Below are 55038 nucleotides of genomic sequence, written 5' to 3'. Positions count from 1 at the left end.
GTGGCGGCGCACGCCGGCGAAGAAGTTCTCACGGCCCACATAGGCTTGCAGCTGCTTGAGCACCGACGCCCCCTTGGCGTAGGTGATGCCGTCGAAGTTCTGCTCCACGGTCTCAATATCGGAGGCATCCGTGGAAATGGGGTGCGTGGTGGGCAGCTGATCCTGCTGGTAAGCCCAGGCCTTTTCCACATTGGCGAAGGTTACCCACGCGGTATCGTATTGGGTCTCCTCCGCCTGGGAAATCGCCGCTGACCAGGTAGCAAAAGACTCGTTGAGCCACAAATCATCCCACCACTGCATGGTCACCAAATCACCGAACCACATGTGCGCCAGCTCGTGCAGGATGGTGTCCGCGCGGCGCTCGTACTTGTAGTGCGAGGCCTGAGACGTAAAGACGTACTCGTCACGGATGGTCACGCAGCCGGCGTTCTCCATCGCACCGGCGTTAAACTCCGGCACGAAGATTTGGTCATATTTGCCAAAGGGGTAGGCAAAGCCGAAGTTGCGGTGATAGAAATCAAAGCCCTGCTTGGTCTCGGTGAAGAGGCGCTCCGCGTCGAGTGAATCCAGCAGTGACGGGCGGCAGTAAATCCCCAGCGGCACCTCAACGGTTTGTGCCGGCGAGCCCTCCGGGTGCTCCGCCAACGTTCCGGTCCACGTATCCGTCACACCAACGTACGGGCCCGCGCACAGCGCAATCAAGTAGGTCGACAGCGGGTAATCCACCGCAGCGTGCACGGTATTGCCTGAACGCGTGGTGGGGGAGTTGGTAATGACCGCCCAGTGCTCTGGGACCTCAAAAGTCAGCGAGTACGTAGCCTTCAAATCCGGCTGGTCAAAGCAGGCGAAGACGCGCTTGGCGTCGGCAGTCTCAAACTGGGTGTAGAGGTAAGCCTCGCCATCAACCGGATCAACGAAGCGGTGCAGGCCCTCACCGGTGCGGGAATAGCGAATTTTCGCCACGACCTTCAGCTCATACTCCGCCACCTGCAGCCCCGACAGCGGGATGCCGTACGTCGGGTCATAAGCGCTGGTGGGCAGGGGAGCGCCATTGAGGCGGACCTCGAGAAGCTCATCACCGCGCAGGTCAATGAACGTCGAACCAGCTTCCTTCACTCGGAATTTCACCACGGTCGTGGAGGTGAAGAACTCCTCCCCGGTGAGGTCGAGGGCAACGTCGTAGTGGCTTACCTCCAGCATGTCGGAGCGCTGCTGGGCTTCCTCGCGGGTGAGGTTGATCGAGGTCATGTAGGTTACTCCTCTTTCTCGGTACTTTAAGTCTCTGCACCAGCGTAGTCACACGCCTAGGGTGGGGTGCCACAGACTGCACAAGCAAAGGAGATTTATTATGGCTCAACAAGTGACGTTCTGGTTCGACTGCTCTTGCCCCTTCGCGTGGTTGACCTCGCGCTGGATTAAGGAAGTGGAGAAGGTCCGCGATATCGAGGTGACCTTCGAACCGATGTCCCTGTCCGTGCTCAACAAGGGCCGCGACCTGGATCCGGAGTACATGAAGATGATGGAGGCCAACTGGGGCCCTGCCCGCGTAGCGGCCAAGATCGCCGTGGAGGCCCCGGACAAGGTCGATGCCTTCTACACCGCGATGGGCACCCGCATCCACACGGAGGGCCAGGGCGGAAAGAAGGGCTACGGCGCCTACGATGACATCATCAAGCAGGCGCTTGACGACGCCTCCCTCCCCTCCACCTTCGCCTCCGTGGCCAACACCGAAGAGATGGATGACAAGCTCACCGAGTTCCACAACCGCGGCATCTCTGAGGTTGGCGATGAAGTCGGCACCCCGGTGGTGAAGTTCGGCGATACCGCTTTCTTCGGCCCGGTCATCACGCGCGTTCCCACCGGCGAGGAAGCTGGCGAGCTTTTCGACGCCTCCGTGCGCCTCGCCCAGTTCCCGTACTTCTTCGAACTCAAGCGCTCCCGCACGGAAGCCCCGCAGGTCTAGCGAGCTCGATTCTGCATCGCCGCTACGGCGACGCAGATGAGGACTACCGGGCTAAGCACGAAGGCAGGTAGCCCGGCAATGTTGATGATTGGGAGGGAGGCCTGCGCTTGAAATTCCTCCCACGCGGCGGCCACCCACGTAGCCCATGAAACGCCTGCGAGGAGAGCCAGCACACCAGCAGTGATGCCGGCTGCACGGTGTGGCTTCTGGGCTATCCACCACGCGCCCACCCCGAGGTGAGCCACGGTCATCACGATCGCCATGACCAGGGGCAGGAGGAAGCTGCGTTCCGTGAAGAAATTTGCGGCGAACAAGCCGGCGCCGATGAGAAAAGCTATGAGGTATAAGGCGGCCACGCGTCGTGTCATGGGCATGGAAAATCTCCTCTTTTGAGCGGGCGGCACCGAGCGTAGCAAACGCACGTTATTAATGGCAGGGCTCAGCGGGCAGTCGCCCTGCCCGCTAAGATGTGGGACATGCGCGTTTATTTAGGAGCAGACCACGCAGGTTTCGAGATGAAGAACATCATCGCCGAACACCTGAAGAAGCAGGGTCACGACGTTATTGACTGTGGTGCCCACGAGTATGACGCCGAGGATGATTACCCGGCATTTTGCATTGAAGCCGCGTTGCGGACCGTTAATGATCCGGGCTCGTTGGGCATCGTGCTCGGCGGCTCCGGAAACGGCGAGCAGATCGCTGCTAACAAGGTCAAGGGTGCACGTTGCGCGCTGGCCTGGTCCCCTGAGACCGCCCGCTTGGCTCGTGAGCACAACAATGCCCAGCTCATCGGCATCGGTGGCCGCATGCACTCCGAGGAGGAGGCACTCGCCATCGTGGATGCCTTCCTTGATCAGGAATGGTCCCGTGCTGAGCGCCACCAGCGTCGCATCGACATTCTTGCCGAGTACGAGCGCACCAACATTCCGCCGGAGCTTCCGGAGGCTTAGTTCATGTCCTTGGGGTGAGTGCCGCCGCGGCCCTCTTCCCCGAGGTCGAGATCAGTAATCGCAGCCATCTCGGATTCATCAAGCTCGAAGCCGAATACATCGAAGTTCTGCGCTATGCGCTCCGGGTTTTCGGACTTCGGGAACACGATGACGCCATTTTGTAGGTGCCAGCGGATGATCACCTGAGCGGGGGAAACGCCATATTTCTCGGCGGGCTCGGTGATTTCCGACTGCTCGAAGAGATCCGTCTTACCCTGACCTAGTGGACCCCAGGCCTCGATGTGCACCTGGTGGGCGCGGAAGGCATCGAGCTCGCGCCAGCGCTGCAGGTAGGGGTGCAGCTCCACTTGGTTGACCACGGGGGTTTCATCAGTCTGGGTTTCCAGCTGGTCCAGGTGCTCCAGTTCGAAGTTAGAAACACCGATGGACTTGGCCTTGCCGGCCTTTTTCAGCTCGATGAGCTGCCTCCAGGCTTCGACGTACGTGCCATTATCCGGGCAGGGCCAGTGGATGAGGTAGAGGTCCACGTAATCGAGGCCCAGCTTTTCCAAGGACTCGTCGAGAGCAGCGGCCGCGTCAGTCTGGCGGTCATTCCACAGCTTCGTGGTGATAAATAGTTCTTCGCGCGGAATGCCGGACTTGGCGATTGCGCGGCCCACGCCTTCCTCGTTGCCATAGATGGCGGCGGTGTCGATGTGGCGATAACCCACCTTGAGGGCTTCGAGGACCAGCTCTTCGGTCTTGTCGGGGTCAACCTTGAAGACACCGAAGCCGAGCTGGGGGATAGTGTTGCCATCGTGGAGTTCGATATTGGGTACAGTCATGCGGCCCACTCTACGCAGAGTGCGGCCATCCTTGCAGAAAAGATGCAAGGGGAAGCCGCACAACAAAATGACCCTTAAGCCCAGCTACCGCCTTAGCTACCATGGATGCCGGTACAGGCCAGTACAAAGTCAGCCCCACTCCCTGTTTGTGCAGGTAGTGGGGCTGTTTTGCTTGGAGGGAATGACGGGAATCGAACCCGCGTCTTCAGCTTGGAAGGCTGAGGTATTAGCCACTATACGACATTCCCACAACCGACGATCTCCAGCTTTCAAAGCCTCGACTTTGAAAGCCATTGTTTCGGCGTGCGCACTACTTTAGCGCATACGGGCGCTGAAAAGAAAATGGGAACTAGAAAGGGGTAAAGGACGTTATTTTGGATAGGTACATAATCCCAACAACACACAATTCGACTCTTTAGTGAAAGTGGTGCTTTCGTGAGCTCGTTATTGCTCCTTATCCTCGTCGTCGGCGGCGGCGCCTGGTTCCTTTCTTCGCGCAACGGGAAGAAGCAGCAAGAGCTGCGAGAATCCCAGCGTTTTGAGGATGCGATGGCGGATGCGCGCCGCTGGACTGAGCGTTTGGGTGGCCAGGTGATGAACTTGAGCGGTACGGATACCGCCTCCCAGCAGGCTATGGCGGATGCCTCTGAGCGTTTTACCGCGGCCAATTCGGCAATTTCCCGCGCCACAACCGTCAAGCAAGCGCACCTAGCGCGCGAGTCCGCGTTGGAGGGGCTCTATTATGTGGCGGCCGCGCGTGAGATTATGGGCATGGATCCGGGCCCGGAGCTGCCACCGCTGGAGGGCCAGCGCCAGGCCGGCAAGGTGACGGAGACCCGCACGGTGGAGGCTAACGGGGAGACTCTGACGGCGTCGCCAAGCGCATCAGCGCAAACCCCCAACTACTACCCGGGTGGTGTTGTCGCAGGACGCCCGGTCCCGGCCGGCTGGTACTCGCGCCCGTGGTGGGCTGATGCATTGACCACCGGCGTGTGGATGGTGGGCTACTCCATGATGTTTAACGCCATGTTCGCCGGTATGGCGGGAGTGGGCTACTCCGCCGCAGCCGCTGAAAGCGGCGACTGGGGCGGAGACATGGGCGGCGCCGAGGGTATGGACGGCGGCGCCATGGATGGTGCCGGTGACGCCGGGGGAGGCGAGGAGGGCGGCTTTTTCGACGGCCTGTTTGGTGGCGACGGGGGCGATGGCGGAATGTTTGATTTCGACTTCGACTTCTAGCGCTAAAGCTGCCCCTGACGTGGGGAAACAAAGTTTAATTGGGGCCGGTGTTGGGATAGTCAAGCAGCTATCGGTACACTAGCCCCAGTATGAAGCGCAGCTGCGTGCGGAACTTCCGGGCGCAGAGGCTTTCCATACGGGGCGTGGCGCAGCTTGGTAGCGCACCTGCTTTGGGAGCAGGGGGTCGCAGGTTCAAATCCTGTCGCCCCGACGTATGGGGGCCTGGACACTCATCCAGGCCCCCTAATTTCATCTTTGAACGATCACAATCAGGAGAGTTTCTCGTGAAGACCACCGTAGACAAGCTGAGCGATACCCGCGTCAAGCTCACCGTCAACGTTCCGTTTGCTGAGCTGGACAAGGAAATCGATCAGGCCTACGCGGCGATCGCGCAGCAGGTTTCCATCCCGGGTTTCCGTAAGGGCAAGGCTCCGCGCCAGCTTATCGACGCCCGCTTTGGTCGTGGCCCCATCCTCGAGCAGGTCGTCAACGACATGCTGCCGTCCCGCTACGAGCAGGCCGTTGAAGAAAACGATCTCAAGGTTATTGGTCAGCCGGAGATTGACATTGCCAAGCTGGAGGACAACGACTTCGTCGAGTTCACCGCTGAGGTAGACGTTCGTCCCGAGTTTGAGGTGCCGGACTTCTCCAAGATTTCCGTCAAGGTGCCGGCGCTGGAGACTTCCGAAGAGGACGTCGACAAGGCGCTCGAGGACCTGGCTTCCCGCTTCGGTGAGCTCAAGGACACCAAGCGCAAGATGAAGACCGGTGATTTCGCTATCGTCGACATCACCACCGAAGTTGATGGCACCAAGCTAGATGAGGCTTCCCACGAGGGTATGACCTACCGCATCGGTGACGACAACCTGATTAAGGGTCTCGATACCGCACTGCGTGGCATGAAGACCGATGAGGACAACGAGTTCACCACCACCATCCAGTCCGGTGAGCACGAGGGCGAAGAGGCCACCGTGAAGGTCCACGTCCAGCAGACCAAGGAGCGCAAGCTGCCGGATCTCGACGACGAGTTCGCGCAGATGGCCTCCGAGTTCGACACCATCGACGAGCTGCGAGAGGACACCAAGTCCCGCGTCGAAGAGTCCAAGAAGTCCGAGCAGGCTGCTGCCATCCGCGATGAGGTCCTGAAGGCCGCTCTGGCAGAGGTTTCCTTCGAGCTGCCGTCCTCCATCGTTGATGAGCAGGTTCACGCTCAGCTGCACCAGGTCATGGGCCAGCTGGCTCACGACGAGAAGGCTCTGGCCCAGCTGCTTGAGGCACAGGGCACGACCCGCGAGGAGTTCGACGCTGATGCTCGCAAGTCCGCTGAGGAATCCGTCCGCACCCAGCTCTTCCTCGACGCCCTGGCTGAGATTGAGGAGCCGGAGGTGTCCCAGCAGGAGCTGACTGACCACATCCTGTTCACTGCCCAGTCCTACGGCATGGACCCGAACCAGTTCATTCAGCAGCTGCAGTCTGCCAACCAGCTGGGTAACCTGTTCTCTGACGTTCGCCGTGGCAAGGCCCTGGCAATGGCTATTTGCCGCGCCGAGGTCACCGACGAGGCTGGCAACAAGGTTGACGTTGACCAGTACTTCGGTGAGATCGACGAGGACGAGGCTGAGGATACCGACGCCGAGTAATAGCCCTTCATGCTCAAGGCCCAGCGTGCGTGCGCTGGGCCTTTTGTGTGTGGTCGAGGGAAATCGAAATCCCGGATTCAGGTAACTCAAGGATGAGTGTGAATCCGGGGTTTGTGTCTTTGAGAAGGCCCTTTAGAAGCCTTCAAGTACTTCGTAGAGGGCGGTGGCTAGGGTTAGTCGCCGTCGCTAGCTGTGCTTGGCTGTTAATGTCATGTCGACCAACTGCAGGAAGCGCATAACGTAATCCTTGACAAAGTCTGCGGTGCGTTGATTGAGATGTCCGGACTCTTCGAAAAGGGTGGGGGATTGGCCCAGAAATACTTCGGGCTGACCAGGGAGCGGCATATCGAAGTAGGACAGGGCGAGGCGAAGGTTCTTCTGTGAACTGTAGCCGCCCATGCGGCCTACAGAGTGGCTAATGATACCTGCGGGAAGGTTCTTCCACGCCACATCTGAGTTGGGCTTAGAGCCGATGTCCACTGCGTTCTTGAGGCAGGCAGGGATAGTGCGGTTGTTCTCTGGCGTAATGAAGAGGATCCCGCTCGAGTTCTTGATGGTCTCGCGAAAGGTGGTGTACTCAGCCGGAGTGGGCTTGTCCGTGACGGCGGGGTCATCGTAGTCGAAGTCATAGAGCGGCAAGTCACGGATTTCCACGATGTTTGCCTCGTAGTCTTCAGGGATCATCGTGAGCACCTCGTGTGCAATCTTGCGTGCAAATGACTCTCGGCGCAGGCTGCCGACGATAACGCTGATACGTGGGGTGGTCATGGTAAACCTTCTTTCTTAGTTGGGTGTAGGGAGACGTGGTCAAGGGAGAAAAGGCTTGCAGCCAAAGGCCGGTGGTGGGCCGGCAGCGTGGGCGGCGGTGAGGAAGCCATCTACTTTGTCTCCTTCTTCATGGCGGAAGTACAGTTCGATGAGCCCTAGAAGACCCCCGAGGACGGCCTCTCGTGCGGCGGATGTATTCAACAGCCGCATGGCTGCGGGTTGGTTTCCTTCGCGGATGGCTTCAAACAGCGCGATGGTCTCAAGCCAGCTTCCTTGGTCCGGTCGCGGAAAAGGTTTAGAAATCCCAGTCATCATCACTCGTTTCTTCAGCAGTACCAATGACATAGGAGGAACCAGATCCGGAGAAGAAGTCATGGTTCTCATCTGCTCCGGGGGCTAGGGCCGCGAGGATTTCTGGGTTCACTTCCGTTTCTTCGGGCGGGAAATAGTCCGGGTAGCCCAAATTCATGAGTGCCTTATTGGCGTTATAGCGAACGAACACGGCTACATCATCCATGAGTCCCAAAGGCTCATATAGCTCGCCGGAATAGTCCAGCTCTAGTTCATAAAGCTCTTCGAGCAAAGAAATGGTGAAATCATGCATTTCCTTCTGCCGTAGCGGGGTCGTGGATTCCAAACCGCGCTGATACTTGTAGCCCGAGTAGTAGCCGTGCACTGCCTTGTCACGCAGAATGAGGCGAATCATGTCTGCCGTATTTGTCAGGGTGGCGTGGACAGAAAAGTGCAAGGGAAGATAGAAACCCGCGTAGAGAAGCAATGAGGAAAGCAGCGTCGATGACACCTTGCGTTTGAGTGGATCCGGCCCAAAATAGTGCGCGAGCACTTTCTTGGCGCGTGCCTGGAGAAGGTCGTTATTCACCGCCCAGCGGTATGCTTCATCAATTTCCTTTGTACTGCTCAGGGTAGAAAACACTGAAGAGTATGAACGGGCATGGACTGACTGCATGAAGGCGATGTTGGTATACACGGCCTCCTCGTGTTCGGTGCGGGCATCTTGAATCTGACAGATTTCTCCCACAGTGGCCTGGACAGTATCCAGGGTGGTGAGTCCCGTGAACACCCGCATGGTGAGGTTGCGTTCCTCGGGCGTCATCTTCTGCCACGCCGGGAGATCATTAGAAAGCGGGACCTTCTCTGGCAACCAAAAATTGGCGGTGAGACGGTTCCACACTTCAAGATCCTTGTCATCGCTCACCCGGTTCCAATTGATGGCGCGGATGCGGGCTGAAGGATCATGCCGGTAGCTCGGCGGGGTAACTGAAATGCTGGTTAGTTCAGCACTGTTCGATGTTGAAGACATAGCTTCCTTCTTTCTGAGTGAATGGTTGTAGACAAGGGGAGGACCGTGCTCCTACAAAGCACAGGAGACGCAGCCTTCGACCTCGGTTCCTTGGAGCGCGGATTGGCGTAAACGGATGTAGTAGAGGGTCTTGATTCCGGCTTTCCAGGCATAGATTTGTGCCTTGTTGATGTCTCGCGTGGTCGTATCAGCGGTAAAGAACAAGGTCAGGGAAAGTCCTTGGTCCACGTGTTGGGTGGCCATGGCGTAGGTGTCGATGATTTTTTTGTATCCCACGGCGTAGGAGTCATCGAAATACTCCAGGTTGTCGTTGGTCATTTCCGGCGCGGGGTAGTACACGCGCCCCAAGCGGCCTTCCTTGCGTATTTCAATTTTGGAGGCAATCGGGTGGATGGACGCGGTGGAGTCATTGATGTAGGAAATTGATCCAGTGGGTGGAACTGCCTGCAAGTAGGCGTTGTAGATGCCGTCTTGCATCACTTGTTTCTTGAGCCGTAGCCAATCCTCGCGTTGAGGAATCTGCACGCCTGCTTCATGGAAGAGCTGTTTTACGTGTTCAGTGGCTGGCACCCAGTCTTTGTCGATGTATTTGTCAAAGTAGGCGCCAGTGGCATAGGTGGATTCTTCGAAGCCTGTGAATCGTTGACCTTTTTCAACCGCGAGTGCATGGGATGCGCGGAGCGCATGGTAGGTCACCGTGAGGAAATAGATATTTGTAAAGTCCAGTGCCTCGGCGCAGCCATAAGGAATACGCTGTGAAGCAAGGAAGCCGTGGAGATTCATTTGGCCCAGACCAATGGCATGCATGGAAGCATTTCCGTGAGCGATGGAAGGAACAGCTTCGATATTCGTCAGGTCTGAAACTTTCGTGAGGGCACGCACCGCGGTTTCGACGGTCTCCCCGAAGTTCGGTGATTCAAAAGCCTTCGCTATGTTGAGGGAACCTAGATTGCAGGAAATATCCTGGCCGACGGTGGTGTAGTCACCCGAAGCTCCGTAGGTCGAGGGCGTGTTGACCTGGAGGATTTCACTACACAGGTTGGACATATTGATATGTCCTTTGAGGGGATTAGCGCGGTTGACCGTATCCTCAAAGAGGATGTAGGGGTATCCGGATTCAAACTGAAGCTCAGCCAGCGTGGTGAAAAACTCGCGGGCTTTAATGGTCGTGTGAGAAATTCGCGGATTGGCAACCAACTCGTCGTAGTACTCGGTGATGGACATGTCAGACATGGCTACGCCGTACTCGCGAGCGATGTCATACGGGCTAAAAAGATGCATATCCTTGTTCTCTTTGGCCAGCCGGAAGGTTATATCTGGAATAACAACCCCCAGCGAAAGAGTCTTGATGCGGACTTTCTCATCGGCATTTTCCCGCTTGGTATCCAGGAAGCGAAGAATATCTGGATGGTGCGCATGCAGGTAGACGGCTCCAGCGCCCTGCCGGGCGCCCAATTGGTTGGCATAGCTGAAGCTATCTTCGAGAATTTTCATGACTGGGACTACGCCGGAAGCCTGGTTCTCAATCTTTTTGATCGGGGCTCCGGATTCGCGCAGATTGCTCAGCAACAAGGCCACTCCACCACCGCGCTTTGATAGTTGCAGTGCAGAGTTCACGCTGCGGCCAATGCTCTCCAGATTGTCTTCGATTCGCAGAAGGAAGCAGGAGACCATTTCGCCGCGCTGGGCTTTGCCTGCGTTGAGAAAAGTAGGGGTGGCGGGCTGGAAGCGTCCGGTCATGATGTCATCCACCAGCTTTTCTGCGAGCTCTTCGTCGCCCTGTGCAAGGTATAAAGCTGTGGTGGCGACACGTTCTTCGTAGCCTTCTAGGAATCGGGAGCCATCAAAGGTTTTCAGTGCATATGAAGTAAAGAACTTAAATGCGCCGAGGAAGGTGCGGAACTGGTGCTTAGCTTGATGTGCTCTGTCGTACATGGCGCACAGAAAGGCGTCATCATAAAGCTCAAGGAAATCCCGCTCGTAGTACTCGTTATCAACCAACCATTCCAAGCGTTGCTTGGTGGAATCGAACTGATGCATGCGGGGAGCGACATGGTGCGTGACATAGTCTTGTGCTGCCTGAATGTCCTTGTCAAACTGGATTTTTCCAAAAGCGTCGAACAAGTTCAGCTGCGCGTTGAGTGCGTGGTAGCTTTTGCGCTTGCCGACACCGCCGGCATTGTCTGCTGAAGCAGTGCGGGGCGTAGCGCCAATAGTCTGTGTGGGGGTGGCATCAAGAGACCACATTGTGTTGTCCAATCTGTGTGATGCGGATGTGTTCTTCATCTTGTGGGGGATTAATGGGGTGTCATCGTTAGCTGCTTTTGCTGCTCCCAAAACTTTTGAAGGCCCTGCTTTACGGCGGCAATGTCCTTCTGGGTGCCGAGAAGCTCGAAGTGATACAGCTCCGGTACGTGGCACTTGGCGGAAATGATGCGTCCGGCGACGCAGTAAGCACTTCCGAAGTTGGTATTCCCTGAGGTAATAACGCCCCGGATAAAGGAGCGGTTGATTGGGTCATTGAGGAAGTCGATGACCTGTTTGGGGACTGCGCGTTTGAGCGAGCCTCCGCCGTAGGTGGGAACGATGAGTACGTACGGGTGTGAAACCTGGATCATCCCGGTTTTCTTGGGGCGCAGCGGAATGCGCACCGCGGGTCTATCTAAGCGTTCGACGAATCTTTTTGTGTTTTCTGAAACGCTAGAAAAATACACCAAATCTGGTGAGTCTGACATAGCAATCCTGCTCATCCTGGCCTTAGCCATAAGTGGGATAGGTGATATTCGAAAAGACTAACTACGCAATGGCGTAGTTGCAACTACGGCCCAACGTAGTTTTGAAAAGGGCAGGTGAAAGTAGGATTAATGCAAAGGGGAAGGTCTAACGGCTGTGGTGTGCTACAAACACTGCGTCGGTAGCTGGGCGTCCAAGCACTACCCACTGAGTGCTGCCGGCCACCTGTATTTCGAGAGAATCTGAAAAGGGCGCTCCCTCGCGCGTGCTAAGAACAGCCCCTGTGACAATGCCGCGCTCTTCAAGGAACTTCAGCAGTTGTGGGTCGGAATCAGAAATGCGTTCCACGGTCACTTGCGGTTGTGCACCGCTGTCGGTGAGACGGTGCGCACTGGGGATTGTGATCTGTCCATCAACCGTAGGGATAGGATCGCCGTGCGGATCCCTAGTGGGGCAATTAAGGAACTTATCTACACGTTCTATGAGCATGTCGGACACCGCGTGTTCGAGATTTTCGGCTTCATTATGGACTTCGTCCCACGTGTAGTCCAATGCTTGAACCAAAAAAGACTCAAGCAATCGGTGGCGGCGCACCATGACCAATGCGTACTGCCTGCCAAGTTCGGTTAACTCCACAGAGCCATAGGGCGTGTGTGACACGAGCCCTTGCTTCGACATTTTGCGCACTGCATCGGAAACCGAGGAGAGCTTGAGTCCCAACTGTTTCGCTATAAGTGTGGCGGTAACGGGCTCGGACGACCATTCCTTTAGCCCCCAGATTGCTTTCAAATAGTTCTGGGTACTGGTGGATAGCTCGGAAACAGACATGAGCAAATGTTAACCCAGCTTCCGTATGCGCCTTTGGTGCTGCGCCCCAACGCTCATAGCGAACAGAGGCCAAGTTTGAGAGGAATGCCGGTAAGGTGGGGCCAGTTAAAGCATTCTTCACTTGAAGGAGAACCATTAATGTCTGAGAAGATTTCAATGAACTCGTCGTCTACGGGTATGAATCTGAGCGATAGCGTGTATGAGCGCCTGCTGCGCGAGCGCATTATCTTCCTGGGAACCCAGGTGGATGATGAGATTGCCAACAAACTGTGCGCCCAGATCCTCCTGCTGTCCGCAGAGGACCCCACGCGCGATATTTCGCTTTACATCAATTCCCCGGGTGGCTCGGTCACCGCGGGCATGGCCATCTACGACACGATGAAGTACTCGCCGTGCGACGTGGCTACGTATGGCATGGGCCTGGCCGCTTCGATGGGCCAGTTCCTGCTCTCCGGCGGCACCAAGGGCAAGCGCTACGCGCTGCCGCACGCCCGCATCATGATGCACCAGCCTTCCGCTGGTGTGGGTGGTACCGCCGCAGATATCGCCATCCAGGCCGAGCAGTTCGCGCAGACCAAGCGCGAGATGGCTGAGCTCATCGCTGAGCACACCGGCCAGACCTTCGAGCAAATCACCAAGGATTCGGACCGCGACCGCTGGTTCACCGCCCAGCAGGCCAAGGAATACGGCATCGTCGACCACGTCATCGAGTCCGTCAACGGTCCTATCACCAACTAGGGAACAAGGAGCTTTATCACTATGTCTAACCTTCAGATGCCTTCTTCCCGCTACGTTCTGCCGGAGTTCATTGAGCAGAACGCACAGGGATCGAAGACCACCAACCCGTATTCCAAGCTCTTTGAAGAGCGCATCATCTTCCTGGGCACCCAGGTCGATGACACCTCCGCCAACGACATCATGGCGCAGCTGCTGGTCTTGGAGTCCCAGGATCCGGACCGCGACATCACGATGTACATCAACTCCCCGGGTGGCTCGTTTACCGCGCTGATGGCTATCTACGACACCATGCGCTACGTCCGTCCGGACGTGCAGACCGTGTGTCTGGGCCAGGCCGCATCCGCAGCGGCTGTTCTGTTGGCCGCCGGTGCTCCGGGCAAGCGCGCTGCGCTGCCGAACTCTCGTGTGTTGATTCACCAGCCGCGTACGCAGGGCACGCAGGGCCAGGTGTCGGACCTTGAGATCGAGGCCAACGAGATCGAGCGCATGCGCCGCCTCATGGAGGAGACCCTGGCTGAGCACACCGGCCGCACTGCGGAGCAGGTGCGCATCGATACTGACCGCGACAAGATTCTTACCGCGCAGGAAGCCGTTGACTACGGTCTCATCGATACCGTCTTTGATTACCGCAAGCTCAACGCCTAAGTAATCAAGCTTAAAGCCCCGCTGTCTAGTAGATAGCGGGGCTTCGGCCATGCTTAGGCTTCGTAGGGCGGCAGGATGGCCTCGGGGGACTCGGGGAGGATCTGGCCGCCGTCAATGATGATGGTCTGGCCCGTTATGTAGCCTGCTTCGCGGGAGGCGAGGAAGGCCGCGGCGTTGCCGATATCGCGCGGGGAACCTAAGCGGTGCATAGGGACGGAGCGTGCCATTTGGTCGAGGTACTCCTGACCCTGGCCCTCCAAACCCTCGGTGAGGATGTTGCCTGGCAGAACACCATTGATGGTGATGCCATCACGGGCAACTTCCAGTGCCGCGGAGCGCATGAAGCCTTGTTGTGCGGCCTTCGAAGCGCCGTAGTGCGCCCAGCCTGGGTAGCCGGTGTGCGAGCCGGTGATAGACGTCGTGATGACGATGCGCCCGTAGCCCGCTTTCTTCATGTAGGGCAGTGCTTCCTGCACCACGGTGAACGTGCCGTGCGTGTTGATGGCGAACATGGCGTCCCATTGCTCGTCGGTCATGTCCTCGAGCGGGCAGTTGGGGAAGACACCGGCGTTGGAACAGACGATGTCGATGCGGCCATAGCGCTTGACGACGTCCCTGTAGAGGTTGCGGACGGAGTCGCGCGAGGTGACGTCGACAAGCAGGGCGTCCGCCCCGAGTTCTTCGGCAGTCTTCTGCGCGGCCTCGAGGTTGAGGTCAGCGATGACGACGGTCGCGCCGGCTTCGCGTAGAGCGCTGACGATGCCGCGGCCGATTCCGGCGGCGCCGCCGGTGACGATGGCAACGTGGTTCTGAAGATTAAACATGTACTGCTCCTAAGCGGTTGGGGCTGTGTGCCCCTCCAGCCTAGGCCGCCACGGTCTGGGGTGCTGTCTGCTTGGTGGTTGCCGTGTAGGCGCGCACACCGATGAGGGAGATTGCGGCCAACACAGCGGTAGCGCCGGCGAGGGTGTAGAGCCCCGTTGGGGTCCAGCCGCTTTCGAGCAGATAGCCCGCCAGGATGGGAGCGAGGGTAGCGCCCACGCGAGCGATGCCGATGGCAGCGCCCGTACCCGTGGTGCGCAGCGCCGAAGGGTAAGCCTCCGGGGTGACGGTGTAAAGGCCGGAGATGCAGGCGTTGAGGGTAAGGCCTACGCCGACTCCGAGGGCAAACATGAGGGAAGGCACGGCGGTGGAGTTAATGAAGCCGACGAGGACGACGGAGGAGATAAGACAGAAGACGATGAGCAGGGGGCGGGCGTCGATGCGCGTGGTGAACAGGCCGAAGAGGATGGCGCCGATAGCACCGCCGAAGGAAAGCATGATGCCGCCGATGATGCCCTGCTGGGCGGTAAGGCCCTCGGCGGTAAGAAGCTTCGGGGTCCACTGCGAGGTGAAGTTGTAGGCAAACATGATGAAGCTGAAGGCCAGCCAGAGCTTGATGGAGGTGCGCAGGAACTGCGGCGAGACGAGGTCCTTGTAGGAGGCCTTGTGGCTGGTGCGCGGGCGGACGCTGACCTCTCCCGTGAGGCCGAGTTTGGCGGTGATGGTGCGCACCGTGTCCATGCGGCCACGGGCGGCGAGGAAGTCTGCGGACTCGGGGACGAAAGTAACCGTGAGGATAAGGGCGGCAACTGTGAGTGCTGCGCCAACCCAGAATATGGGCTGCCAGGTATCGAAGGAGGAGGCGACAACGCCGCAGAAGGAGGCACCGAGGCCATAGCCGGAGGCGTAGATGGCGACGGCCAGGCCGCGGAAGCGCAAGTTGGAGTACTCGCTGACGAGCACGGTGACACAGACAAGGACGCCGCCGACGCCAATGCCGGTGATGAGGCGGCACAGCAACAGCAGGCTAAATGTAGGCGCGAGGGCGGTGAGCACGAGGCCGACGAGGTCAATGACGAGCGAGACCGTGATGAGGGTGGTGCGTCCAAGGCGGTCAGCCAACGGGGCGAGGAAGAGCGAGCCAAGGCCGATACCGATGAGAGCGGAGGACAGGAGCCAGCCAAGGGAAGAATCGGATAGCGCGAACTCTTCGCTGACGGTGCCGGCGCCGAAGGCCATGGCCACCATGTCATAGCCGTCGAGGGCATTGAGGAAGAGGGCAATGGCGATGATGAGCCATTGGCGTGAGCCCATGGGGGAGCGGTCGATGAGTTCGCGGATGTCCATGAAAATCTTTCTGCTGATAGAGCGGTTTCGATGTAAGTTAGTGAACCGCTCTGTCTATGTCTACTAACTGCCGTTTTAAATTCAAGGGCGCGCCGCTGAGTGAGGAATAGCGCTCGAGTCTGAGTGGTTTACTAGAGTGGAACAAACTGCGGTAAAATCGCCCCACCATAACCCCAGAGAAAAGAGTTGAAAGGCCTTCATGGCACGTATGCAAGAAAGCGCTGACCTGCTCAAGTGTTCCTTCTGTGGAAAGAGCCAGAAGCAGGTGAAGAAGCTTATCGCCGGCGGCGGCGTCTACATCTGTGACGAGTGCATCGAGCTCTGCAACGAAATCATCGAGGAGGAGCTCGGCGCGGCTCAGGCCGAGGCGGACGAAGAGAAGGAGATGCGCCTTCCGCGTCCTTCGGAGATTTCGGCTTTTCTGGATAAGTACGTCATTGGCCAGGACCAGGCCAAGCGCGTGTTGTCGGTGGCTGTGTACAACCACTACAAGCGCATCAAGGCTGAGGAGGCCGCGGGCCTGGAGGGCCGCCGGAAGAAGGCGCAGGATGAAGAAGTTGAGATTTCTAAGTCCAACATCCTGATGCTGGGCCCGACGGGATCCGGTAAAACCTACTTGGCGCAGACCTTGGCGCGTTTGTTGGACGTCCCCTTCGCCATCGCGGATGCCACGAGCCTGACCGAGGCTGGCTACGTGGGCGAGGACGTCGAGAACATCCTGCTCAAGCTGCTGCAGGCAGCGGACTTTGATGTGGAGCGCGCGCAGCACGGCATCATCTACGTCGATGAGGTGGACAAGATCTCCCGCAAGTCGGAGAATCCATCGATTACCCGGGATGTGTCCGGTGAGGGCGTCCAGCAGGCGCTGCTGAAGATCCTTGAAGGAACCGTGGCGGCGATCCCGCCGCAGGGTGGGCGCAAGCACCCGAATCAGGAATTCATCCAGTTGGATACGACGAACATCCTTTTCATCGTGGCCGGTGCTTTTGCGGGCTTGGATAAGGTGATTTCGGAGCGCGTGGGCAAGAAGGGCGTGGGCTTTGGCGCCAAGCTGGAAACTAAGGATGAGAAGGAATCAGTCGACTTCTTCTCCCAGGTGCGTCCGGAGGACCTGGTGAAGTTCGGCCTCATCCCCGAGTTCATCGGCCGCCTGCCGGTGGTTGCCACGGTGGATAACCTGGACCGCGAATCGCTAGTTAAGGTGCTCGTGGAGCCGAAGAACTCGCTGGTCAAGCAATACCAGCGCCTGTTCAGCATGGATGGTGCGGAGCTGCACTTCGAGGATGAGGCGCTGGAGGCAATCGCCGAGCTCGCGCTCGAGCGCAAGACCGGTGCCCGCGGCCTGCGTGCCATCATGGAGGAGCTGCTCGTGCCCATCATGTATGACCTCCCAGACCGCGAGGACATCGCCAGCGTCCACATCACGCAGGACTGCGTGACCGACGGCGGCGAGCCGGAGTTCGTGTACTCGGATGAGGCGAAGGAATCCGCCTAAACGGCATCTCTTAAAAGGCATCTTCAAGGTTGAAGATGCCTTTTGTGCTGTCTACATGGCGTTTTCAGGTCTAAAAACGCCTTCTGTCAGATGCCATCTGTCTGTTGGGGCAAAGGAACCAGATGAATGGGACCATGTAGCTGTGGAGTGAGATTGTGACCTGGGCTTGTGCTCAGGCCGGCGCGCAGATGGTTCCTTTACTTTGGTTTCTTTGCTCGCGCGATGCTGGGGAGAGGGCTCTAATCGGAGAGTCCCCGCCGGCGCGTCATTCGTAGAGGCTCGCTGACGCGTCGCCCTCGTCCTCGGTGGAGTAGACATCCAAGGGCGCGGACTCAGCATCAAGCTCGGTTTCGTTCTGAGTGAGGTAGGACTCGAAGCCGATGTCCGGGATGTTCGCCGTAAGGAAAGCCAGCACAGCATCGACCGCCATGCGGTGCAGCCCCTCAGTGTTGTTGTGGGTGTACATGTTGATGTCGAGCAGGTTGCTCATCATCGCGTGATTCGTCACCCGGTACATCGAGAGCGCAGAAATCAGCGTGAAAATATCGTTGGCGGAAATTCCCGGGCGGAACGCGCCGGAATCTTGGCCCAGCATGAGCAGCCTGTCGAGGTGGAGGGAGATCTCGGACACGTCGACAAGCGCCTGCGAGGACTCCAGCACACTGTGGGAGGATTCCATCGTCAGCATCCGGATGGCTTCGGGGTTATTCACATGTTGGCGGAACAACCAATCCACCAAGGTGCGCACGCCCTCGACTGGGACAGCAGAATTGATCTCGAGGCTGCCCTCTGGCGGGTTGAGGCGCCGCGCTGCCGCTGCCAAGGCTTGCTGGTAGAGCCCCTTCTTATCCCCGAAGTAGTAGTGGATCATGCGCTTGGACATCCCAGACAGCTTCGATACGGTCTCGAGCTTGGTTTCGGCATAACCATGCTCCGAAAACTCCGATATCGCAACATCGATCACGTGCTCAACAGAGCCGGAGTCGACCGATGAAGTCTCAGTGCTCATGGAAGGTCCCGTCTAGTCGATGGATATGCGTACAGTTGTCCACTATGCCGAAAAAGGACGGCCGTGGAGCTCAAGTACAAAGAACTCGCATCTTTCGGGGGTAAAATCACACCCCACGGGGGCGAAAAACGGGACTAAGGTGGGAAGGTGAATACCCAGCCGAAAGGATTCACACATGACTGCTTCCCAACCCGTCAAGATCACCGTGACCGGCGCCGCCGGAAATATCGCTTACTCCCTGCTGTGGCGCATCGCTGCGGGTGATGTCTATGGCAAGGACACCCCGGTGGAGCTGGCTTTGCTGGAAATCCCGGACGCCGTGGGCGCCGCTGAAGGCGTGGCCATGGAGCTCAATGACTCTGCTTTCCCCCTCCTGCGCGGCATTACCGTCACCGATGATCCGAACGTGGCCTTCAAGGACACCAAGGCTGCTTTCCTCGTCGGTTCCCGCCCGCGCAGCAAGGGCATGGAGCGCGCCGACCTGCTGGAAGCCAACGGTGCCATTTTCACGGTCCAGGGCAAGGCGCTGAACGACGTCGCTGCGCGCGATGTCCGCGTCCTCGTCGTGGGTAACCCGGCCAACACTAACGCTTATATTGCGGCGAACAGCGCACCGGACCTGGACCCGAGCCAGTTCACCGCGCTCATGCGCCTGGACCACAACCGCACCCAGAGCCAAGTCTCCCTCAAGACGGGAGTGCCTACCGCGGAGCTGACCAAAGTTGCCGTGTGGGGCAATCACTCTGCCTCCCAGTTCCCGGACCTGACCTTCTCCAACGCCGAGGTGGATGAGGATTGGTACAAGGAAGAGATGATTCCGAAGGTGGCCAAGCGCGGCGCCGAGATCATCGCCGTACGCGGTAAGTCTTCAGCTGCCTCCGCAGCCTCTGCCGCGGTGGATCACATGCACGATTGGATCCATGGCACCGAGGACTGGCGTACCGCAGCCGTCGTCTCCGATGGCTCCTATGGCGTGGACGAGGGCCTCGTCGCAGGTTTCCCCACCGTCGCCCGCGACGGCAAGTGGGAAATCGTGCAAGGCCTCGAGCTCAACGATTTCCAGAAGGAGCGCATCGAGGCCTCGGTTCAAGAGCTGCGTGAGGAGCGCGAGGCCGTAGCCCACTTGCTCAAGGACTAAGACTCAAGCACTAAGTTATCGATGAGCCGCACCGGCCCCACCTGCGCTGCAACGAGCGCCAGGGCGGGCCGGTGTTGTGCATCAACGGGCTCGAGCGTGGCTGGATCCACCACGGTGAGGTAGTCCACCGTCACGCCGGGGGAGGAAGCAAGCTGGGCTTCAGCCTCCTTGAGGGATGCACCATCCCGCAGTGCGAAGAGCGCCTGGGACAGCGCCACGGCCTGCTCGCGCTCGGCAGGGCTCAAGCGAGCGTTGCGGCTGGACTCGGCCACGCCGTCCGCCGCGCGGACGATGGGCGCGCTGACGATGTCGAGTGGCAGGTCGAGGTCCGCCACCAAGCGCCGAATAATGGCTACCTGCTGGGCATCCTTCTGCCCGAAGTAGGCGCGGTCGGGGCGCACGAGAGTGAATAGCTTGCTCACCACAGTGGCCACGCCGTCGAAGTGGCCGGGGCGCGAAGCGCCTTCCAAGACCGAGCCCATCTCACCCGTGCGCACCCACACCCGCGGGGTGCCACCCGGGTACATCTCCTCCACGGTGGGAGCGAAAACCGCATCCACGCCTAGAGAATCGAGCAGTGCTGCATCCGCGTCGAGGTCGCGCGGGTAGGCGCGGTAGTCCTCGCAATCGCCGAGGTCGGTGAATTGGAGGGGATTGACAAAGACCGAGCACACCACGGTGTCATTCTCCTCGCGGGCGCGGCGCACGAGTGAAGCGTGGCCTTCGTGAAGCGCGCCCATCGTGGGCACCAATCCCACGGTGCCGGATGCGGCCGCGCGGAAGGCGCGGAGTTCAGATTTAGTTGTAAGGATCTGCATGGCCCAAACTTTAGTCCTCGAAGGATTCCTCGGCGTTGGGGAAGGAGCGCTCGCCCACATCGGCCACGTAATTCTTCGCACCCTTCAGCAGCGCGCCGCGCAGGTTTGCGTAGCGGCGCACGAAGCGCGGCGCCTTGGGTCCGCCCAGCCCGAAGGCATCGGTCCACACGAGGATCTGGCCGTCGGTCTGTGCGCCGGCGCCAATACCGATGGTGGGGATGGGCAGTTCCTTGGTCACCTCCTCAGCCAACGCAGCTGGGACCATCTCCAGTACCACGGCGAAGGCGCCGGCGTCGGCAAGCGCGCGGGCGTCCGTGTGCAGCTTCTCCGCACCGGCACCGCGGCCCTGGACCACGAAGCCGCCCAAGGCGTGAACCTGTTGGGGCGTGAATCCGATGTGGGCGCAGACGGGGATGCCGGCGGCGACAAGCGCGGCAACAATCGGTGCGCGCTCGGCACCGCCCTCGAGCTTCACGGCCTGCGCGCCGGTTTCCTTCATGACGCGCACGGCAGACTCCAGTGCCTGGGCGGGGCCGGCCTCATAGGAACCGAAGGGCAAGTCCACCACCACGAAGGCGCGGGAGGTAGCTGAAACCACGGCGCGGGCCAGCGGAATCATTTCATCGAGGGTAAGCGAGAGCGTGGTTTCGCGGCCCAGGACCACATTGGCCAGGGAATCGCCGACGAGCAGGAGATCTACCCCGGCTTCATCGAAGATTTCGGCGGTCATGCAGTCATAGCTCGTCAGGCACGCGAAGGCCTGAGAGTTTTCTTTAGAGCGGGCGAAATGGCGGGTGCGGAGACGGGCGCGGTGGCCAGGGTTGTGAGACATGCCCTTACTCTAGACACGGCGCTGGTGCCAGTTGACGCACAGGGTAGAGTTGGCCAGGTGACTGATCAGAATAAAGAGCAACTCGTTGGCACCAACCGCGCGGACCAGCTTCCCAAGTCCTGGGAGCCGCAGGCAGTAGAGAAGGACCTCTACGAAGGCTGGGTAAGCGCCGGTTACTTCACCCCGGATGCTTCCTCGGAGGCGGAGCCTTATTCCATCGTGCTGCCGCCGCCGAACGTCACCGGCCAGCTGCACATGGGCCACGCCCTGGACCACACTCTGATCGACTCCATCATTCGCCGCAAGCGCATGCAGGGTTATGCCACCCTGTGGCTGCCGGGTGCTGACCACGCCGGTATTGCTACCCAGACCAAGGTGGAGGCCCGCCTGCGCGAGCAGGAGGGAAAGAAGCGCTGGGACTATGAGCGCGAGGAATTCATCAACAAGGTCTGGGAGTGGAAGGAAGAATTCGGCGGCACCATCCAGAACCAGATGCGCGCCATCGGTGACTCGGTGGACTGGTCCCGCGAGCGCTTCACGCTGGATGATGGCCTCTCCCGCGCCGTCCAGACCATCTTCAAGACTCTCTACGACGAGGACCTGATCTACCAGGCCAACCGCCTGGTCAACTGGTCCCCGGTGCTGGAGACCGCCGTCTCCGACATCGAGGTGGTCTACAAGGACGTCGAGGGCGAGCTCGTGTCCATCCGCTATGGCTCGCTGAACGACGATGAACCCCACCTCATTGTGGCCACCACCCGTGTGGAGACGATGCTGGGCGACGTCGCCATTGCCGTCCACCCCGAGGACGAGCGCTACGCCCACCTGGTGGGCCAGGAACTGCCACACCCCTTCCGCGATGACCTGAGCCTGAAGATCATTGCCGATGACTACGTGGACATGGAATTCGGTACTGGTGCAGTGAAGATCACGCCGGCGCATGACCCGAATGACTATGCCATGGGCCTGCGCCATGACCTGGACATGCCCACCATCATGGACACCACCGGACACATCGCGAATACCGGCACGAAGTTTGATGGCCTGACCCGCGAAGAGGCCCGCGTAGAGATCCGTGAGGCGCTGCGCGAACAGGGCCGCATTGTCAAGGAGATCCGCCCCTACGTCCACTCCGTGGGCCACTCGGAGCGCTCCGGCGAGCCGATTGAGCCGCGCCTGAGCCTGCAGTGGTTTGTGGCCGTGGAGAAGATGGCGAAGATGTCCGGCGACGCCGTCCGCGAGGGCGATACCACCATCCACCCGAAGTCCCTGGAGCCGCGCTACTTCGAGTGGGTCGATGACATGCACGATTGGTGCATCTCCCGCCAGCTGTGGTGGGGTCACCGCATCCCCATTTGGTACGGGCCAGAGGGCGAGGACGGCCAGCGCGACATCATCTGCCTTGGTCCCGACGAGGAAGCGCCGGAAGGCTACGTCCAGGACCCGGACGTTCTGGACACCTGGTTCTCCTCTGCGCTGTGGCCTTTCTCCACGATGGGCTGGCCGGAAAAGACCGCCGATTTGGAGAAGTTCTTCCCCACGAACGTGCTGGTTACCGCCTATGACATCCTCTTCTTCTGGGTCGCACGCATGATGATGTTCGGCACCTTTGCCGGCGCGCACACCCCGGAGGTGCTCGGCGAAGGCAAGGATGGCCGCCCGCAGGTGCCGTTCACGGATATTTACCTCCATGGTCTCGTGCGCGATGAGCAGGGCCGCAAGATGTCGAAGTCCCTGGGCAACGGCATCGACCCGATGGATTGGGTGCGCGACTATGGTGCGGACGCGCTGCGTTTCACCCTGGCCCGCGGTGCCAACCCGGGCGTGGACCTGCCGCTGGCAGTCGACGCTGCCGCCGCCGGACGTAACTTCGCCACCAAGCTCTTTAACGCCACCAAGTTCGCGCTCATGAACGGCGCGGGCGTGGCGGAGCTGCCGGCACGCGACGCGCTGACCGACGCCGACCGCTGGATCCTCGACCGTTCCGAGGAGGTCCGCGCCAAGGTCGACGCCTACCTGGATGACTACCAGTTCGCCAAGGCCAATGAGCTGCTCTACCACTTCGTGTGGGATGAGCTGTGTGACTGGTACCTGGAGATTGCCAAGACCCAGATCCCGCGCGACTTCGATGCGGCGAGCGCCGAGGAGCAGGCCACCGGACGCACCACTCAGATCGTTCTGGGCCGCGTTCTTGACCTGGTTCTGCGTTTGCTGCACCCGACCATGCCTTTCGTCACCGAGGTCCTGTGGAAGGCTCTGACTGGCGGGGAGACCATCGTCACCGCGCAGTGGCCTACCCAGGAGCACACCAACGGTGGCGCGGAGAAGGATGAGGTGGCTGCCCGCCGCATTCAGGATGCCGACAAGCTCATCACCGAGCTGCGCCGTTTCCGCTCCGATCAGGGCGTCAAGCCTTCTCAGAAGGTCCCGGGACGCCTCGACTTCGCCGCGGCTGACCTGCAAGAGCAGGAGGGACTCATCCGCAACCTGGCTAATACCACGGAACCGGGCGAGGACTTCACCGCGTCTGCTTCCATCGAGGTGCGTCTGTCCCAGGCCACCGTTGAGGTCACCTTGGATACCTCCGGTGCCGTCGACGTCGCCGCTGAGCGCAAGCGCCTGGAGAAGGATCTGGCCAAGGCCCAGAAGGAACTGGACCAGACCGGCAAGAAGTTGGGTAACGAGGCCTTCCTGTCCAAGGCGCCGGAGGCAGTCGTGGAGAAGATCCGCGTGCGTCAGCAAGTGGCCCAGGAGGAGGTCGAGCGCATCACCGCACGTCTGGAGGGACTCAAGTAGTGGCGGAGGAGAAGAACCGCGAGGAATTTGAGGTCGTTGATGCCCTCGCGGAGGGCACCGATGGTGGGCCGGTGGAAATCACCGACTCCGGCCTGACCCTCAACCTCGGTGGCGAGGAGGATTACGAGGAGGCCGCCCCCGAGCAAGCTTCGCCGGAAGAGCTCGCGGAGCTGGCCGAGGTCACCGCGGAGCTCAACGCCCGCGCCCCAGAGACCATCATCGAGCCGAGCCTCGAGCGCATCGAGATGCTCATGGATCTCTTGGGTAACCCGGAGCGTTCCTTCCACGTCATCCAGGTCGCTGGCACCAACGGTAAGTCCTCGACCGCCCGCATGATTGATTCGCTGCTGCGCGCCTTCCACCGCCGTGTTGGCCTGGTGACCAGCCCGCACCTGCAGCTGGTCACCGAGCGCATCGGCATCGACGGCCACCCCATCCACCCGCGCGACTTCGTGCGCATCTGGCGTGAAATCAAGCCCTATGTGGAGATGGTGGATTCCCGCTCCGACATTCCTATGTCCACCTTCGAAGTGCTTGTTGCCATCTCTTACGCAGCCTTTGCCGATGCCCCCATCGACGTCGCCGTCGTCGAGGTCGGCCTCGGCGGCACGTGGGATGCCACCAACGTGGTCAACGCAGAGGTAGCCGTGGTCATGCCGGTAGGCCTCGACCACACGGACTACCTCGGGGATACCATTACGGAGATTGCTGGTGAGAAGGCCGGCATCATCAAGGCCCGCGAGCACGATGCCGAGGACGTGCTCACGCCAGGGGAGAACATCGCCATCGTTGCTGAACAAGACCCCGAGGCGATGCGCGTTATCCTGCAGCGCACGGTAGACGTCGGCGCCGGCGTGGCCCGCGCGGGCTCCGAATTCGCTGCACTGGAATCGCGCATCGCAGTGGGCGGCCAGCAGCTGACCATCCAGGGCCTGGGTGGGATGTACGAAGACATCTTCCTGCCGCTGCACGGCGAGCACCAAGCCAAGAACGCGGCCGTGGCTTTGGCCGCGGTGGAGGCCTTCTTCGGGGCGTCGGCAGGCCACCCGCTCGACATTGCTTCAGTGCGCACCGGCTTTGCCAAGGCCATTTCTCCCGGCCGTCTGGAGCGCGTGCGCACCAGCCCCACGACCTTCCTTGACGCCTGCCACAACCCACACGGCGCTAAGGCTTTGGCTGCAGCCCTCGACCGCGACTTCGACTTCGCGCGCCTCATCGGCGTGGTGTCCATCTTCACGGACAAGGATGCAACCGGCATCCTCACCGCCCTGGAGGCTGTGCTCACGGAGATCGTCATTACTCAGAACACCTCCCCGCGCGCCCGCGATGCCTATGAGCTGGCGGAGCTGGCCCGCGATATCTTCGGCGAAGAGCGCGTGTATGTCGAGCCCGACCTCCCTAGTGCCTATACTCAGGCCGTCGAATTGGCGGAGGATGCCGACGTGCAATCAGGTTCCGGCATCGTGATTACTGGTTCGGTCGTCACTGCCGGTGACGCCCGCGCACTCTTTGGAAAGGAACCCGCATGAGCCCCCGTAAACCCGTCCCCGAGGAGGAGATTGGTCCGCTTGGCTTGGGCCAGGCACCGGCCAAGGATCCCCTCAAGCAATTCGGCGGCATGGTGGTGGCGAGCTCCCTCACAATGGAGCTGATCACCCTGGTCCTCGCACTGCCGATGCTATACAAGCTTTATGACGGCACCCTGTGGACCCCGTTCAACTATGGCGTGGTCATTGGTTTTATGGTGTTGCTCCTGGCGTCTTTCCCCTTCATGAATAAGCCGTGGATCGTCGGGGTACAGATTGTCCTCCACGTCATCGGTATCGTGCTCGGTTTTATGGTCCACTGGTCTGTGGCGACTATCTTCATCATCTTCGCCCTGCTCTGGGCGCTCGCGGCCTATATGCGCTCGGTGATCGTCGCCCGCATGGAGCGCGGCTACCTCACCACGCAGCACCTGACTGAGAAGTAGGTCGCTGCGGTGTACATCCGTCCGGAGCTGCGCGCGGGAGCGACGGTCATGTCGCTATTCGATCCGACTAATCCGCTCATCCGCCGTGCCGGGCGCATCGTGCCAGCGCTGTGGCCGGCACCTTTAATCCAGGGCGTGCGCACGCGGCGGGTGAAGAACACCGAAATCCACGCGACCATCTATAGCCCGGAGAACCCGCGCGGCGCGGTGCTGTGGATCCACGGGGGCGGTCTGCTCATGGGACATCCGCGCCAGGACGTCAAGCACCTCAAGGAGACCGCCGCAGAGGTTGGAGTCACCGTCGTCGCGCCGCACTACCGCTTCGCCCCGGAGAACCCTTTTCCGGCTGCGCTTGATGACGTCCACGCGGCCCACCACTGGCTCCTCAGGCATGCGGAAGAGCTGGGAATCAGCCCGGATCGGATTGTTATCGCCGGCCAAAGCGCCGGGGGAGGGCTGGCTGCCGCGTTGTGCCAGCGCCTCCACGATGAAGGCGGGGTTCAACCAGCGGGGCAGTGGTTGTTTTGCCCGATGCTCGATGACCGCACAGCATCCACCGACCGCAACCCCATCTGGGACGCAGATTCCAACGCGCAGGCGTGGCGCTTCTACGTCGATGGCAACCCGGAAGCACCCTATGCCGTGCCCGGCCGCCGCACGGATCTGTCGGGGCTACCGCCGGCGTGGCTCTACGCGGGTAGCAGCGAGCTTTTCTACGGCGAGATTATGGATTACGCCGAGCGCCTGAAAACTGCTGGTGTGCCGACACAGTGCGAGGTCGTAGAAGGCGGCGTGCATGCCTTCGAGTTGTGGGCTCCCCATACCGCGGCGGCAAAGCGCCTGCTCATGCGCTCTCGCGTTTGGCTGCAGTCGACACTCAACGCGCTAGACTAACGGGCATGTTCTTTCTGCTCTACGGTCTTTCCGCACTGCTGTGCATCGCCGCGCTCGTGGCCAAGCTGTATTTCGGTGGCTTCGCGTTCCCGCTCGCACTGCTGATTCCGGCCTTCGTCTTCCTCGTCGTCGGTATGCTCAAGCAGCAGCGCGATGAGCGGCCGGTGGAGTTTGCGGATCTGGAAGAGTGGCACCGCGAGGAGCTAAAAAGCCTGCTGGAGAGCGGTCAATACGGCACGGCCGTGCGTCAAGTGCAGTTGTGGTTTCGCGGAACGAGCCATGAGCGCGCGGAAGAAATCGTGCAACACCTCACGTAGGGCTGATAAATGGGCCCACTGTCAGGACGCGGGAGCACCTGTTCTGTACTATGTGCCCTATGACTGAACGTACACTCATTCTCATCAAGCCGGATGGCGTCAAGAACGGCCACGTGGGCGAGATCATCTCTCGCATCGAGCGCAAGGGCCTGAAGCTCGTCGCCATGGATCTGCGCGTCGCCGACGAGGAGACCGCTAAGAAGCACTACGCCGAGCACGAGGACAAGCCTTTCTTCGGCGAGCTCGTTGACTTCATCACCTCTGCACCGTTGGTTGCTGGCATCGTCGAGGGCGAGTCCGCTATCGCCGCATGGCGTCAGCTGGCCGGTGGCACCCACCCGGTGGAGAAGGCCACCCCGGGCACCATCCGCGGTGACTTCGCTCTGACCGTTGGCGAGAACGTCGTCCACGGTTCCGACTCCCCGGAGTCCGCTGAGCGTGAGATCTCCATCTGGTTCCCGAACCTCTAAAGAAGTTCATCGCGCCTAGCGCGCAATAAAGCCCGAGCAGTTCACAAAGATGAGTGAACTGCTCGGGCTTTTGTCATTTCTGACCCTTAGCCCGAACCCGTCCTGTGTGCTCGAGCGCAGATAATCTGGGCGCGGCTTAGTCGAACGAGAGCAGCGTGCGCAATGCCATAAAGGCGTCTTTGTGCACCTGGTGGGTGACGGTGCGGCCGCGTTGCTGCTTCGATAGCAAGCCGGCCTCCCGCAGGCGCGCTAGGTGGTGGGAGACCGTGGGCTGGCTCAGCGCAGTGAGCTCGGTGAGTTCCGTGACGCTCATGGGTCCACAGCCTTCATCGCACAGGATGGACAAAAGACGCAGGCGTGCTGGGTCTGCCAGCACTTTGAATTGCTGCGAAAAATGCCTCGCCTCGGCGTCGTTGAGCGGGCCCGTGCTTAAGGAGCAACACTCAGTGCCGCGCGCGCTGGTCTCGGGCGTGGAAGAGGAAGCCATGCGATCAGTATAGGGGTTATTCTTGCGCCCTACGTTATATTGACGCATATCAATACGTGCTGTACATTGCATGTTTGTATCGTGCTCTGTTCAACGTTGAAGGAGGGAGAGACATGGCTGTGCCGCAGCGCCCGACGTTGTCTTTTCTTGATCGGTTTCTACCCGTGTGGATCATTCTGGCGATGGCCGCCGGACTGCTCATTGGCCACCTCATTCCCGGGATTGGCCAAGCCTTGGGCGCCGTTGAAGTCGGCGGGATTTCCATCCCGATCGCCATTGGCCTCCTCGTCATGATGTACCCACCCTTGGCCAAGGTTCGTTACGAGAAGACCAAGGAAATTGCCACGGATGGCCGCCTCATGGCAGTATCGCTCGTCCTCAACTGGCTGGTGGGGCCGGCGTTTATGTTTACTCTGGCGTGGCTGTTCTTGGCGGACCAGCCGGAGCTGCGGACCGGCCTCATCATTGTGGGGCTTGCGCGCTGTATTGCCATGGTGCTTGTGTGGTCGGACCTCTCGTGCGCTGACCGCGAGGCAACGGCTGTGCTTGTCGCCCTGAACTCCATCTTCCAGGTCGCTATGTTTGGTGTTCTGGGCTGGTTCTACCTTCGCGTTCTCCCCGGATGGCTGGGCCTGGACACGACGAGCGCTGACTTTTCTTTCTGGGCCATTGTTAAGTCCGTACTTGTCTTCTTGGGCATACCGTTCCTGTTGGGTGCGCTGTCTCGCGTGTGGGGCGAAAAGGTAAAAGGACGGGAATGGTTTGAGAACCGCTTCCTCCCAGCCGTATCGCCTCTGGCCATGATTGGTCTGCTGTACACAATTGTGTTGCTCTTTTCCCTGCAGGGCGAGCACATTGTGGAGCAGCCAGCAACGGTAGTGCGCGTGGCCGTGCCGCTGGTTATCTACTTCGTGGGCATGTTTGTGCTGTCGCTGGGCGTAGCAAAGGCCGTTGGCATGAATTACGCGCAGTCTGCCAGCGTGGCGTTTACTGCAGCAGGAAATAACTTTGAACTAGCCATTGCAGTATCCATCGGCACCTTCGGAGCGATGTCTGCTCAAGCCCTTGCCGGAACGATTGGTCCCCTTGTTGAGATCCCAGTCCTCGTTGGTCTGGTTTATTTCATGCTGTGGATTGGCCCGAAACTCTTCCCGGGAGATGCCACTCTTCCGCGCTAGCGTGTGCGTGCAGCGTCCATGCTGCGCACGCCGGATTCGGTCAGAGTGATGTTAAAGGTCCGCTCACCACTCCACTTGATGAGACCAGGCAGCTTCACCACGCCGGCCGCTTCGAGTTCACGGAGTTCTTCTTCGAGCCCCTCCTCGTAGCCGATCAGCCGCCCCAGCTCAGAGATGGAGGTGGTATTGCCAGTGACTGCACCGGCGGCGACCAGCCCGCTGAGGACTTCCGGGTGAGTTTCTACTGCGGTGATGCTCGCTTGAGTGACGCCTTCGAGGCTTCCTTGTTCGGTGATGGCCTCGATGCGGCGCTTGCCAACGCGAAAAGAGGTCGTGCCGAAGGCACGGCCGCCGAAGATGAACGCGGGGATGGAGAAGGCAGTAAGTCCAGCGGCGATAAGGATGGGGTTGGGTGAGATATCGCCGATAATCCCGGTGGACTTAATTCCCTCAGTGATGAGAGGGGAGAAGATAGCAAGCACCGGTAGAAAGTAGGCGAGAAGAGGGTAATCGCCCGCCCGGTACTCTTCTTGCGCAGCTTGGACGAACTTCGGCCTGCTACGAATAATGCGAAAGGCGCCATAGATGATGGCGATCCACAACACGGCGTACACGGGGACCGCGTAGGGGTAGGGGAAGTCAACAGCGCGAAGGCCGGAGGCGATGCCCGCCGGTACGGCAACGGTGATGATATCCCGCAGTGCAATCTCGTTGCGAGCGCGCGCCTGCGCCACGGTGCGTGGGGCGTGCGCAGGTATTTTCCGTTCTGCGGGTGTGTTCATGGCTGCGCTGTCCGGCATAGCGGTGATACTAACATGTGAGCCTTGAATGAGCTCTGTGCCAGAATGGAAGGCACCGATAATTAAATAAGGATGAAGAGATTTTTCAAAGACTCACCGCCGTGTGGCGGCAACCTGCGCCCGGGGTGAGCACAACGTCAGGAGATCGGCCACTAATGGCATCCAAGAAAACAGAAAAAGAACGTACTGAATCAGCGTTGGCGGCAGCTGTAGCGGGGATTGACCGCGAGGCGCTCGCGCCCAAAACCCGCCTCTATGCCCTGGCTAAGCAGGTGGGCGTGGCCTCCAAGGAGCTGGTGGCTCAGTTCGCACATATGGGAATTAAGAAGTCCGCACAGTCTTCGCTGACACCGGAAGAGGTGGGCCAGCTTATCGACGCCCTCGTACCCGCAACCGAAGCCCCCGAGCAGGCCGCAACCGAGGACAACCAGGTCGCGGCCGAGGACGCCGACCAGCCGGAGGTTTCGGCAGAGGATAAGCCCACGAAGACCGTCAAGAAGAAGCGCGCCAAGCGCGCGGTCAAACGCGTGAGCAAGGCAGGCAAGAAGGCTGAGTCGAAGGAGCAGACACAGACAAAGGAACCCACACCGGAAGAGTCTGCTGCGCAACCGGACAGCGCGGGGGAGTCCCAGGAAGCCGCGCTGGCACAGGATGCTGAGCAGGCCGCGCAACCGGAGCAGCTGAGCGAGGAAGAGGAGAAGCTGCGCGAGCGCGTGCGTAAGAACGTTGATAACGAGATTTCGCAGATCGTCGACAAGGTCGATGCTGAAATGCTGCACGAGGCGCTCGCCGAGGCCGGTGAAAGCGACGAGGGGGACGACCTCACCCCACTGATTACCCCGATGGCTGAAGAAGACCCGGACGTGTACGACTTTGCGCCAGTCTTCATGGCGCCGAAGATCACGCCGCTGTCCAAGCGTCAGAAGCCAGAAGAGCACGAGGAGGAATCCGAGGAGGATGCAGCGCCGGTAAGCCAGCCGCGGGGTCGTCGGCGCGGCAGCCGCGGCACCTCCCGTGGCCGCGGGGCAGAAGGCCGTGGGTCCGCCCGTGAGGAAGTCGAGCACATCGAAGAACCGAAGGCGATTAAAGGCTCGACCCGCATCGAGGCACAGCGCCGTCGCCGCGCGGAGCTGCGGGAGAAAGGTCGGGAGCGCCAGCACATTGTCTCCCAAGCGGAGTTCCTGGCGCGCCGCGAATCGGTCGAGCGCACTATGGTGGTGCGCGATAAGCAGCGCACCGACGGCGCGGGCGTCATCACGCAGGTGGGCGTGCTCGAAGACGACCTTTTGGTAGAGCACTTCGTCACGACCGAAACACACCCATCCCAGATAGGCAATATCTACTTGGGCCGTGTGCAGAATGTCTTGCCTTCGATGGAGGCGGCCTTCGTGGATATCGGACAAGGCCGAAACGGCGTGCTGTATGCGGGCGACATCGACTGGCGTGCCTTGGGGATTGGTGGGCGCAGCCGCAAGGTAGAAAACGCGTTGAAGTCCGGTGATCAGGTGCTGGTCCAGGTGGCCAAGGACCCCATCGGTCATAAGGGCGCACGTTTGACCACCCAGATTTCCCTGGCTGGTCGCTTCCTGGTGTACGTGCCGGGCGGGCGCAGCGCGGGAATCTCCCGCAAGCTGCCGGCACCGGAGCGCAAGCGCCTCAAGGGAATCCTGGAGCGCGTCATTCCGGGAGATGGCGGCGCCATCATCCGCACGGCCGCAGAAAACGTGTCGGAGGGGGACATCGCTTCCGACGTCAACCGCCTGCACTCGCTGTGGGAGGACATCAGCGCCCGCGCCGCACACGAAAAGGCAACGAAGGGCGCCAAGCCCGTCACCCTGTATGAAGAGCCGGATCTGCTCATCAAGGTGGTGCGTGACCTCTTCAACGAGGACTTCAGCACCTTGGTGGTGGACGGTAAGCGTTCCTACAACACGGTCAGCGCCTACGTGGACTCGATGGCACACGACCTGGCCGATCGCGTCGTGCGCTATGACGCGCGCGAGCACGATGGCGAGGATGCTTTTAACGCCTACCGCATCGATGAGCAGCTGCAGAAGGCTCTGGGCCGCAAGGTGTGGCTGCCCTCGGGCGGCACGCTCGTCATCGATCGCACGGAGGCCATGACGGTCATTGACGTCAACACGGGCAAGTTCACCGGCTCCGGCGGTAACCTCGAGGAGACGGTGACGCGCAATAACCTTGAAGCAGCCGAGGAGATCGTGCGCCAGATGCGCCTGCGCGATATCGGCGGAATGATCGTCGTGGACTTCATCGATATGGTCCTGCCGGAAAACCAAGACCTCGTGCTGCGCCGACTCAAGGAAGCATTGGGCCGCGACCGCACCCGCCACCAGGTTTCCGAGGTCACCTCACTGGGACTAGTACAGATGACGCGCAAGCGCGTGGGAACCGGCCTCATCGAGACCTTCTCCACCGAGTGCGAGGCCTGCCATGGCCGCGGAATTATCATCCACGACTACCCGGTTGATGAGGACACTGAGGAAGAAAACTCGAAGCCGCAGCGCCGGACTCGTAAGGAGCGTCGCGCACCGCAGCGCGATCCGAAGAAGCACCCGGCAGCCGTCCGCATGCACCGCCATGACGAAGACGCACCATCTGAGCACGAGGTTTCCCAAACTGATAGCGAAGAAGCGGCGCGCGACGAGGAATCCTCACTCGAAGAGCTCGTGGCTAGCGTGGTCGTTGTCGATGAGGACGACACGGATACGCCAGATAGTGCCTCCATTGGCTATGCCGTAGCGGAAAACCTGGAAGCGAAGCGTTCGAAGCCGAAGTCAAAGCAGAAGCGCTCGCGCAAGTCGCGCCGGGCAACGCGTACTTTCCGGGAGCCGCAGCGTGCGGATACGAGCGAAGACTCGGCTTCTAAGCAGGAAGCGCAGAACAAGCAGGCCGAAGCGGAAGAATCTTCCGCCCAGCGCTCGGAGCAGACCTACGAGGAGGCCGTCGCCGCCTTCGAGAACTCGCCGCGCCGCAAGCGCCGCACGCGCGGAAATTCCCGCTCGGATATTCGCCCGAAGCGCGAAGACTTCGTGCAGGAGGAGACGCCGGCCAAGGAAGCCCAGCTGGCTACCTCCAAGAAGCAGGATAAGGCTGAGCGAAAGAACGCGGAGTCGGGCGAGACAACGGGCGTGCGCTCCACCCGTGGTCGCGGTCGTCGTCGGGTGGTGCGCAAGATGTCGCAGCGTCAGCCCATCCCGGCATCGAATGAACGCGGACAGGGAAGCGACGCTAAGGAGCGCGAGGCCTCCGTACGGACTACGGCGTCGACAAGAAGCAGGGGCGGGCGCGGGAGGCGTCGTGTAACACGGCGCAGGTCGCGCTAGAAAAGGCGTTTTGCCTTTTCGCCCCCTCACGGGGTAGTCTTTGACAGTCGCTGTTTAGACCATGAATGCGCTGGATGGGACGAACGCGGTTTTCGCGCGTCTCTCGCGGCTTATGATCTGAACGCAATTGTCCAATGTCCATTCGCTAGCGGCGCCACCCAGCTGCTAGCGAGCCGAGTTTAGATAAGGGGTAGCCCTCTATGTACGCGATCGTCAAGACCGGCGGAAAGCAGTACAAGGTTGCTGAAGGTGACCTCGTCAAGGTCGAGAAGATCGAGGGTGAGCCGGGTTCCTCCGTTGCTCTCACCCCGGTTCTGCTCGTCGATGGCGCAACCGTCAAGTCGAAGGCTGCAGACCTGGAGAAGGTCTCCGTCTCCGCTGAAATTGTCGAGCAGGGCAAGGGCCCGAAGATCGACATCCTCAAGTACAAGAACAAGACTGGTTACAAGCGTCGCATTGGTCACCGTCAGCCGGTGACCACGCTGAAGATTACCGGTATCAAGTAAGCCTTAACCGGCTGTAATTCATCCCTGAAGGAGGGAAACCACATGGCAACTAAGAAGGGTGCTTCCAGCTCCAGCAACGGTCGCGATTCCGAGTCCAAGCGTCTCGGTGTCAAGCGCTTCGGTGGTCAGCAGGTTAAGGCCGGCGAGATCATCGTGCGTCAGCGCGGCACCAAGTTCCACCCGGGTGAGAACGTTGGTCGCGGCGGCGACGATACCCTGTTCGCTCTCGCTGCAGGCTCTGTTGAGTTCGGTGTCAAGCGTGGCCGTCGTCTGGTCAACATTGTTCCGGCTGAAGAGGCTGCTGCAGAAGCAACTGCCTAAGAGCTTAATGGCTTAATCCCGAGCATCCGCTCGGGATTTTGTCGTTTTCACGCCAGCTGGTGCGGCCTAGCTGCGCGGAGGAAACTGAGAGGACACTAGCGTCGGGTTCACGCCGGTGGCCAACTAGGACGGCATGCAAGGAACCGTTAGACTAGCGGGCATGGCACGATTCATTGACCGAGTGGTCTTGCACCTACAGGCAGGCGACGGCGGACACGGCTGCGCCTCCGTCCACCGCGAAAAGTTCAAGCCGCTCGGCGGGCCCGATGGCGGCAACGGCGGCCACGGCGGAGACATCCTGCTGGAGGTCTCAACCCAAATCCACACACTGATGGACTTCCACTACCGCCCGCACATCAAGTCTGAGCGCGGCGGCAATGGTGCTGGCGATATGCGCAACGGTGCGCGCGGCAAGGATCTCATTCTCGAGGTACCGGCGGGCACCGTAGTTTACGCCGAGGACGGGGAGATGCTCGCGGACCTCACGGTCCCGGGAACCCGCTTCGTGGCCGCGGAGGGGGGATTCGGCGGACTCGGCAACGCCGCACTGGCCTCCGCAGCCCGCAAGGCTCCGGGCTTTGCGCTGCAGGGAGAACCGGGCGAGGCGCGCGATCTCATTCTGGAGCTGAAGTCCATGGCAGACGTCGGCCTCGTCGGATTCCCTTCCGCAGGCAAGTCCTCGCTCATTTCGGTCCTTTCGGCCGCCAAGCCGAAGATCGGTGATTATCCTTTCACCACCCTCCAGCCCAACCTCGGCGTGGTGGATATGGGCCATGAGTCCTTCACCATGGCGGATGTTCCGGGCCTAATCCCCGGGGCCGCCGAGGGCAAAGGTTTGGGCCTCGACTTCTTGCGTCATATCGAGCGCACCGCGGTGCTCGCACACGTCGTGGACACCGCCTCCATCGAGCCGGGCCGCGATCCGCTCTCGGATATCGAGGCCCTCGAAACCGAGCTGGCCAAGTACCAAGAGCTGCTGGAGCAGGACACTGGCCTGGGTGATCTGCGCGAGCGCCCGCGCGTCATCATCCTCAACAAGGCTGACGTTCCTGAGGCCGAAGAGCTAGCTGAATTTGTCAAGGGCGACCTCGAGGAAAAGTACGGCTGGCCGGTCTTCATCATTTCCGCAGTCGCCCGGAAGGGGCTTGACCCACTCAAGTACAAGCTCATGGAGATGGTCAACGAGCACCGCAAGGCCCAGCCCAGGGTCGCTGCGGACAAGAACCACACCATCATTCAGCCCAAGTCCGTAGGCAAGAAAAAGAAGGGCCGGTTCGCCGACTTCACCGTCACCCCGGACCCCGAGGTGGAGGGCGGCTTCATCGTTGAGGGCGAGAAGATCGACCGCTGGATTCGCCAGACCGACTTCGAAAACGACGAGGCCGTGGGCTACCTCGCGGACCGCCTGGCCAAGGCTGGTGTTGAAGACGAGCTGCACCGCCAAGGCGCGCAGGAAGGCTGCCCGGTGACCATCGGGGACATCACCTTCGAGTACGAGCCGATGGCTGGTGGCCGCGCGACCGATGCGGGCCGCGGACAGGATGGCCGCCTCATGAGCACCGAGCGTGTCTCCGCCGCCGAGCGCAAGCGCGCCTCCCAGGCGCGCCGTGGTCTCGTCGACGAGTTTGACTATGGCACCGATGGGGCGGTCACGCGCGAGTCCGCAAACCGCGATCGCTGGCAGGGCTAGCCCGGTATACTGAGCCGGTATGTCATCCGAAAACGACAACCAGCTCGACTATCCGCTTCCCCTCGAACCCTTCGAGGGGCCAACCCCGGATATGGATTATCCGGAGACGACCACGCTGTCGGAAAAATCCAGCGGTTTCTCCTCACCCCTTCGTGAGGAGATCTCCAAAGCTAAGCGCATCGTCATTAAGATCGGCTCCTCGTCGCTCACCCGCGATGACTTTGTGACCTCGACCGAGAAGATCGACAAGATCGTCGATGCCGTGTGTGCCCGCATGAATGTCTCGGACATCATCATTGTCTCCTCCGGTGCGGTGGCCGCGGGCATGGGCCCGTTGGGTTTGACCACCCGCCCCACCGATTTGGCCACTAAGCAGGCTGCTGCCGCGGTGGGCCAGGTCCACCTCGCCTACGAGTGGGGCGTGTCCTTTGCCCGCTATAACCGCACCATCGGGCAGGTGCTGTTGACCGCGTCGGACGTCGGCAAACGCGATCGCGCCCGCAACGCTCAGCGCACCATTGATCGCCTGCGTCAGTTGCGCACGGTGCCGATCGTTAATGAGAATGACACCGTCGCGACGTCCGAGATGCATTTCGGCGATAACGACCGCCTGTCCGCGCTTGTGGCCAATTTGGTTGGCGCGGATGCCCTCTTCCTCTTCTCCGACGTGGACGGTCTCTACGACAAGAACCCCGCGGAGCCCGATGCCAAGTTCGTGGAGGAGGTGCGCACCGGTAAGGACCTCAAGGCGGTCGTTGCTGGCGACGGCGGCAAGGTGGGCACCGGCGGCATGGCCACGAAGGTCTCTGCTGCTCGCCTGGCCACGCGCGGCGGCATCCCGGTGCTGCTGACCTCGGCGGACAATATTGGGCAGGCGCTTGACGACGCCTCCGTAGGCACCGTCTTCCACACCCGCGAGGAGCGCCGCCTGTCCGCGTGGAAGTTTTGGGCACTCTACTGCGCAGATACCGGCGGCTCCCTGCGCCTCGACGAGGGCGCCATGGAGGCCGTGGTTCGCGGCGGAAACTCCCTGTTGGCCGTGGGCATCACGGATATCAAGGGTGAGTTCAGTGCCGGCGAGATCGTGGACATTATGGGCCCCAAGGGCCAGATTATTGGCCGCGGTGAGGTGGGCTATGACTCCGTCACGCTGCGCAACCTGCTGGGCAAGCACACCGAGGAGCTGCCGGAGGATATGCGCCGCCCCGTTGTCCACGCTGATTACCTGTCCAACTTCGCGTCCCGAATTTAATGCGTTATTTCATGGGGCCCGATGTGTGGGCAGCAACCGTGGCAGATATCGATGCTGCCGGGCACGAGCGCGTTGAGAGTTTGGAGCAGGCGGAGGTCTTTGTGAACACCGCCTCGGATCCAGCGCAGACCCCGGAGATTCCGGAGAATATCCAGTGGGTGCAATACTGCTTCACCGGGGTCAACCGCCATATCGATGCCGGGCTCATCCGGCGCGATGGCCTGCCGTGGTGCAATTCCGCCGGCGCTTTTGCCAAGCCCGTGGCGGAATCCGCGCTGGGGTTGATGCTCTCCCAAGCGCACCACCACAAGGCTTTCGCCCTGGCAAAGTCGTGGTCGGTGGCGCGCGAGCTCGATGAATCCCAAGCCTGGCTCTATGACCAACAGGGGCCAACGCGCGTGCTCATCGTGGGTGCGGGAGGCATCGGCACGCAGCTCATGGCCTATCTCGCGCCCTTTGGCGCGCATATCACTGCGGTGAATCGCTCGGGTCGCCCGGTGGAGGGCGCTGACGTAACACTGCCTATCGAGCGCGTCGACGAAGCATGGGGCGAGGCGGATTTCGTGGTGAGTATCCTGCCGGCGACGGCCGCTACGGAGGCTCTCTTTGATGCCGCTGTGTTCCGCGCCATGAAGCCCTCGGCGGTGTTTATCAACGTCGGCCGCGGCAGCACGGTGGTGACCGATGATCTCGTGGACGCACTGCGCACGGGCGAGATTGCCGGCGCGGGCCTGGAGGTCATGGACCCGGAGCCGCTTCCGGATGGCCACCCGCTTTATGATTTGCCCAATGCCACGCTGACGCCGCACATGGCGGCCTCGGATCACGTGGCCCAGTACCACTTGGGTGCTATCTTCAATGCCAACGCTGCCGCGTGGGAGCGCGGCGAGGACATGCCCACGCGCGTCGACCCGGACGCCGGATACTAACAAAGGAGGACGTTCATGAAGTACGCCATCGAACCTCACCCCTGGGAGGAAACCATCGAGGTGCTCGATGCCGCAGGGTTTGAGCGCGCTCCGCTTGATGAGGCCTCTTTCCTCATTTACACCGGTAACGGCACTGATTTCCCGGATCCGCTGCCGGAGAACATTGGGTTTGTACAGATTCCCTCTGCAGGCGTGGATCACGTCTTGGATGCGATGAAGGGCACTTCGGTTCCGTGGTCGAATGCCGCCGGCGTCTATGACAACACGGTGGCAGAATCCACCATCGCGCTGCTGTTGGCGCAGCTGCATGCGCATCGCCGCGTTAATGGCACGTTTGATTCCTATGCCGATATGGAAGCCCACACCTCTTACCTGTACGACGATAAGACCGTGGCCATTATTGGTGCCGGTGGTATTGGCAAGCGCCTGATCAGCATGCTCTCCGGTTTTGGGCCGCGCATCATCGCGGTGAACCGCTCCGGCAACCCGGTGGAGGGAGCAGAGGAGACCTACCCGATTTCCCAGGTGGACAAAGTCTGGCCGAAGGCGGATTACTTCGTTCTCATCGCGCCGCTGACCCCGGAGACCCGCCATATGGTGGATGCAGAAGCTTTCCAACAGATGCCGGAGCATGCCGTGGTGGTCAACGTGGGCCGCGGCCCGCTCATCAAGACCGAGGACCTCGTTGCAGCACTCGAGGCAGGCGAGATCGCGGGTGCGGCACTCGACGTCACCGACCCAGAGCCGCTGCCGGAGGACCACCCGCTGTGGCAGGATAAGCGCGTGGTCATCACCCCGCACATTGCTAATACGCAGCGCTCCGTGCGCGAAAAAATTGGTGCGCACACCATCAAGGTGGCCGAGGCCTTCGCAGCGGGGGAGCAGCTGCCCACCCTGGTTGATCCGAAGGCTGGCTATTAATGGAGAATCCCGAAATCCGAGTCGGCGATGCCGAGCGTTCTGCGGCCTTGGAGCAGTTGAGCCAGCACTTTGTCAACGGCACGTTAGGCCCCGATGAATTTGAGCAGCGCACCGGCGAGGCTGCCGCGGCGCGCACGCGCGGGGACGTCGAAAAGCTCTTTGCGGACCTGCCAGAGCTTTCCACCCCCAGCGCCACAGCACCCGCCACCCGCCACGAGGCGGAGCTGGAGGACATGCTCGCCCGCGGACGCAAGGTGCAGATAGTGGATTCCGTCATCTGGTCGGTGGCGATGATCGCGCTCTTCCTGGGCCTCTTCGTCTTTGACTGGAGCTATTTCTGGATCTCTCCCGTCATTGCATTCTTCGCTTCCTGGGCTGCGCGCGGGGTGTTGAAGTTCAGCGAGTCGGATGAAGAGCTCTTCGATGAGCTCACCGAAGGGGAAGAGAAAAAGCGCGCCGAGCGCCTGCGTGCCGCAGCTGAGCGCCGCCGCGAGCTCGAGGCCTAACTGAAGGCCGATCCGCGCCTATAGCTGCACAAAATCCCTGACAAGCGGGCAGACCTTCCGTACGCTGGTATGGCATGAGCAACACCGAACGTGAAGAAGTTCTGTCCAAAGCCCGCGCCGCCAAGGCGGCGGCGCCACAGTTCGCGCAGCTGCCCACCCCGCGCAAGAATGAAATCCTCCACCGCGCCGCTGAGAATCTGATTGCGCACACCGAGGACATCCTCGCTGCCAACCAGCTTGATATCGAGGCCGGCCGCGACAACGGCATGTCGGAATCCCTCATCGACCGTCTTTCGCTTGATGCCGCCCGCATCGAGGGCATTGCCGGCGGCCTACGCCAAGTGGCCTCCCTCCAAGACCCGGTAGGGGAGATCCTGCAGGGCCGCACCATGGATAACGGAATCCAGATGAAGCAGGTCCGTGTGCCGCTCGGCGTGATGGGTATGGTCTATGAGGCCCGCCCGAACGTCACCGTCGATGCCTTCGGCTTGGCCTTGAAGTCCGGAAACGTGCCGCTGCTGCGCGGTTCCAAGTCCGCGAAGAACTCCAACGCCAAGCTCGTGGAGCTCCTCCAGGACACCCTCGTGGAGTTCGAGCTGCCGCGCGAAGGCGTGCAGCTTCTGCCCTGTGAGACCCACGATTCCGTGCAGGATCTCATCACCGCTCGTGGCCTAGTGGACTTGGTCATCCCGCGTGGCGGCGCGCGCCTCATCAACGCGGTGGTGGAAAACGCCACCGTCCCCGCCATCGAGACCGGTACTGGCAATTGCCACTTCTACGTCGACGCTTCGGCTGACCTGGACAAGGCCATCGACATGGTGGTCAACGGCAAGACCCGCCGCACGTCCGTCTGCAATGCCACGGAGGGCGTGCTGATCGACGCCGCGCTTTCCGACGCCTCGAAGCTCCGCATCATCACCTCCCTCCAGGAGGCAGGGGTCACCATCCACGGTGATGTCAAGGAGCTCGAAGCCTTCGGAGTCAAGGACGCCGTGGAGGCCACCGACGAAGAATGGCGCGAGGAATTCCTGTCCATGGATATCTGCGCCAAGGTGGTCGACGGTGTCGATGGCGCCATCGCACACATTGCTGAGTACACCACCGGCCACACCGAAGCCATTGCGGCTCAGGACGCCGACGTGCTGCTGACTTTTGCCAATGAGGTAGATGCTGCAGCGGTCATGCTCAACGCCTCCACTGCTTTTACTGACGGTGAGGTCTACGGCATGGGCGCCGAGATCGGCATCTCTACCCAGAAGCTGCATGCGCGCGGCCCAATGGCTTTGCCGGAGCTGACGTCTACCAAGTGGGTGCTGCAGGGTACCGGCCAGACCCGCCCCTAGAACCAGCTCGAAAAGCTACTCGAAAGCTACTCGAAAAGAATTTTTCGAGTCTGACCTGCACAAAACACTTTACTCGAAAACTTTTCGAGTAGAGTGTTTCGCCTTGTGCAGGGTTCGTGCTGCGCGGCGAAGGAGGACTGGGTACTCTAAAGCGCGGTAATAGCAAAGAACTGATTGGTGCCTTCCTCTCATGCTGTCCCGCATTGCTTCCTCCGTCGCCGCCGCCGTCGTGGCCGCGGCCGCTCTCATCGTCCCCCACACCATTTCTGCACCCGCCGCGCATGCCGACGAACAGTGCTCCGCCGTGGTGGTCGTCGCCGCGCGCGGCTCCGGCCAGAACGGCCAAATCTACCCCACGCAGTATTCCAACCAGGGTGGCCGAGCCTCCAATGGGTGGGAGGGCGAATCCATCCGCGCCATGCTGCAGGGCGCCGAGGTGCGCTACCAAGCCACTCACGGCGGCAACTCGCTGATGAAGGACGTCTATGTGCTGGGGCTGGAGCCGCAATACTACCCGGCGACGTACCCGGAATACTCTGTTCCGAACGAGTCGGTTCCGAACACCGCGGCTGACCTCGTGCGCTTGGCCACGCAGTACGCCAACCCGGTCATCAACACCGCGGTCTCCGCCATCAACCAGTTCATGTACTCGGTCCAGACCGGCAGGCGCGGCGTTACCAGCGCGATCAATAACTACGAAGCTTCCACAGGCTGCCATCCGCAATACATCCTCTCCGGCTACTCCCAAGGGGCCATGGTCCTGTCCGACCACGAGCTGGAGCTAGCCCACCGTGGCCAGCTTGCTGGTGTCGTGACCTTTGGTAACCCGCTGACCCGCGCCGGGGATCCGGCCGTTGTCGGCGCGACCCAGGGCGCGGGCGGCCCGATGGGCTACTTCCCGCAGATGCGCGCCAACGTCAGCCGCGTGGACTACTGTTTGCCGCTCGACGCCGTGTGCGATCTTTCCGCCAACACCCTTTACGCCGCGCAGCCCACCGGGGGTTCCCACGGCCAGTACTTCTTCACCAACCACCAGTGGGATACCCAGGTCTACGATTCCATTGGCCGAATGGTGGATGACGTTCGTTTCCGCTAAACAGGAAAGGGTGAAGTCTCTTTCCTTATCTCTTGCCATTGCCACCACCGTGCTCGGCGCGGCAGCCTCGGTGATGAGTGCGCCCGCGGCCTCGGCGGGTGGCGTTGAAACCTGCCCTGAGACCGTGGTGCTCGTCGCGCGCGGTTCGGACCAGAACGAGGAACAAGGCGAATACGTGGGCCCGCAGCGCTACTCAGAGCAGGCGCCAGAATCCACGGGTTTTGAGGGGCGCAACTTTGCTGCGCTGTTTCACCAGGTCGAGCAGCGTCATCCAGGCGCTATGGATGGCGTGTACGTGCTGGCGCTGGATCCGGAGGCATACCCTGCGGCCATGAACCTGCCGCCATTGGCACAGGAGGGCGAGGATTTAAGCCCACTTCAGCTGGTGCAGCGGGCGCTCGGGATCCTTCAGCAGCACTCTCTTGGGGAGATGGCGTATTCGGTGACGCTGGGGGCCATCGATAGTCTGCGTACTGGTGCCCGCAATGCCCCGAAGGTGGTAGACAACTATGAGGCGACCACCGGTTGCCGCCCACAGTGGGTAGCTGCCGGCTACTCGCAAGGAGCGCTTGTTGCAACGAGCGTGGAGGGCTATTTGGCCGAAACCGGGCGCCTGCACGCCATGCTCACCTTCGGCAACCCGCTTCACCAGGTCCCGTGGGCTAAAAACCGCGCCGGGCTCCCAGGGAATCGCTTTGTCGATTACTGCCTAGACGGTGATTTCGTGTGCGACTTTTCCCTCGACGCCGCCAACCGCGCTTTAGCCACCAAAGCGGAGCGTCACGCCTCCTATTTCTTGGGGGAGCCTTCCGGGCAGGACGTGCAGGTCATTGATGCGGTGGCCGGTATACTCACCAGCCATGACTAGTCCACAACGCATCGGCATCATGGGTGGCACCTTCGACCCCATCCATAATGGTCACCTCGTCGCCGCCAGCGAGGTAGCCCACCGCTTCCGCCTCGACACGGTGGTCTTCGTGCCCACCGGCCAGCCCTGGCAAAAGGCCGATAAGCAGGTCACCGCCGCCGAGCACCGGTACCTGATGACCATGGTGGCCACCGCATCAAACCCGCGCTTTACCGTCTCCCGCGTAGACATTGACCGCGAGGGGCCCACGTACACCATCGATACGTTGCGTGATTTGCGCGGAATTTTCCCAGATGCCGAACTCTTCTTCATTACTGGTGCCGACTCGGTGGCGTCCATCATGAGTTGGCGCAACTGGGAAGAGATGCTGGAGATGGCCCATTTCGTTGGCGTTACTCGTCCCGGCTATGAGCTGCGCAAAGACATGCTGCCGGAAGATTCGCAGGATGACATCGAGCTGATTGAGATCCCCGCCATGGCCATTTCCTCCACCGATTGCCGCGCTCGTGCCCAGCAGGGCCAGCCGGTGTGGTACCTGGTACCGGATGGGGTAGTGCAATACATTGCCAAGAACCACCTTTATAGCCCGCACCCGGAAAAGCCCCTGTAGCCTCCGCGCGTCCTTGAGGGGGAATTCGACTAGGAAAATGAGCCTTGTCGTGTAAGACTAGAGTTCTTAAGAAAACGTAACTGTGTAGGGATTGTCATGTCGATTACTGATGAAGCACGCCAGATGGCGGAAACCGCCGCCTTGGCTGCGGATGAAAAGCTGGCCACCAATATCGCCGCTATTGACGTTTCCGACGTGCTGGCGATTACCGAGGTCTTCGTCTTGGCCTCCGCCGATACCGAGCGCCAGGTGGGGTCCATCGTGGAGGAAGTTGAAGACGAGCTGACCAAGAAGGGCTTTGAACCTAAGCGCCGCGAAGGCAATCGTGAGAACCGTTGGGTCCTGCTCGATTACGGCCCCATCGTGGTCCACGTCCAGCGCAACGATCAGCGCGAGTTCTACGGCCTAGACCGCCTGTACCACGACTGCCCGCTTCTCGACATCCCCGGTCTGGACACCCCGGAACGCCCCGGCGAGTGGTCTGATGAAGTCAACCCGCGCGATGTTGAATCGATCGATGAGATTCCCCTGGCCCAGCCAGAGCCGGAAGACGACGAATTATGACCCGCCGCCTCCTCCTCATCCGCCACGGGCAGACCACCTACAACGCCACCGGTCGGATGCAGGGGCACTTGGACACCGAGCTATCAGAGGTAGGCTACTCGCAGGCGCGCGCGGCTGCTGACCTGCTCGAGGGCAAAGACATCACCGCGATCCTCTCCTCGGATCTCATCCGTGCCCGCGACACCGCGGAGATCATCGCTCGTCAGTTGGGGCTTGAGGTGTCCGTCGATAAGCGCCTGCGCGAAACCCACCTGGGTGAGTGGCAGGGGATGACATCGGCTGAAGTGGACGAGCAGTTTCCCGGGGCACGTGCGCTGTGGCGCCACGACCCCACCTGGGCCCCGCCCCAGGGTGAGAGCCGCGTCGACGTGGCTAACCGCGCGCGCCCCGTTATTGATGAGCTCATGCAGAAACATCCGCAGTGGGATGAGGGTGCGGTGCTTGTCGTCGCGCACGGCGGTGCTATTTCCGCGCTGACCTGCCACCTTTTAGGCCTTGAGCACCACCAGTATGGAATCCTCTCCGGGTTGAAGAATACCCACTGGTCGCAGCTGACCGCGCGGCCCGAATTCGATGCCGCTCGTCCGCTGTCCCCGCTGCAATTCACCCCGGAGAACGTCGCCCGCGCCCAGTGGTACTTCGACGGCTGGAACATGGGTGGTGCTGTCGTTGGTGGTGCAGGGGCGGACGTCTAGTGATTCGCGTCGTCACCGATTCCGCCGCGGGCTTGCCGGCGGATATCGTCGAGGAGCTTGGAATCTGCGTCGTCGACTTGCACGTCATGGAAAGCCACGGCAAGGACGGCGCGGAGCTGTCCACCTCGGGTCTGACTGCCCTCGAATTGGCCGCTTTATACGGCCGTCAGATGGAGCGCTCCGGCGATGACGGGGTGCTGGCCATTCACCTCTCGAAGGAGCTGTCCTCGACGTGGTCGGCGGCGGTGACTGCCTCCGGCGTTTTCCCCGATACCGTGCGTGTTATCGATTCCGGTACCGCCGGCATGGCGATGGGCGCGGCTGCGATGGCGGCGGCCAAGCTTGCCCAGGAAGGCGCTTCACTCGACGAGTGCTATGCCGCAGCCATCAATACCCTTGAGCGCGGGCACACCTGGGTCTATCTCAACTCAACGGAGGAGCTTCGCCGTTCCGGGCGCATGTCTGCGGCCACGGCGATGCTGTCTACCGCGCTGCTCGCTACCAAACCCATCATGGCCATCCAAGGCGGCAAGCTGGAGATGGTGGGCAAGACCCGCACCCAAACTAAGGCCTTTACCAAGCTCGTGGACCTGGTGGCCTCCCGCGCGGAGGGCAATCCGGCGTTCATCGCGGTGCAGTACAACGAGGATAAGGTTTCGGCCCGCCGGCTGGAGGACTTGCTGCGCTTGGCGCTGCCGGATTCTTCCTTCATGCTGGTGCCGCTTACCGACGTCCTCTCCGTCCATGTCGGCCCTGGGGCCATCGGCGTCTCCGCAGTCTTTAGCTGACGGCGGAGCCGAGCTAAAGACGTTGTTGATGCCTTCAACAAGTTATCCACAGGCTGCGGCTTAAGCCCTCGACGGGGGTGAGGGCGCTGCGTAGCGTCGCGGGCATGAATGCCATTGCTGATCGCCTCCGTGACCTCACCCGCCCAACCGGCGAAGAAGAACTGCTCAACGTCGATTTCCCGCGCGTGCGCGTGCCACCCTGGCTGGCGCTTGTCGCGGCGGGCGTGGCCGGCGTTGCGCTCCTGGCCTGGCTGGGGATGAGCCGTAGTGCGGAGAACCCCTATGAGGTGGCCGCGCCGAGCAGCGAGGTAGCGGCCGATATCGTGGTCTCTGTCGTGGGGGAGGTAGAGCAGCCGGGCCTGGTGACCTTGGCGCCGGGTGCGCGCATCAACGACGCCCTCGAGGTGGCGCGCCCGCGCGTGCCCACCGATAACCTCAACCTGGCGCAGAAGCTTAACGACGGCGAACAGATCACCGTCGGTGGCCCACCCAACGCCCCAGAAACCGCGGAGGAGGGCCTGGTGTCGCTTAACTCCGCCAGCGAGGAGGAGCTGACGGAGCTGCCCGGCATAGGGCCGGCCACGGCCGCCGCGATCATCGCGCATCGCGAGGAGGTCGGCAGTTTCACCACCGTGGAGCAGCTCATGGATGTCTCCGGCATTGGTCCGGCGAAGTTTGCGCAGCTGAAGGATAAGGTCCGTCCGTGAGGGAACTGCGGCTCGTGCCCGCCGCGGTGGTGGCGTGGTTGGCCACGCTCTCAGTGCTTTTCGGCCACCCGTGGCTGTTGTCCGGGCTCGTGCTTTTCGCTTTCGCGCGCGGTCAGTGGCGCGGGCAGGGCATTTTATGTGCGGCGAGCGGAGTCATCTTCGCCGCCCTGGCTTATGTGCGCTCGGTGCGCGCCGCGGGCTTTCACTTCGGCTCGGAGGTGACGGGAAAGCTTGCCGCCGATCCGGTTCAGACGGCATCCGGGTGGATGGTGCGCCTGCGCGTGCCGGGCTACCCGGCGCAGCTGCCGGTCTTCCTCAAAGAAAAACCGGAGGCCTTCGGCGGCTCGCTGGTGACGGTGCACGGCCACCCCGGCCCCTCGGATCAGGTTGGCGTGGGTACAACCGTCTTTAGCGGCGAGCTCACCGCGCACGCCCATAGCTGGACGGCAGCGGTGGCAGAAAACTTCCGCGCCGTGTGCGATAACGGCCTCATCCCCGGCATGGTGCTGGGCGATACCAGCCTGCAAAGCCCCGAGGACAAGCAGCTCTACATCGATACCGGACTATCGCATTTGAGCGCCGTGTCCGGATCCAACGTTGCCATCGTGTGTACCGCGGCCGCGTTGGTGGTGTCGGGGCAGCGGGTGCGGGTGGGGGCGTCGGCAAGCGCGTTGGCGTTATTCGTAGCGCTGGTGGGGTGGGAGCCCTCCGTCCAACGCGCCACCGTCGCCGGGCTGGCGGGTCTAGTAGCGGTGCTGAACTCTTCGAGGATGGAACCGCTGCACGCGCTGTCCCTCGGGGTGCTCTTCCTACTGGCGGCGGATAGCGACCTAGCCGTCAGCTTCGGCTTCGCGCTTTCCGTGGCGGCCACCGCCGGCATCGTGGTGCTCAGCCCCCTGTTGCTACGGGTGCTGGGGACTGGCATCGTTGCGCGAGCCTTCGCTGTGGCCATTGCCGCGGATATCGTGACCATGCCGCTCATCGCGTTGATGACCGGGCGGGTCTCGGTGGTTTCTGTGATTGCTAACGTGCTGGTGGCACCTGTCGTGCCGGTCATCACAGTCGTGGGCCTCATCGCCGCCGCGCTCGCGCAGGTGGGGCTGGGCAGGCCGCTTGTTATCCTCATCGAACCGCTGGCGGATTGGATCCACCTCGTTGCCTCTTCCATGCCGGTGACCACCGTGGCGGCGGGGCCCGTTGCGATGCTCCTTCTCTGTGGGTGGGTCATTGCGGCGTTGCTAAGATGACAGGCATGTCTTCAGCCCCCGTGCACCTCATTCTCGGCGATGATGAATTCCTGGCCGAGCGCGCCCGCCTGAGTATCCAACACGGCGAGGTAACCAAGCTCAAGGCCTCCGAGGTGAGCGAAGGCGAAATCCTGGAAGCGACCAGTCCGTCGTTGTTCGGGGAAGACCGCGTCATCGTCATCAGTGACGTGGAGAGGGCCGGCAAGGAGGTCACGAAGATCCTTCTCGATGCCTGCGCCAACCCCATGCCTGGTATCACGCTCATCCTGATGTACTCGGTGACGGCGAAGACGCTGAAGAAAAAGAAGAAGCCGCCGGAGCTCATCGCGGCGCTGCGCAAGACGGCCGAGGTGCATGAGGTCTTCTCCCTCTACCCGAACGAGCTCGCGCAGTGGGCTACCCGGGAGTTCGCCTCGCATGGGGTGCGCCCCACCCCGGATGTGGTGCAGGCGCTTCTCGACGGCGTCGGCTCCGACCTACGCGAACTCGCCTCCGCCATCTCCCAGTTGGTCTTCGATACGGGGGGCAAGGTAACCCGCGAGGCGGTGCACGCGTATTACGTGGGCGTGGCTGAGGTAGCCAACTGGGATATTGCGGATGCTGCTGTGGCTGGCCGCGTGGAGGCGGCGGTCTCCACGTGCCGCCGGGCGCTGCAGTTGGGGGCGAGCCCTGTGGCCATCGCCTCTGCTCTGGCCAACAAGGTGGGCAACATCGCGCGCCTCTACTCCGCGCGCGGGGATCAGTACTCGCTGGCCTCCCAGACCGGGATGGCGCCCTATGCGGTGAAGCTCACGCAACCCGTGGCGCGGCGCTGGTCGGGGGAGAATATCACCAAGGCCGTCATCCTCATGGCGGAGCTGGATGCTGCGGTCAAGGGACAAGGCGGCGATGAAGATTTCGCCATCGAGGCGGCCGTTAAACGGGTGGCGGAGCTGGCGCGCTAGACTAACCCTCCATGGATGATATCCAGAACTTTGCTACCAAGCTTTTCGACTTTGCCCGTAACGGCGATGCCACGCTGCTCGAGTACATCAAGCAGGGCGTCAACGTGGACATGGTGAACCAGGACGGGCAGTCCTTCATCATGCTTGCCGCCTATCATGGCCATGCGGAGCTGGTACGCCAGCTCGCTGCGGCGGGGGCCGACGTCAACCTCCTCAACGATCGCGGCCAGTCGCCACTGGCCGGGGCGATTTTTAAGAAGGAGGACGCGGTGATCGACGCGCTTCTCGACGCCGGCGCCGACCCCTCCGCCGGCCAGCCCAACGCCCTCGACTCGGCTCGCATGTTCGGCCGTGAGGATCTGCTCGAGCGCCTGTCATGAGCTGGTCCGCGTTTGCGGCTATTCTCCTGATGAACCTCGTCGGTGCGGCAGCACCCGGCCCCGACATCGTCCTGGTGACGCGCTATGCTACGCGCTCGCGCCGCCACGCCATTGCGGCGGCGACGGGCATCCAGGTAGGCGTGCTGTTCTGGTGCACGCTGACCGTCTTCGGCGCCGCCGCCCTGCTCACCGCCTTCCCCGGCGTCCTCTCCCTGATTCAGGTGATCGGTGGCTGTTTCCTGGTCTTCATGGGCGTGCTCTCCATTCGCTCTGGGTTGGAGCTGCGCAAGCAGCCGCCCGTCGATGAGGAGGAGGCGGCCGCTCGCTTGGGCTCGGTGGGCAAGGTCTTCCGCACGGGTTTGGCCACCAACCTGTCCAACCCGAAGATCGTGCTCTTCCTCGCCGCTATGGTCGCCCCGTTGTTGCCGCCGCACCCGCCGGTGTGGGTATCGGTGGCGCTGGTGCTGAGTTTGTCGTTGTCGAGCTACCTGCTCTTCGTCTTCCTCTCGACGGTCATTTCTACCCGCGCGATTCGCCGCCGTCTGTTGGCCGCCGGACCGTGGATCGATATCGGTTCCGGCGCCTTCTTCGTCGTGGCTGGCTGCGCCCTGGTGTGGGCCGGCATCCAGGCCGCCTAGGCCTGGTTGAGGAGCTCCGCCAGCCACTGCGACCACGCCGCGACCGTGCCGGAGCGGCGGCGCAGGGTCGTATCGTTGAGTCCCAGATTGGCCGCGCGCATGAAGACCATTGCCTCTTCTTTATTCACCGCTCGGCGGGTAGTCACGACGTGCTGCACCATGTCCCGGAGCACCGGCCGGGAAGCCAGCGCCTCGATGAGGGTGAGGTTGCGTTCATCGCGCGTGCCGCTGAGCTTGCTCAGGCCTAAGTAGCGGGCGGCGTTGGTGTAATAATCCGCCTGGCGCCGGGTAAAACCAAATTCCTCGGGCATCTCCGCTTTGTCCACTGGGTTCTCCAGCAGGCTGATGACCCGCGCGAAGGAGTCCGCCTGCGGGAAAGGAACGCGCGTGCCCTCGACCTGCGTGCGCGCCAGCACCGCGCGCACCGTCGCCTCAGTCACGCCAGACTCGCCCAAAACATAGCGCGCCGCGCTGACCAGCTCGATGCTGCGGAAGTCCTCCGGCTGCCTAAACGCGTAGCGGTAGAAGTGGAAGATACCGTTGGAATAGACCACGTAGACCGGCACGACGTCCTTCTCCAAGGCCAGCGAGAAGCGCCGGAAAGGGAAGTAGAGCTGGCGGATGTTGAAGTCGGGGGAGAGGTGGTTCTTCGCCTCCACGAGCACGAGGTGCTCGGCGGACTCGAAGCCGGCATCAATCTCCATCTGGGAGCGGTCCACCACCACGTCGCGCCCGCCGATACGCATGGGCAGAGTGAGCGTCGACATGCGCCCGCTGACCGTCGGCACCAGCTCACCGCCCAGGAAATCATCGAGCATGCCGCTTAAGCTCGCCGCGGTGAGTGCGGCGGCCTCCGAGGTCAGGTTCTCGAAGTCAATGGACTTAATGTGGCGGGGAACCGGCATTGACTTCAGCGGCCCGGCTTGCTCCGGGAAAGGCTGGTACAGGTCAAAGCGGCCAATGAGATAGGCATCGCGGCGAATTGGCAGCATGGATAACCCGTGCTCTCGAAAGACCTCGGGGCGCGCTGCCGAAAAGTCATGCTTGGCCATCAACCGTGGCTCGCGGCCCGATAGCTCCTTAATCTTCGCGGCGGGCAATATCGCGAAACCCTGGTCCGCGATGTCGGCGGCGATGTGAGGGTAGACGAGGTCCCAAGCGGCGTCGTTAAGCATAATTGCGCACGAGCACCTCATCGACCTTGCCGCGCTTCGAGGCCACGGAATTGACCGCGCGCGTGGCACCCACAATGTCGATGCGGTAGTCCGCGTACAACTCCTTGATGAAGTCCGTCGCCGAATTCGACAGCAGGAACTTCACCCCGCGGGCGTTGAGGTCGTCGCAGGTTTCCTTCAGCCGAATCTGGTCCGCGCGGCCAAAACCACCCGACTGGTAGCCGGTGAAATTGCTCGTGGGGTTGACCGGATCATAGGGCGGATCGAAATAAACGAAATCCCCCTCGTTGGCCTCCACCGCAGCGTAGTCGCCGTTATAAAACGTCACGTCGTGGGTGGACAAGTACTCCGAGACTGCGCGCAGATTGGGTTCATCGCAAATCTTCGGGTTGGCATAGCGGCCAAACGGGGCATTGAACTGGCCGGCGTTATTCACCCGGTAAAGCCCGTTGTAGCAGGTCTTATTCAAATAAATCGTGCGGGCAGCCCGTTCGACAGGGCTTAAGTGCGCAAAACCCGGCTCACGGTCGCGGGCGCGCATCTCGTAGAAGAAATCCGAATCATTCGGATAGCCCTTTAACAGGGCGATGAGCTCGTCCACGTTATCGCGGACCACCTCGTAGACGGTGATGAGCTCGGTGTTCAGGTCATTAACCCGGGCGCGCTCGGGCGCCAAAGAAAAAAGGACCGCTCCGCCGCCCAAGAAAGGCTCGACATAAGTGTCGAAGCTCTCGGGCAGCACGGAGTGGATAACGGGCAGCAGTTGACGCTTTCCCCCGACCCACTTCAGGAGCGGTTTCATTTAGGCCATCTTGTTGAAGGCGGTGGCCATGCCGGACTTCTTGTTAGCCGCGGTGTTGCGGTGGAAGACGCCCTTAGACACGGACTTGTCCAGTGCGCGGGAGGCAACGCGCAGCTGCTTCTCGGCTGCAGCCTTGTCGCCAGTGGCGACGGCCTCACGGAACTTGCGGATCTCGGTACGCACGGCGGAGCGTACGGACTTGTTGCGCTGACGAGCCTTCTCGTTGGTTAGGATGCGCTTCTGCTTGGACTTGATGTTTGCCATCGTTATACCTCTTAGAGTCGTAGGAATGTGCAACCGAGGAAGGCGGACCCAAGGTCCTGACCGCCAGCGTGCCCCGGCATCCCAAAAAATTTAGCAGGGCGCGGGCCGAATCCCCAAATCAGGCCCAGTGATAACGCGAGCGTAGCCGGTTGGCAATGCGTTCGAAGCGGCGTTCCGGGAAGAGTGTGCCTTGCCGACGGCATTGTTCCTCGGAGATTTCCAGCACGCGGTCCATCCGCACCCAGCACTGCCGGCCGGATTCGTCCCATTCGCCGGTGCCGATATCGAGCCATTCCTCCTTGTTGGCGTGGCCCGGGTTGGAGGAGATGAGCAGGCCCAGCACGGTGGTGCGCGTGCGCGAGACAATCAGCACGGCGCGCTCGCGCGGCGGGGATTGCTTGCCATCCGAGGGCGCCCATACCCACACGACTTCCCCGGAGTCTGCCTGCCCGTCCATGTCGGGGGTGAAGAAGACGCTGCGCGGGTGGGCGTCAGCGCACTCGACGCGAATGTCGGCGGCTTTGCGGGGTTCCGTCACGGAATCATTCTGGTTTAGTCCTAGGCCTTCGGTGATGCGCTCGAGACCGACGTCGACAGGCTCAGGGCCTCCGATACCGAGAATGCGTGCCAACCTAGACATGTCGTCTATTCTAAACACATGTCTACAAACTTCGCGGCCACTACGTTTACGGATCCGTCCAAGATCCGAAACTTTTGCATTATCGCCCACATCGACCACGGCAAGTCGACGCTGGCTGATCGCATCCTGCAGTTGTCGCAGGTGGTGGAGGAGCGCGACATGCGCGACCAATACCTCGACAACATGGATATCGAGCGTGAGCGCGGCATCACCATTAAGGCGCAGAACGTGCGCCTGCCCTGGATTCCTCAATCTGGTGCCATGAAGGGGGAGGAGATCGTCATGCAGATGATCGACACTCCCGGCCACGTGGACTTTACCTACGAGGTCTCGCGCGCGCTCGAAGCCTGTGAGGGCGCCATCCTGCTTGTCGACGCCGCCCAAGGCATCGAAGCCCAAACCCTGGCCAACCTCTACCTGGCCATGGAAAATGACCTGGAGATCATCCCGGTCCTCAACAAGATTGACCTGCCGGCAGCCGATCCGGAGAAGTACGCCCTGGAGATTGCCCACATCATCGGCTGTGAGCCGGAAGAGGTGTTGCGCGTTTCCGGCAAGACCGGCGAGGGTGTGCCGGAGCTGCTGGATAAGGTGGCGGAGCTTATCCCGGCACCGACGTCCGAGTTCGGCGAGGATGCCCCGGCCCGCGCGATGGTTTTCGACTCCGTTTACGACACCTACCGTGGCGTGGTGACCTATATCCGCATGATGGACGGCAAGCTGACCCCGCGCCAGAAGGTCACCATGATGGCCACGGGTACCAACCATGAGCTGCTGGAGGTGGGCATTGTCAGCCCGACCATGCAGAAGTGTAAGGGGCTGGGCCCGGGTGAGGTGGGCTACCTGATTACTGGCGTGAAGAACGTGCGTGAGACCAAGGTGGGTGACACGATTACGTGGGCGTCGAATGGCGCGAGCGAGCCGCTCAAGGGCTATGCCGACCCGAACCCTATGGTCTACTCCGGCCTGTTCCCCATCTCCCAGGCAGACTTCCCGGACCTGCGTGATGCGCTGGAGAAACTGCAGCTTAACGACGCCTCCCTCACCTTCGAGCCCGAGACCTCCGTCGCCCTAGGCTTCGGCTTCCGCTGTGGCTTTTTAGGCCTGCTGCACATGGAAATCACGCGCGACCGTTTGGAGCGCGAGTTTGGCTTGGACTTGATTTCCACCGCCCCGTCGGTGACCTACCGCGTGGTGGCGGAGGATGGCGAGGAATCTATGGTGCACAACCCGTCGGACTGGCCCAGTGGCAAGCTGCGTGAGGTCTACGAGCCGATTGTGAAGATGACCATCATCGTGCCGGAGGAATTTGTGGGCTCGACGATGGAGCTGTGCCAGTCCAAGCGCGGCCAAATGGGCGGCATGGACTACCTGTCTGAGGACCGCGTGGAGCTGCGCTACACCATGCCGCTGGGCGAAATCATCTTCGACTTCTTCGACATGTTGAAGTCCCGCACCAAGGGCTATGCTTCCCTCAACTATGAGGAGGCCGGCGAGCAGCTGGCGGACCTGGTGAAGGTGGATATCCTGCTTAACGGTGATCCGGTGGATGCCTTCTCTGCGATTGTGCACCGCGATTCCGCGCAGTGGTACGGCAATAAGATGACGAAGAAGCTCAAGGAGCTCATCCCACGCCAGCAATTCGAGGTGCCCGTCCAGGCGGCGATTGGTTCGAAGATCATCGCGCGTGAAAATATCCGAGCGATGCGCAAGGACGTGTTGGCCAAGTGCTACGGCGGCGATATTTCGCGTAAGCGGAAGCTTCTGGAGAAGCAGAAGGCCGGTAAGAAGCGCATGAAGTCCATCGGCTCCGTGTCCGTGCCGCAGGAGGCCTTCGTCGCGGCGCTGTCCACGGACGCTGAATAAGGAAGCCGTCGCCCGCAGCATGGCATCGGGCCTGCAAAAGCCATCAGCGTGGTCACGGCCGGCACTGGTTGCACTGACGGCGCAGGCCCCACGCCCACGCGCTGGCGGAAGTTCACCCCCCGCTCCGGCTCACCCACGTCGAGGGCGGGATTGGTCCGCATGAGCTTGCATGATCTAGCTCTGTGGAAGGCAGAGCCCAACAGGCACTCAGCTCTGCGTATTGCCTAGTTTGGTGCTCCGGCTGGGTTACTCGGCGTTGAATGAGTAGCTGCCGGTGAGCTGGTTGTGGATTGTCACCGAGTAGTTCTGGCCGTTGGCGTTGGCACCTTCCACAAGCATGTCGAGCTCTTGGGCGTTGTAATAGCGGCTCAAACCCACGTACAGGATGAGCAGGAGGAAACCGACCACGACTGCAGTAGCGGTGACAATCTTCCACGAATTTACTGGGTTGGTCACGAATAGCCCTTTCCTGGGTAAGTGTCTTTCCTGCAGGTACAAACACGATAACAAGCGGGACAGTGTGTCTTGTCCTTTAACGGGCTGTGGGTGCACCCACAGCATGGGGCCAGTGGGCGGGAGGCAACTGGTGTTCATCGAGATCCCCGTCAACCATCTTCCAGTCTTCGGGTGCGCTGTCCCTGGGATCGTCGAGGCCCCGTCAGTCTGGCTTTGGTTGGCGCGTCTCATCCTTTAAGGGCTTAAACCCGGCCTTACTGTCACTGCCGTTGCATCTGGGTGGCGGGTTTCTCCTTTAAGGGCTTAAGAATCCCCGTTGCTCCTGCTGCTTCCGGCAGCACGTGAAGCCGGACTTGGGATCGCCGGATCGCCCGTCAGTCTGGCTTTGGATGATGGGTAGCGCTGGCATAAAGCTCGCAGGTTGTCCTGCGTGCCTTGTTGTGGTTTGTGGGTGGTGTTGTC

The 55038-nt window shown here is 61.2% G+C and carries 57 protein-coding genes and 2 tRNA genes (1 of these 59 only partly in view); 37 read left to right on the top strand and 22 right to left on the bottom strand.

Annotated elements, in window-relative coordinates; translation table 11 throughout:
* Positions 1-1248, bottom strand: partial view of an aminopeptidase N gene (gene pepN, locus HMPREF2781_RS08545; protein ID WP_070645387.1) — the 5' end (the start) only. Its footprint begins 1293 nt before the window's first position; the window shows 1248 of its 2541 coding nt (coding positions 1-1248); the start codon lies at positions 1246-1248; its stop codon lies beyond the left edge, outside the window.
* A 100-nt stretch (positions 1249-1348) separates the two neighbouring features.
* Here pepN and HMPREF2781_RS08540 point away from each other — a divergent pair, with 100 nt between their 5' ends.
* Positions 1349-1963 carry a mycothiol-dependent nitroreductase Rv2466c family protein gene (locus tag HMPREF2781_RS08540; protein ID WP_070645385.1) on the top strand — a complete coding sequence of 205 codons (615 nt, stop codon included), beginning with the start codon at positions 1349-1351 and terminating at the stop codon, positions 1961-1963.
* On the opposite strand, the gene HMPREF2781_RS08535 is transcribed toward HMPREF2781_RS08540, so the two are convergent.
* A complete protein-coding gene (locus tag HMPREF2781_RS08535; protein WP_210386022.1) occupies positions 1960-2337 on the bottom strand; it encodes an MFS transporter in 378 nt (125 codons plus the stop codon). The two genes, HMPREF2781_RS08540 and HMPREF2781_RS08535, sit on opposite strands and share 4 nt — an antisense overlap.
* Positions 2338-2439: 102 nt before the next feature.
* Here HMPREF2781_RS08535 and HMPREF2781_RS08530 point away from each other — a divergent pair, with 102 nt between their 5' ends.
* Positions 2440-2913: a ribose-5-phosphate isomerase gene (locus HMPREF2781_RS08530; protein ID WP_046647313.1), complete on the top strand. Its 474-nt coding sequence runs from the start codon at positions 2440-2442 to the stop codon at positions 2911-2913.
* On the opposite strand, the gene HMPREF2781_RS08525 is transcribed toward HMPREF2781_RS08530, so the two are convergent.
* Positions 2910-3737 carry an aldo/keto reductase gene (locus HMPREF2781_RS08525; RefSeq protein WP_070645383.1) on the bottom strand — a complete coding sequence of 276 codons (828 nt, stop codon included), beginning with the start codon at positions 3735-3737 and terminating at the stop codon, positions 2910-2912. The genes HMPREF2781_RS08530 and HMPREF2781_RS08525 overlap by 4 nt on opposite strands.
* Positions 3738-3910: 173 nt before the next feature.
* Positions 3911-3985 (bottom strand) — tRNA-Gly (locus tag HMPREF2781_RS08520).
* Positions 3986-4172: 187 nt separating this feature from the next.
* On the opposite strand from HMPREF2781_RS08520, the gene HMPREF2781_RS08515 reads away from it, so the two are divergent.
* From HMPREF2781_RS08515 to tig, 3 genes are all read left to right on the top strand, one after another.
* Positions 4173-4976 (top strand): hypothetical protein, encoded by an 804-nt coding sequence (locus HMPREF2781_RS08515; protein ID WP_070645381.1) that lies wholly within the window; start codon positions 4173-4175, stop codon positions 4974-4976.
* A 137-nt stretch (positions 4977-5113) separates the two neighbouring features.
* Positions 5114-5187, top strand: a tRNA-Pro gene (locus HMPREF2781_RS08510).
* A gap of 73 nt (positions 5188-5260) precedes the next feature.
* Positions 5261-6616, top strand: a complete 1356-nt coding sequence (gene tig, locus HMPREF2781_RS08505) for a trigger factor (protein WP_070645379.1) — start codon at positions 5261-5263, stop codon at positions 6614-6616.
* Positions 6617-6802: 186 nt separating this feature from the next.
* On the opposite strand, the gene HMPREF2781_RS08500 is transcribed toward tig, so the two are convergent.
* The 6 genes from HMPREF2781_RS08500 to HMPREF2781_RS08475 all read right to left on the bottom strand — a co-directional run bounded on the left by HMPREF2781_RS08500 (position 6803) and on the right by HMPREF2781_RS08475 (position 12266).
* A complete protein-coding gene (locus HMPREF2781_RS08500) occupies positions 6803-7384 on the bottom strand; it encodes an NADPH-dependent FMN reductase (RefSeq protein WP_070645377.1) in 582 nt (193 codons plus the stop codon).
* A 39-nt stretch (positions 7385-7423) separates the two neighbouring features.
* On the bottom strand, positions 7424-7696 hold the full coding sequence (locus HMPREF2781_RS08495) for a hypothetical protein (RefSeq protein ID WP_034655492.1): 273 nt from the start codon (positions 7694-7696) through the stop codon (positions 7424-7426).
* Positions 7680-8705 (bottom strand): class 1b ribonucleoside-diphosphate reductase subunit beta, encoded by a 1026-nt coding sequence (nrdF, locus tag HMPREF2781_RS08490; RefSeq protein WP_083308549.1) that lies wholly within the window; start codon positions 8703-8705, stop codon positions 7680-7682. Before nrdF ends, HMPREF2781_RS08495 begins: the two co-directional genes overlap by 17 nt.
* A 51-nt stretch (positions 8706-8756) precedes the next feature.
* Positions 8757-10952 carry a class 1b ribonucleoside-diphosphate reductase subunit alpha gene (gene nrdE / locus HMPREF2781_RS08485; protein ID WP_070645375.1) on the bottom strand — a complete coding sequence of 732 codons (2196 nt, stop codon included), beginning with the start codon at positions 10950-10952 and terminating at the stop codon, positions 8757-8759.
* A 50-nt stretch (positions 10953-11002) separates the two neighbouring features.
* Positions 11003-11470 carry a class Ib ribonucleoside-diphosphate reductase assembly flavoprotein NrdI gene (gene nrdI, locus HMPREF2781_RS08480; RefSeq protein WP_005324049.1) on the bottom strand — a complete coding sequence of 156 codons (468 nt, stop codon included), beginning with the start codon at positions 11468-11470 and terminating at the stop codon, positions 11003-11005.
* A 115-nt stretch (positions 11471-11585) separates the two neighbouring features.
* A complete protein-coding gene (locus tag HMPREF2781_RS08475) occupies positions 11586-12266 on the bottom strand; it encodes a metal-dependent transcriptional regulator (RefSeq protein ID WP_070645373.1) in 681 nt (226 codons plus the stop codon).
* 138 nt (positions 12267-12404) lie between these two features.
* Here HMPREF2781_RS08475 and HMPREF2781_RS08470 point away from each other — a divergent pair, with 138 nt between their 5' ends.
* Positions 12405-13004, top strand: a complete 600-nt coding sequence (locus HMPREF2781_RS08470) for an ATP-dependent Clp protease proteolytic subunit (RefSeq protein ID WP_010190917.1) — start codon at positions 12405-12407, stop codon at positions 13002-13004.
* Positions 13005-13025: 21 nt separating this feature from the next.
* Positions 13026-13649 carry an ATP-dependent Clp protease proteolytic subunit gene (locus HMPREF2781_RS08465; protein WP_010190916.1) on the top strand — a complete coding sequence of 208 codons (624 nt, stop codon included), beginning with the start codon at positions 13026-13028 and terminating at the stop codon, positions 13647-13649.
* 53 nt (positions 13650-13702) lie between these two features.
* On the opposite strand, the gene fabG is transcribed toward HMPREF2781_RS08465, so the two are convergent.
* Entirely contained in the window at positions 13703-14473 is a 771-nt protein-coding gene (gene fabG, locus HMPREF2781_RS08460) for a 3-oxoacyl-ACP reductase FabG (RefSeq protein ID WP_070645371.1), read from the bottom strand.
* Between the two features lie 40 nt (positions 14474-14513).
* A complete protein-coding gene (locus HMPREF2781_RS08455) occupies positions 14514-15818 on the bottom strand; it encodes an MFS transporter (RefSeq protein WP_070645369.1) in 1305 nt (434 codons plus the stop codon).
* Positions 15819-16017: 199 nt separating this feature from the next.
* Between HMPREF2781_RS08455 and clpX the strand changes: the two genes are divergently transcribed.
* Positions 16018-17313, top strand: a complete 1296-nt coding sequence (gene clpX / locus HMPREF2781_RS08450) for an ATP-dependent Clp protease ATP-binding subunit ClpX (protein WP_010190911.1) — start codon at positions 16018-16020, stop codon at positions 17311-17313.
* A gap of 265 nt (positions 17314-17578) precedes the next feature.
* Here the strand turns inward: clpX and HMPREF2781_RS08445 are convergent, their stop codons facing one another.
* On the bottom strand, positions 17579-18322 hold the full coding sequence (locus HMPREF2781_RS08445) for a TetR/AcrR family transcriptional regulator (RefSeq protein ID WP_070447801.1): 744 nt from the start codon (positions 18320-18322) through the stop codon (positions 17579-17581).
* 175 nt (positions 18323-18497) lie between these two features.
* Between HMPREF2781_RS08445 and HMPREF2781_RS08440 the strand changes: the two genes are divergently transcribed.
* Positions 18498-19460 carry a malate dehydrogenase gene (locus HMPREF2781_RS08440; RefSeq protein ID WP_070645368.1) on the top strand — a complete coding sequence of 321 codons (963 nt, stop codon included), beginning with the start codon at positions 18498-18500 and terminating at the stop codon, positions 19458-19460.
* Here the strand turns inward: HMPREF2781_RS08440 and panC are convergent.
* Together panC and panB are read right to left on the bottom strand one after the other, a co-directional pair.
* Positions 19457-20278 carry a pantoate--beta-alanine ligase gene (gene panC / locus HMPREF2781_RS08435; RefSeq protein ID WP_070645367.1) on the bottom strand — a complete coding sequence of 274 codons (822 nt, stop codon included), beginning with the start codon at positions 20276-20278 and terminating at the stop codon, positions 19457-19459. The two genes, HMPREF2781_RS08440 and panC, sit on opposite strands and share 4 nt — an antisense overlap.
* 10 nt (positions 20279-20288) lie before the next feature.
* Positions 20289-21110 (bottom strand): 3-methyl-2-oxobutanoate hydroxymethyltransferase, encoded by an 822-nt coding sequence (gene panB, locus HMPREF2781_RS08430; protein WP_070645364.1) that lies wholly within the window; start codon positions 21108-21110, stop codon positions 20289-20291.
* A gap of 57 nt (positions 21111-21167) precedes the next feature.
* Here panB and HMPREF2781_RS08425 point away from each other — a divergent pair, with 57 nt between their 5' ends.
* The 6 genes from HMPREF2781_RS08425 to ndk are packed head-to-tail and all read left to right on the top strand — an operon-like array spanning position 21168 to position 27559.
* A complete protein-coding gene (locus HMPREF2781_RS08425; protein WP_070645363.1) occupies positions 21168-23906 on the top strand; it encodes a valine--tRNA ligase in 2739 nt (912 codons plus the stop codon).
* Positions 23906-25435, top strand: coding sequence for a bifunctional tetrahydrofolate synthase/dihydrofolate synthase (locus HMPREF2781_RS08420; protein WP_070447816.1), 1530 nt, complete (start codon positions 23906-23908; stop codon positions 25433-25435). The genes HMPREF2781_RS08425 and HMPREF2781_RS08420 overlap by 1 nt, the downstream gene beginning before the upstream one ends.
* Positions 25432-25878, top strand: a complete 447-nt coding sequence (locus HMPREF2781_RS08415) for a DUF4233 domain-containing protein (protein WP_070447819.1) — start codon at positions 25432-25434, stop codon at positions 25876-25878. The genes HMPREF2781_RS08420 and HMPREF2781_RS08415 overlap by 4 nt, the downstream gene beginning before the upstream one ends.
* A 9-nt stretch (positions 25879-25887) precedes the next feature.
* Positions 25888-26772: an alpha/beta hydrolase gene (locus tag HMPREF2781_RS08410; RefSeq protein ID WP_246817282.1), complete on the top strand. Its 885-nt coding sequence runs from the start codon at positions 25888-25890 to the stop codon at positions 26770-26772.
* 5 nt (positions 26773-26777) lie between these two features.
* Positions 26778-27089: a hypothetical protein gene (locus HMPREF2781_RS08405; protein WP_070645361.1), complete on the top strand. Its 312-nt coding sequence runs from the start codon at positions 26778-26780 to the stop codon at positions 27087-27089.
* Positions 27090-27148: 59 nt separating this feature from the next.
* Complete coding sequence (ndk, locus tag HMPREF2781_RS08400) at positions 27149-27559, top strand: nucleoside-diphosphate kinase (RefSeq protein WP_039676402.1); 411 nt, start codon at positions 27149-27151, stop codon at positions 27557-27559.
* Positions 27560-27695: 136 nt separating this feature from the next.
* Here the strand turns inward: ndk and HMPREF2781_RS08395 are convergent, their stop codons facing one another.
* Positions 27696-28046, bottom strand: a complete 351-nt coding sequence (locus HMPREF2781_RS08395; protein WP_070447901.1) for an ArsR/SmtB family transcription factor — start codon at positions 28044-28046, stop codon at positions 27696-27698.
* A 113-nt stretch (positions 28047-28159) separates the two neighbouring features.
* Here HMPREF2781_RS08395 and arsB point away from each other — a divergent pair, with 113 nt between their 5' ends.
* Complete coding sequence (gene arsB, locus HMPREF2781_RS08390) at positions 28160-29224, top strand: ACR3 family arsenite efflux transporter (RefSeq protein ID WP_070645359.1); 1065 nt, start codon at positions 28160-28162, stop codon at positions 29222-29224.
* Here arsB and HMPREF2781_RS08385 read toward each other — a convergent pair.
* Complete coding sequence (locus HMPREF2781_RS08385) at positions 29221-30024, bottom strand: hypothetical protein (protein ID WP_246821821.1); 804 nt, start codon at positions 30022-30024, stop codon at positions 29221-29223. The two genes, arsB and HMPREF2781_RS08385, sit on opposite strands and share 4 nt — an antisense overlap.
* 155 nt (positions 30025-30179) lie before the next feature.
* On the opposite strand from HMPREF2781_RS08385, the gene HMPREF2781_RS08380 reads away from it, so the two are divergent.
* From HMPREF2781_RS08380 to HMPREF2781_RS08285, 20 genes are all read left to right on the top strand, one after another.
* Positions 30180-33368, top strand: coding sequence for a translation initiation factor IF-2 N-terminal domain-containing protein (locus tag HMPREF2781_RS08380; RefSeq protein ID WP_070645355.1), 3189 nt, complete (start codon positions 30180-30182; stop codon positions 33366-33368).
* 200 nt (positions 33369-33568) lie between these two features.
* Positions 33569-33874, top strand: a complete 306-nt coding sequence (gene rplU / locus HMPREF2781_RS08375) for a 50S ribosomal protein L21 (RefSeq protein WP_070447835.1) — start codon at positions 33569-33571, stop codon at positions 33872-33874.
* A gap of 42 nt (positions 33875-33916) precedes the next feature.
* Positions 33917-34195 (top strand): 50S ribosomal protein L27, encoded by a 279-nt coding sequence (gene rpmA / locus HMPREF2781_RS08370; protein WP_070447838.1) that lies wholly within the window; start codon positions 33917-33919, stop codon positions 34193-34195.
* A gap of 160 nt (positions 34196-34355) precedes the next feature.
* The gene (gene obgE / locus HMPREF2781_RS08365) at positions 34356-35885 is read left to right on the top strand and encodes a GTPase ObgE (protein ID WP_070645353.1); all 1530 of its coding nucleotides are present in this window, start codon (positions 34356-34358) and stop codon (positions 35883-35885) included.
* 91 nt (positions 35886-35976) lie between these two features.
* Entirely contained in the window at positions 35977-37137 is a 1161-nt protein-coding gene (proB, locus tag HMPREF2781_RS08360; protein ID WP_246821823.1) for a glutamate 5-kinase, read from the top strand.
* Positions 37137-38066 carry a D-isomer specific 2-hydroxyacid dehydrogenase family protein gene (locus tag HMPREF2781_RS08355; RefSeq protein ID WP_070645349.1) on the top strand — a complete coding sequence of 310 codons (930 nt, stop codon included), beginning with the start codon at positions 37137-37139 and terminating at the stop codon, positions 38064-38066. Before proB ends, HMPREF2781_RS08355 begins: the two co-directional genes overlap by 1 nt.
* A 15-nt stretch (positions 38067-38081) precedes the next feature.
* The gene (locus HMPREF2781_RS08350; RefSeq protein WP_070645346.1) at positions 38082-38987 is read left to right on the top strand and encodes a D-isomer specific 2-hydroxyacid dehydrogenase family protein; all 906 of its coding nucleotides are present in this window, start codon (positions 38082-38084) and stop codon (positions 38985-38987) included.
* A complete protein-coding gene (locus tag HMPREF2781_RS08345) occupies positions 38987-39493 on the top strand; it encodes a DUF1707 SHOCT-like domain-containing protein (RefSeq protein WP_070645344.1) in 507 nt (168 codons plus the stop codon). The genes HMPREF2781_RS08350 and HMPREF2781_RS08345 overlap by 1 nt, the downstream gene beginning before the upstream one ends.
* Before the next feature lie 74 nt (positions 39494-39567).
* A complete protein-coding gene (locus HMPREF2781_RS08340; protein ID WP_070645342.1) occupies positions 39568-40836 on the top strand; it encodes a glutamate-5-semialdehyde dehydrogenase in 1269 nt (422 codons plus the stop codon).
* 190 nt (positions 40837-41026) lie between these two features.
* A complete protein-coding gene (locus HMPREF2781_RS08335; protein WP_070645340.1) occupies positions 41027-41932 on the top strand; it encodes a cutinase family protein in 906 nt (301 codons plus the stop codon).
* 10 nt (positions 41933-41942) lie between these two features.
* Positions 41943-42800 carry a cutinase family protein gene (locus HMPREF2781_RS08330; protein ID WP_070447862.1) on the top strand — a complete coding sequence of 286 codons (858 nt, stop codon included), beginning with the start codon at positions 41943-41945 and terminating at the stop codon, positions 42798-42800.
* The gene (gene nadD, locus HMPREF2781_RS08325; protein ID WP_029159020.1) at positions 42793-43410 is read left to right on the top strand and encodes a nicotinate-nucleotide adenylyltransferase; all 618 of its coding nucleotides are present in this window, start codon (positions 42793-42795) and stop codon (positions 43408-43410) included. The genes HMPREF2781_RS08330 and nadD overlap by 8 nt, the downstream gene beginning before the upstream one ends.
* A gap of 96 nt (positions 43411-43506) precedes the next feature.
* Positions 43507-43974: a ribosome silencing factor gene (gene rsfS / locus HMPREF2781_RS08320; RefSeq protein ID WP_070447864.1), complete on the top strand. Its 468-nt coding sequence runs from the start codon at positions 43507-43509 to the stop codon at positions 43972-43974.
* Complete coding sequence (locus tag HMPREF2781_RS08315; protein WP_070447867.1) at positions 43971-44669, top strand: histidine phosphatase family protein; 699 nt, start codon at positions 43971-43973, stop codon at positions 44667-44669. Before rsfS ends, HMPREF2781_RS08315 begins: the two co-directional genes overlap by 4 nt.
* The gene (locus tag HMPREF2781_RS08310) at positions 44669-45457 is read left to right on the top strand and encodes a DegV family protein (RefSeq protein WP_070447871.1); all 789 of its coding nucleotides are present in this window, start codon (positions 44669-44671) and stop codon (positions 45455-45457) included. Before HMPREF2781_RS08315 ends, HMPREF2781_RS08310 begins: the two co-directional genes overlap by 1 nt.
* 104 nt (positions 45458-45561) lie before the next feature.
* The gene (locus HMPREF2781_RS08305) at positions 45562-46164 is read left to right on the top strand and encodes a ComEA family DNA-binding protein (protein ID WP_070645338.1); all 603 of its coding nucleotides are present in this window, start codon (positions 45562-45564) and stop codon (positions 46162-46164) included.
* Positions 46161-47411, top strand: a complete 1251-nt coding sequence (locus HMPREF2781_RS08300; RefSeq protein WP_070645336.1) for a ComEC/Rec2 family competence protein — start codon at positions 46161-46163, stop codon at positions 47409-47411. The genes HMPREF2781_RS08305 and HMPREF2781_RS08300 overlap by 4 nt, the downstream gene beginning before the upstream one ends.
* Positions 47408-48355, top strand: a complete 948-nt coding sequence (holA, locus tag HMPREF2781_RS08295) for a DNA polymerase III subunit delta (RefSeq protein WP_070645334.1) — start codon at positions 47408-47410, stop codon at positions 48353-48355. Before HMPREF2781_RS08300 ends, holA begins: the two co-directional genes overlap by 4 nt.
* A gap of 11 nt (positions 48356-48366) precedes the next feature.
* Complete coding sequence (locus HMPREF2781_RS08290) at positions 48367-48735, top strand: ankyrin repeat domain-containing protein (RefSeq protein WP_046648995.1); 369 nt, start codon at positions 48367-48369, stop codon at positions 48733-48735.
* A complete protein-coding gene (locus HMPREF2781_RS08285; RefSeq protein WP_070645332.1) occupies positions 48732-49373 on the top strand; it encodes a LysE family translocator in 642 nt (213 codons plus the stop codon). The genes HMPREF2781_RS08290 and HMPREF2781_RS08285 overlap by 4 nt, the downstream gene beginning before the upstream one ends.
* Here HMPREF2781_RS08285 and HMPREF2781_RS08280 read toward each other — a convergent pair.
* From HMPREF2781_RS08280 to HMPREF2781_RS08265, 4 genes are all read right to left on the bottom strand, one after another.
* Positions 49370-50548, bottom strand: coding sequence for a type II restriction enzyme (locus HMPREF2781_RS08280; RefSeq protein ID WP_246821819.1), 1179 nt, complete (start codon positions 50546-50548; stop codon positions 49370-49372). The genes HMPREF2781_RS08285 and HMPREF2781_RS08280 overlap by 4 nt on opposite strands.
* Positions 50541-51350, bottom strand: coding sequence for a DNA adenine methylase (locus HMPREF2781_RS08275; RefSeq protein WP_070645329.1), 810 nt, complete (start codon positions 51348-51350; stop codon positions 50541-50543). The genes HMPREF2781_RS08280 and HMPREF2781_RS08275 overlap by 8 nt, the downstream gene beginning before the upstream one ends.
* On the bottom strand, positions 51351-51614 hold the full coding sequence (gene rpsT, locus HMPREF2781_RS08270) for a 30S ribosomal protein S20 (protein WP_070645327.1): 264 nt from the start codon (positions 51612-51614) through the stop codon (positions 51351-51353).
* Between the two features lie 118 nt (positions 51615-51732).
* Positions 51733-52254 (bottom strand): type II toxin-antitoxin system PemK/MazF family toxin, encoded by a 522-nt coding sequence (locus HMPREF2781_RS08265; protein ID WP_070447893.1) that lies wholly within the window; start codon positions 52252-52254, stop codon positions 51733-51735.
* Between the two features lie 18 nt (positions 52255-52272).
* On the opposite strand from HMPREF2781_RS08265, the gene lepA reads away from it, so the two are divergent.
* Entirely contained in the window at positions 52273-54120 is a 1848-nt protein-coding gene (lepA, locus tag HMPREF2781_RS08260; RefSeq protein ID WP_070645325.1) for a translation elongation factor 4, read from the top strand.
* A gap of 246 nt (positions 54121-54366) precedes the next feature.
* On the opposite strand, the gene HMPREF2781_RS08255 is transcribed toward lepA, so the two are convergent.
* Complete coding sequence (locus HMPREF2781_RS08255) at positions 54367-54576, bottom strand: hypothetical protein (RefSeq protein WP_070447897.1); 210 nt, start codon at positions 54574-54576, stop codon at positions 54367-54369.
* Positions 54577-55038 lie beyond the last annotated feature (462 nt).

The sequence above is a fragment of the Corynebacterium sp. HMSC062A03 genome (genome assembly GCF_001811145.1).
GTDB lineage: Bacteria > Actinomycetota > Actinomycetes > Mycobacteriales > Mycobacteriaceae > Corynebacterium > Corynebacterium aurimucosum.
The sequence above is the reverse complement of the archived record's forward strand: the minus strand, read 5'-3'. Positions and strand labels throughout refer to the sequence as shown.

What these genes read in the sequence shown, in the direction of transcription:
- nrdI (WP_005324049.1), bottom strand. Translation starts at nt 11,470, where the DNA reads ATGGCTAAGGCCAGGATGAGCAGGATTGCTATGTCAGACTCACCAGAT.
- HMPREF2781_RS08500 (WP_070645377.1), bottom strand. Translation starts at nt 7,384, where the DNA reads ATGACCACCCCACGTATCAGCGTTATCGTCGGCAGCCTGCGCCGAGAG.
- HMPREF2781_RS08315 (WP_070447867.1), top strand. Translation starts at nt 43,971, where the DNA reads ATGACCCGCCGCCTCCTCCTCATCCGCCACGGGCAGACCACCTACAAC.
- HMPREF2781_RS08345 (WP_070645344.1), top strand. Translation starts at nt 38,987, where the DNA reads ATGGAGAATCCCGAAATCCGAGTCGGCGATGCCGAGCGTTCTGCGGCC.
- holA (WP_070645334.1), top strand. Translation starts at nt 47,408, where the DNA reads ATGACAGGCATGTCTTCAGCCCCCGTGCACCTCATTCTCGGCGATGAT.
- rpmA (WP_070447838.1), top strand. Translation starts at nt 33,917, where the DNA reads ATGGCAACTAAGAAGGGTGCTTCCAGCTCCAGCAACGGTCGCGATTCC.
- rpsT (WP_070645327.1), bottom strand. Translation starts at nt 51,614, where the DNA reads ATGGCAAACATCAAGTCCAAGCAGAAGCGCATCCTAACCAACGAGAAG.
- fabG (WP_070645371.1), bottom strand. Translation starts at nt 14,473, where the DNA reads ATGTTTAATCTTCAGAACCACGTTGCCATCGTCACCGGCGGCGCCGCC.
- HMPREF2781_RS08380 (WP_070645355.1), top strand. Translation starts at nt 30,180, where the DNA reads ATGGCATCCAAGAAAACAGAAAAAGAACGTACTGAATCAGCGTTGGCG.
- lepA (WP_070645325.1), top strand. Translation starts at nt 52,273, where the DNA reads ATGTCTACAAACTTCGCGGCCACTACGTTTACGGATCCGTCCAAGATC.
- HMPREF2781_RS08340 (WP_070645342.1), top strand. Translation starts at nt 39,568, where the DNA reads ATGAGCAACACCGAACGTGAAGAAGTTCTGTCCAAAGCCCGCGCCGCC.
- arsB (WP_070645359.1), top strand. Translation starts at nt 28,160, where the DNA reads ATGGCTGTGCCGCAGCGCCCGACGTTGTCTTTTCTTGATCGGTTTCTA.
- HMPREF2781_RS08540 (WP_070645385.1), top strand. Translation starts at nt 1,349, where the DNA reads ATGGCTCAACAAGTGACGTTCTGGTTCGACTGCTCTTGCCCCTTCGCG.
- panC (WP_070645367.1), bottom strand. Translation starts at nt 20,278, where the DNA reads ATGCAGATCCTTACAACTAAATCTGAACTCCGCGCCTTCCGCGCGGCC.
- HMPREF2781_RS08465 (WP_010190916.1), top strand. Translation starts at nt 13,026, where the DNA reads ATGTCTAACCTTCAGATGCCTTCTTCCCGCTACGTTCTGCCGGAGTTC.
- proB (WP_246821823.1), top strand. Translation starts at nt 35,977, where the DNA reads ATGGATTATCCGGAGACGACCACGCTGTCGGAAAAATCCAGCGGTTTC.
- HMPREF2781_RS08475 (WP_070645373.1), bottom strand. Translation starts at nt 12,266, where the DNA reads ATGTCTGTTTCCGAGCTATCCACCAGTACCCAGAACTATTTGAAAGCA.
- rplU (WP_070447835.1), top strand. Translation starts at nt 33,569, where the DNA reads ATGTACGCGATCGTCAAGACCGGCGGAAAGCAGTACAAGGTTGCTGAA.
- HMPREF2781_RS08395 (WP_070447901.1), bottom strand. Translation starts at nt 28,046, where the DNA reads ATGGCTTCCTCTTCCACGCCCGAGACCAGCGCGCGCGGCACTGAGTGT.
- HMPREF2781_RS08305 (WP_070645338.1), top strand. Translation starts at nt 45,562, where the DNA reads ATGAATGCCATTGCTGATCGCCTCCGTGACCTCACCCGCCCAACCGGC.
- HMPREF2781_RS08455 (WP_070645369.1), bottom strand. Translation starts at nt 15,818, where the DNA reads ATGGACATCCGCGAACTCATCGACCGCTCCCCCATGGGCTCACGCCAA.
- HMPREF2781_RS08285 (WP_070645332.1), top strand. Translation starts at nt 48,732, where the DNA reads ATGAGCTGGTCCGCGTTTGCGGCTATTCTCCTGATGAACCTCGTCGGT.
- nrdE (WP_070645375.1), bottom strand. Translation starts at nt 10,952, where the DNA reads ATGTGGTCTCTTGATGCCACCCCCACACAGACTATTGGCGCTACGCCC.
- HMPREF2781_RS08415 (WP_070447819.1), top strand. Translation starts at nt 25,432, where the DNA reads ATGAGCCCCCGTAAACCCGTCCCCGAGGAGGAGATTGGTCCGCTTGGC.
- HMPREF2781_RS08350 (WP_070645346.1), top strand. Translation starts at nt 38,082, where the DNA reads ATGAAGTACGCCATCGAACCTCACCCCTGGGAGGAAACCATCGAGGTG.
- panB (WP_070645364.1), bottom strand. Translation starts at nt 21,110, where the DNA reads ATGTCTCACAACCCTGGCCACCGCGCCCGTCTCCGCACCCGCCATTTC.
- clpX (WP_010190911.1), top strand. Translation starts at nt 16,018, where the DNA reads ATGGCACGTATGCAAGAAAGCGCTGACCTGCTCAAGTGTTCCTTCTGT.
- HMPREF2781_RS08470 (WP_010190917.1), top strand. Translation starts at nt 12,405, where the DNA reads ATGTCTGAGAAGATTTCAATGAACTCGTCGTCTACGGGTATGAATCTG.
- HMPREF2781_RS08495 (WP_034655492.1), bottom strand. Translation starts at nt 7,696, where the DNA reads ATGACTGGGATTTCTAAACCTTTTCCGCGACCGGACCAAGGAAGCTGG.
- HMPREF2781_RS08535 (WP_210386022.1), bottom strand. Translation starts at nt 2,337, where the DNA reads ATGCCCATGACACGACGCGTGGCCGCCTTATACCTCATAGCTTTTCTC.
- HMPREF2781_RS08355 (WP_070645349.1), top strand. Translation starts at nt 37,137, where the DNA reads ATGCGTTATTTCATGGGGCCCGATGTGTGGGCAGCAACCGTGGCAGAT.
- nrdF (WP_083308549.1), bottom strand. Translation starts at nt 8,705, where the DNA reads ATGTCTTCAACATCGAACAGTGCTGAACTAACCAGCATTTCAGTTACC.
- HMPREF2781_RS08525 (WP_070645383.1), bottom strand. Translation starts at nt 3,737, where the DNA reads ATGACTGTACCCAATATCGAACTCCACGATGGCAACACTATCCCCCAG.
- HMPREF2781_RS08385 (WP_246821821.1), bottom strand. Translation starts at nt 30,024, where the DNA reads ATGCCGGACAGCGCAGCCATGAACACACCCGCAGAACGGAAAATACCT.
- nadD (WP_029159020.1), top strand. Translation starts at nt 42,793, where the DNA reads ATGACTAGTCCACAACGCATCGGCATCATGGGTGGCACCTTCGACCCC.
- HMPREF2781_RS08275 (WP_070645329.1), bottom strand. Translation starts at nt 51,350, where the DNA reads ATGAAACCGCTCCTGAAGTGGGTCGGGGGAAAGCGTCAACTGCTGCCC.
- ndk (WP_039676402.1), top strand. Translation starts at nt 27,149, where the DNA reads ATGACTGAACGTACACTCATTCTCATCAAGCCGGATGGCGTCAAGAAC.
- HMPREF2781_RS08445 (WP_070447801.1), bottom strand. Translation starts at nt 18,322, where the DNA reads ATGAGCACTGAGACTTCATCGGTCGACTCCGGCTCTGTTGAGCACGTG.
- HMPREF2781_RS08290 (WP_046648995.1), top strand. Translation starts at nt 48,367, where the DNA reads ATGGATGATATCCAGAACTTTGCTACCAAGCTTTTCGACTTTGCCCGT.
- HMPREF2781_RS08405 (WP_070645361.1), top strand. Translation starts at nt 26,778, where the DNA reads ATGTTCTTTCTGCTCTACGGTCTTTCCGCACTGCTGTGCATCGCCGCG.
- obgE (WP_070645353.1), top strand. Translation starts at nt 34,356, where the DNA reads ATGGCACGATTCATTGACCGAGTGGTCTTGCACCTACAGGCAGGCGAC.
- HMPREF2781_RS08530 (WP_046647313.1), top strand. Translation starts at nt 2,440, where the DNA reads ATGCGCGTTTATTTAGGAGCAGACCACGCAGGTTTCGAGATGAAGAAC.
- HMPREF2781_RS08335 (WP_070645340.1), top strand. Translation starts at nt 41,027, where the DNA reads ATGCTGTCCCGCATTGCTTCCTCCGTCGCCGCCGCCGTCGTGGCCGCG.
- HMPREF2781_RS08265 (WP_070447893.1), bottom strand. Translation starts at nt 52,254, where the DNA reads ATGTCTAGGTTGGCACGCATTCTCGGTATCGGAGGCCCTGAGCCTGTC.
- HMPREF2781_RS08280 (WP_246821819.1), bottom strand. Translation starts at nt 50,548, where the DNA reads ATGCTTAACGACGCCGCTTGGGACCTCGTCTACCCTCACATCGCCGCC.
- HMPREF2781_RS08440 (WP_070645368.1), top strand. Translation starts at nt 18,498, where the DNA reads ATGACTGCTTCCCAACCCGTCAAGATCACCGTGACCGGCGCCGCCGGA.
- rsfS (WP_070447864.1), top strand. Translation starts at nt 43,507, where the DNA reads ATGTCGATTACTGATGAAGCACGCCAGATGGCGGAAACCGCCGCCTTG.